Raw genomic sequence first — 57,311 nt, 5'->3', positions numbered from 1 at the left:
ACTACGACACGATCCACCGAGTCGTGATCGGAGAACCGGCATGACCACACCCGTTCCCCTCCCCGACATCGAGGCCGAGGCGATCCGGCTCACCTCCGCGTTCGCCGAGCGCGGCCTCGCCGTACGGCTCATCGGCGGCCTGGCCGTCGCCCGGCACCGGCACCGCGACGTACCGGACGCGCTGCGCCGCGAGTACGGCGACATCGACCTGGTGATCCACCCCAAGGAGGGCAAGGCGTTCAGGACGGCCATGTCCGAGCTGGGTTACCTGCCCAACGTCCGGTTCAACAACATGCGCGGCGACCGGCGGATGCTCTTCACCGACGAGCCCAACGAGCGCAAGCTGGACGTCTTCGTGGGCGGATTCCAGATGTGCCACAGCATGGACCTCGCCGACCGGCTCGCCCTGCACCCCGCGACGCTCTCGCCCGCCGACCTGCTGCTCACCAAGCTCCAGGTGGTGGAGGTCAACCGCAAGGACCTGACGGACGCGCTGACGATCCTGCTCACCCACGAGGTCGCGCCGCAGGACACGCCCGCCGAGGACGACCACGTCAGCTCCGACCGGCTGGCCCGGATCACCAGCGCCGACTGGGGCTGGTACACCACCTTCACCGACAACCTCGCCCGCCTCCCCGGCCTGGCCGCGGAACTGCTCGCCCCCGCGGAGTCGGAGGTCGTCACCGGCCGGGCGCGGCTGATCGGCGAGCTGCTCGCCGCCGCCCCGAAATCGCTGAGGTGGCGGGTCCGCGACCGGGTGGGCCGGCGGATGCCCTGGTACGACCTGCCCGACGAGATTGGAGGGCCCATCGATGCGCACTCGTGAGATCAAGGTGTTCTTCGCCACCGACATCCACGGCTCCGACCGTTGCTTCCGCAAGTTCGTCAACGCCGGGAAGTTCTACGGGGCCGACGTACTGATCATGGGCGGGGACATCACCGGCAAGATGCTGGTGCCGATCGTGGAGAGCACCGGCGGGCGGTACCGGTCCCACGTGTTCGGCCGGGACAGGGAGGTCGGCGCGGAGGGACTGCCCGCGCTGCGGAAGCTGATCGCGGACGCCGGCTTCTACGCCTACGACACCACCCCCGACGAGATCGCCGAGTTCCGCGAGCGCCCGCAACTCGTCGAGGACACCTTCCGCAAACACATGCACCAGACGCTGTCGGCCTGGATGTCCCTCGCCGAGGAGCGGCTGGCGGGCACCGGGATCATGTGCCTGCTGGCGCCCGGCAACGACGACCCGCTCTTCGTGGACGACGTTCTCGGCGCCTCCGACATGCTGATCAACCCGGAGGGGCGGCTGGTGGAGCTGCCCGGCGGCTTCACGATGATCTCGGTCGGCTATTCCAACCCGACCCCGTGGGACTCGCCCCGCGAGCTGCCCGAGGAGCAACTCGCCGAACGCATCGACCGCGAGGCGGCCAAGGTCCCCGACATGTCGAAGGCGATCTTCAACCTGCACGTTCCACCCAAGGACACCCCGATCGACCAGGCCATGCTCCTTGATGAGGAGTTCCGTCCGGTGATGAGGTCCGGCAGCCCCGTGATCGCGGGAGTCGGGTCGCGGGCCGTACGCTCCGCGATCACCACCTACCAGCCGCTGCTCGCCCTGCACGGGCACATCCACGAGTCCCGCGGCGAGGCGAGCATCGGCGGCTCCCGCTCGATCAACCCCGGCAGCGAGTATTCGGAGGGCGTGCTGCGCGGCGCGTTGCTCACCCTCTCCACCAGGAAGGGGCTGCGTGGCTACCAACTCGTCGCCGGGTGACGCGCCCACCGCCGCGATCATCGGGTCGGCGCGGCTGGAGCCGCCCGACCCGGCCTGGCGGCAGGCTTTCGCGCTGGGCTCGGCGCTCGGCGCCCGCGGCTGGCGGGTGATGACCGGCGGGTACGGCGGGCTGATGGGCGCGGCCGCACAAGGCGCCCGCGAGCATGGCGCGACGGTGATCGGGCTGCCGATGCGGGGATGGGCCGGGCTCACACCGAGTCCGTGGTGCACCGAGCTGCGCTGGGCCGGCGACTACCCCGAGCGGCTGCGTCACCTGCTCGCCGCCGACGTGGTGGTGGCGCTGCCCGGGGGAGTGGGCACGCTCGGCGAGGCGGCCGTGGTCTGGTCCGCGCTGCAGACCGAGCCCGGCGCGGCCAGGCTGGTGCTGCTCGGCGCGCGCTGGCGGCGGCTGCGGGAGGCGTTCGCGGCCGAGCTGGTCATCGGCCCCGGCGATCTACGCCTGGCCCCCGTCGCCGAGGACGTCGACGACGTCATGCCGCTGCTGGAACAGGCCGTGGCCACCTGTCCCGATCCCCGGGGTTGACGATGGACCTGGTCATCCGGGCCCGGCGGGCCGTCACCGGGCAGGGCGAGGTCCCCGCCACCGTGTCCGTGCGGGACGGCCGGATCGCCGCCGTCCAGCCGTACGACGCGGCCGTGCATGGGGCCGACGTCGTGGAGCTGGACGACGACGTGGTGTTGCTCCCCGGGCTGGTGGACTCGCACGTGCACATCAACGAACCCGGCCACGCCACGTGGGAGGGGTTCGCCAGCGCGACCAGGGCCGCCGCCGCGGGCGGCATCACCACACTGGTGGACATGCCGGTGGACAGCGTCCCCGCCACGGTGAGCGTGGCGGCGCTGGCGGCCAAGAGGGCCGCCGCCGAGGGCCGGTGCCACGTCGACGTCGGCTTCTGGGGCGGCCTGATCCCCGGCGGCATCGACGCGGCGGCCGCGCTCCACCGGGCCGGAGTGCTGGGCTTCAAGTGCTTCCTGGCCGACTCGGGCGCCCCTGACTTCCCGCCGCTGTCGCCGGACGGGCTCACCGCGGCGATGCGGGCGCTGCGCGAGCTCGACGCCGTCCTGCTCGTCCACGCCGAGAGCGACGCCGAGATCGCGAAGCGCCCGGCCGCGCGGGGGCCGAGCTACGCGGGCTTCCTGAACTCCCGGCCGCCCCAGGTCGAGGAGGCCGCGGTGGCCGCGGTGATCGACGCCGCCCGCGCCACCGGAGCGCGGGCCCACATCGTGCACCTGTCCAGCGCCACCGCCCTGCCGCTGATCGCCGCCGCCCGGCGCGACGGTGTACGAGTCAGCGCCGAGACCTGCCCGCACTACCTGTCACTGGCCGCGGAACAGATTCCCGACGGGGCGACGGAGTTCGCCTGCTGCCCGCCGATCCGCGAAGCCGCCAACCGGGAGCGGCTGTGGTCCGGGCTGGCAGCGGGGACGCTCGACCTGGTGGTGTCGGACCACTCGCCCTGCGCCGCCGAGCTCAAGCACCGCGACACCGGCGACTTCGGCGCGGCCTGGGGTGGCATCTCCTCACTCCAGCTCGCCCTGCCGATCGTCTGGACCGAGGCGCGCGGGCGCGGGGTCCCCCTCGCCGAGGTCGCCCGGTGGATGAGCGAGCGCCCCGCGCGGCTCGCCGGGCTGCCGGCCAAGGGCCGCATCGCGCCCGGGTACGACGCCGACCTCTGCGTCTTCGCGCCCGGCGAGACCTTCACGGTGCGCGTGGAGGACCTGCACCACCGCCAGCCGATCACCCCGTACACCGGCCGTCGCCTCCACGGAGTGGTCCGCCGCACCTGGCTGCGCGGACGCGACATCGACCCCACCCATCCCGCCGGACGACTGCTGACCCGCCTGGAGGACCCGTCATGAAGATCCTGGTCGTCAACCCCAACACCTCGGCGTCGATGACGAACGCCATCGCCGAGACCGCACGGCACGCCGCCTCGCCCGGCACCGAGATCCTCGCCGTCCAGCCGGACTACGGCCCCGAGGCCATCGACTGCGCGATGGAGAGCTACCTGTCGGCCGTGGCGGTGATGGACCGCATCCTGACGCTCGGCGAGCCGTACGACGCGGTCGTGCTGGCCGGGTTCGGCGAGCACGGGCGCGAGGGCGTACAGGAGATCGTGGACGTTCCCGTCCTGGACATCGCGGAGTCCTCAGCCCATGTCGCGCAGCTGATCGGCCGCAGCTACTCGGTGGTGACGACCCTCCAGCGTTCGGTCGGCGCGATCGAGGACCGGCTGCGGCTGGCCGGGCTGGCCGACCGGTGCGCCTCCGTCCGCTCCTGCGGCCTGTCCACCCTGGACGTCGATCGCGACCCGGCCGCCGCGCTGGAGGCGATCGTCGCCGAGGCCGAACGCGCCGTGCGCGCCGACCACGCCGAAGTGATCTGCCTGGGCTGCGGCGGCATGGCGGGCCTGGACGAGGCGATCACCGCGCGTCTGGGCGTCCCCGTTGTTGACGGCGTCGCCGCGGGCGTACGGCTCGCCGAGGCGGTGGCCGGTCTCGGCCTGCGGACGAGCAAAATATGCACGTACGCGCCACCGGAACCGAAGACCATCACCGCGTGGCCGCTCTCCCGGCACCTCGGCGTGGCGGCCCGGTGAACCTCGATCTGGCATCTCGGTGGCTGGGCGGCAGCGTGCTCGCGGCCAGCGACGAGTCATTCGGCTTCAAGGAGAACCTGCTGGTCCCGGCCGACCCGGACTTCGTCCCCGGCCGGTACGACCACCGCGGGGAGATCGTCGACGGCTGGGAGACCAGGCGGCGGCGCGGCGAACCCGGCCATGACTGGGCGATCGTCCGGCTGGGCGCGCCAGGGGTGATCGACGAGATCGACGTGGACACCCGGTTCTTCACCGGCAACTACCCGCCTTCCTGCCGGATCGAGGCCTGCGGGATGGAGGGCTACCCCGGCATGGACGAGCTCACCGGCCCGGACGCGGGATGGGCCGAGATCGTGCCGCTGAGCCCGCTGCGCGGAGACGGCCACAACCTCTTCGCGGTGGCGGACCCTCGCCGGTTCACCCACGTCCGGCTGTCGATCCACCCGGACGGCGGAGTCGCCCGGCTCCGGGTGCGGGGTGAGGTGGTGCCCGATCCCCGGCACTGGGACGGCCTCACGGTGGATTTGGCCGGCCAGGAGCAGGGCGGGCTGGTGGTGGCCGCCAGCGACTCCTTCTATTCCTCGGCCGAGCTGCTCAACCGCCCCGACCGGGCGCGCACCATGGGGGAGGGCTGGGAGACCGGCCGCCGCCGGGACTCGGGCCATGACTTCGCGGTGATCCGGCTCGCGACGACGGGCCGCCTGCGGCAGATCGAGATCGACACGAGCCATTTCAAGTACAACGCCTCCGCCGAGGTCGAACTGTCCGGCACCGCCGGTGGCGACGTATCGCCCGGGGCCGACAGGATTCCGGTGTTGCCTCGTACCCCGGTGAGGCCGGACACCAGGCATCTCTTCACGCTGCCCGCGCCCAGCGCCGCGCTGACGGCCGTACGGATCGACGCGTTCCCCGACGGGGGCATCTCCCGGGTCCGGCTGGTCGGCACGCCCGAGCCGGCCGCACGGCTGGGCGCCGGGCTGCGCTGGTTCAACGCCCTTCCGGCGAACCAGGCCGCGCGCTGCCTGGCTGCGGCGGGCGCGTCCGAGCCGGACATCGCCCGCGTCCTGGCCGCCCGCCCGCTCACCTCCCCACCCGGGGATGGCCGCCACGAGACCCTCACCACCTGGCTCACCGGCCACCCGTCATATCGCCCCTAGCGCTCGACCTCCCCTGAAACGCGAAAGCGCGCCCGTTCTGGATCGCTCCGCAGGACACTAGCGGTACAGAACGGGGTTGAGCGGGGTGGCCGGGATGGCGCCCACCTCGGCTCCCGGCAGCCAGGCGCGCAGGTCCTGACGTTGGTTGTCGTTGACCGGCTCGGAGACCGTGATGTCCGCGTCCATGTAGATCACGGTCATGACCCGGCGCGGGGTGCCCGATCGGTTCGGTGCGGCGTGGTGGAACGTCCATCCGAGGTGATAGCTCACCTCGCCGAGCCGGTACGGCGTCGCGACGTGCGGGAAGTCCTGCTCGGTGAGCGCCTGCTGCAGCTCTTGCTCGGACTCGTCGCTGATGGGCAGGTCGCGGCCGTGCTCGAAGCGGTGGCTGCCGGCGGCGAAGGCCAGCGGTCCCATCTCGGCCGGCGTCTCCTGCAGCGGGATCCAGACCGTCACGGTGCGGTCGGTGGCCAGGGGCCAGTAGTACTGGTCGGCGTGCCAGGGGGTGAACCCGCCGCTCGACTCCTTGTACAGGGCCTGGTCGTGGTAGAGCCGGACGCCGTCGACGCCGAGCAGTTCGGCCGCGATGCGGGCCAGGCGCGGGGAGAAGACGAACTCGCGGACCAGGTCGCTGTGCCGCCACAGGTTGGTGACCTGGAGGAACGCCCTGCCGTACGTGTCGCGTTCGGCGAGGGGCAGGTGCTGGGTGTTCAGCTCGATGACCTTCGAGGTGATCTCGGGCTCGTACGCCGCGATCGTCTCGGCGTCCAGCACACCGGGCAGCTTCACGAAGCCGTTCTCGTTGAAGTGCCGCAGTGCGGCGGCGTCGACGTCGTACCGGGACTCGAGATCGTGATGGGTGATCGTCATGCGTACCAGCCTCGCCGCGGCGCCGCCGTCCGGCCACGCAGCCGATGACCAGTTCTGATACTTTTTTGACCATAGTAACAATAAATCCGGAAAAATCGGGATAACGGAGCACCGTGCGCGCGATCTTCGAGCACATCGAGGCCACCACCCAGCTCTCCTGGAAGCTGTACGTACGCCAGGCCTCCCACTTCGACTTCGCCTGGCACTTCCACCCCGAATTCGAGCTGACCCTGATCACCCGCGGCACCGGCACCCGGTTCGTGGGCGACTGCGTCGAGGAGTACGGCCCCGGCGACCTGACCCTGATCGGCCCCGAGCTGCCGCACACCTACCTCTCGAATCCGGACCACGGCGAGCAGGAGGCGATCGTCGTCCAGTTCCGCCGCGACTTCCTGGGACCGGGCTTCTTCGACCGCCCCGAGTTCGCGGGCGTGGCCGCGCTGCTCGAACGGTCGGCGCGCGGGCTGAGCTTCCCCCGGGACGTCGCGGGGATGCGCGAGCTCGTCGCGATGCCACCCCCCGAGCAGACCCTCGCCCTGCTCGGCGCGCTCGTCCGGCTGTCACGCAGCGCCGAGGCGCGCCCGCTCGCCGGCGAGCAGCACATCCCGTCGCTGAACGGGGCCGCACGCGACCGCATCGACGCGATCGTCCGGCTGCTCCACGACGAGTACGCCGGGCCGATCACCCTGGAAGCCGTCGCCCGTGCCGCCCACATGGCCCCGGCCTCGGTCAGCCGGTTCTTCCGCCGCACCACCGGTGCCACGATCACCGGCTACCTCAACATGCTGCGCGTCAACGCCGCCTGCCGCCTGCTGAGGGAGACCGACCGCCGTGTCTCCGGCATCGCCGCCGACTGCGGCTATCCCAATTTGTCCAACTTCAACCGCCGTTTCCGGGAGCTGAAGGGCATGTCGCCCAGCGAGTACCGGGCGCACTGGCAGGAGTGATCAACCGGGAAGGCCGACCGGCTCTCCGGTGGTGAAGGACTCGTTGGCGGCCAGGCCGATCGCCAGCGCGTGGGCGCCGTCTCGCTCGTTCGCGAGGTCCACCGGCGAGGTCACGCCGTCGAACATCGCGGCGAGCATGCGCTCGTCAGCGCCCCCGTGCCCTTCGTGCACCACCGTCACCGGCACCTCGCGGGGAGGCGCCCACAGCGGGCGCACCCGGATCCGCGCCCCGCCCGAATTGGGCAGGGCGACGTCGCCGTGCAGCGCTCCGGACCCGGCGGTGACGCCCGTGCCCGGATCGGCCCACTGGGTCTCCTCGACCTCCAGTTCGAGCCGCCCCCGGGTGCCGTTGAACATCACCCGGTATCCCTCCCAAGGCGAGTACGCCGTGAGGTGGTAGGTCATCGTGGCCCCGCTCGCGTAGGTCACGAGGACCGCCATGTCGTCCTCGATGGTGATGCCGTCGCCGAACACGTTGCGGTCGCGCAGGTAGCCGTCCTCGTGCTCGGCGTTCAGGTAGAGCTCTCTGAGCTGGTCGTTCGCCGCCAGGTCCAGGGCGAACGGGTCGCTCGCGGACTCGGGCGCCCCGTGCGCGCGCTCGTAGTCGCGGGCGTTCCCGGACGCGTGCCCGTTGGCCGTGCCGTAGAAGGCCAGGCGGCCCTGCCCGTAGACGCGGCGTGGCACGCTGCCCAGCCACCAGTTCACCAGGTCGAAGTGGTGCCCGGACTTGTGCACCATCAGGCCGCCGCTGCTGGAGCGGTAACGGTGCCAGCGCCGGAAGTAGTCGGCGCCGTGCCGTACGTCCAGGAGCCACTCGAAGTGCACGGACAGCACTTCGCCGATCTCGCCCGCGCGCAGCAGTTGATGGACCTTCTCGTGCACCGGGTTGAACCGGTAGTTGAAGGCCACCGTTAGGCCGGATCCGGTACGGTCCACGGCGTCCAGGATCCGGTCGCAGCGGCCGGCGTCGGTGGTCATCGGCTTCTCCGTGATCACCCGGCAGCCGGCCTCGAGCGCGGGGACGATGTAGGCGTCGTGCAGGGCGTCGACGGTGGTCACCACCACGGTGTCGACGTCACGTAGCAGGCCGGCGTACCCGTCCGGGCGCACGGTCGCGGCCGGCGGCCGGCCCAGCGCGGTGATGAGGCGGTTGTGCACGGCCATGCGGGTCTGGTTCGGGTCGCACAGGGCGACCAGGTCGATGTGCTCCCGCCGCGCCAGGCCCTGGGTGAACAACTGCGCGCGCAGGCCGGTGCCGACGATCGCGGCTCGCCGGGGATGGGACATGGGCAGCCTTTCTGTCACTGCTTGACGGCGCCGGCGAGTCCGTTCACGAAGAACCGCTGCAGCACCAGGAAGATGGCGATGATGGGGGCGAGGGTGATGACCGAGCCGGCGCACAGCAGCGTCCAGTCGGTGGAGTTCTCGCCGATGAAGGCGTACATGCCGACGCCCAGCGTACGCAGTTCGGGACGGGCGAGGGTGAACACGAGCGGGATGAAGAAGCTGTTCCACGCCGAGATGGCGGTGAACAGGCCGACCGTCGCCAGCATCGGCCCGGACAGCGGCAGCATGATCCGCCAGAAGACCTGGTGGAAGTTGGCCCCGTCCACCCGGGCGGCGTCCTCCAGCGAGCGGTCGATCGCCCGGAAGTAGCCCATGAACAGGAACGTCCCGAAGACGATTCCGCCGGCGGCCTGCACGATGATGATCGACCAGAGGCTGTTGAGCAGGCCGAGCGCGTTCATGATGTCGAAGATCGGGATGATGGTGTACCCGTGCGGCAGGAACACCGTCGCCGCCACCACGACCAGGACGATCCCCTTGCCGGGGAACTCGGTGCGGGCCAGCGTGTAGCCGGCCATGGCGGTGACGACCAGGGTGATGAGCACCGTGCTGACGGTGATGGTGAGCGTGTTGAGAAAATACTGGCCGAAGGACGCCCCCTGCCAGGCCTGCCCGTAGTTGGACCACAGCGGCGTGCCGGGCAGCGGGTTCAGGCCGCGGCCGAAGAACTCGTCGGTGCCCTTCAGCGAGCTGCCCAGCGTCCACACGAACGGGTAGAGCCAGGCCACCCCGCCGACGAGGAGGAACACGTGCGTCATCAGCGGGCTGCGCCGGGTCATGCGCGACCTCCTCTGCGTTTGACCAGCACCCGCAGGAAGAGGGCCTGGATCACGGCGAAGACGATGAGCAGCAGCCCGTAGAAGAACGACGCCGCCGACGCGAGGCCGACGTCCCGCTCGACGCTGGAGCTGGAGAACCCGCCGAACGCCAGGTGGTAGATGTAGGTGTTCACAACCTCGGTGGCGAAGTACGGCCCGCCGTTGGTGAGCACCTGCACGAGGTCGAAGATCTGGAACGAGCCGATGACCGACAGCAGCACGATGACGACCCCCACTGACCTGAGCATGGGGATGGTGATGTAGCGGAAGCTCGCGAAGGCGCCCGCGCCGTCGAGCCGCGCCGCCTCGTACAGCTCGTCGGGGATCGTCTGCAGGCCGGCCAGGAAATACACCAGGTTGTAGCCCAGCGTGTGCCAGATCCCGACCCCGATGATAATGATCATCGCGAAATTCGGGTCGCCGAGCCAGTCGATGTATTCATCGGTGAGGCCGGCCGACATCAGCACGTCGTTGACGACGTCGCCGAAATTGGAGAACAACAACTGGACGACCACGCCGACCACCGCGGCGGACGTCACCACCGGCAGAAAGAAAAGCGTCCGGTAGAAGGTTCGCGCGCGCAGCCGGCGATTGTTCAGCACCAGGGCTAACGCGAGCGCGAGAACGAGCTGGACGGGCACCACGAACAACACGTAGAAGAACGTGTTGCGCAGGGCTCCCCAGAAGATGGAGTCCGTCATCACCCGGGAGAAGTTGGCCAGCCCGACGAAGTCGCCGGGCTCGCCGATCCCGTCCCACCGATAGAAGGTGTAGCCGAGCGAGGCGATGATCGGATAGATCACGAACGCCAGCAGCAGCACCAGCATCGGCAGGACGTACAGGTAGGACCAGCGTGCCGCGGCGATCCGCTGCCGCAGGACGGACACCTTCCCCACGCGCACCGCATGCGCCCTGCCCGCCAGTCGGATGTCCGTCATCACGTCATCCGCGCTTGGTCGTGTACGGCTTGGCGATGTCCCAGTCGGCGAACACGTAGTCGTCCATGCTGACCTTGAGCCCCTGACCGCTGGCCTTCGCCACGGCCTCGCTCAGGGCGCCGTTGAGGCGGTCCTCCAGCTCCTTCAGCGCCTTGGGCGCGTCCTTGAGCTGGCCGGTGTAGATGCCCGCCGCCACGTCCGGGATGTCCGGCTGGACCGGGGCCACCTCCACCTTGGCGATCTCCGGGTTGCGGATCGTGGGCACCGGGCCGACGAGGGCCGTGCTCGCCATGCCGACGTACTGCTTGAACGTCGGCGAGGTCACGCCGGCCGGGTCGTTGTTCTCGGGGTAGACCGACAGGCCGTAGCCGCCCTGCACCCAGCGCTTGCCCGCGGCCTTGCTGTAGAACCAGTCGAGCCAGGCCCACGCCTGGTCGGGGTTCTTGGCCTTGGCCGAGATGCCCATCAGGTAGCTGCCCGGGGATCCGTAGAAGAAGCCCTGCGGGGTGCCGCTCGGCGACGGGAGCGTCATGAGGCTGTAGTCCTTGAACCCGGCCTCCTCCCAGGGAGCCTGGTTCCACACCCCGCCGACGATCATGCCGAACCTGCCCTTGGAGAAGAACGCGCGGGCCTGCTCGTCCGAGATGCTCATCGAGTTGGGGTAGATGAAGCCGCGGCTCTTCCAGTCGAGCAGGAGCGCGAGGAAGTCGGCGTAGTTGCGGTCGCTCCCGTACGTCCACCGCCCGGTCCGGTAGTCGACCGACTGGGTGCCCCCGGGCGACCCGGCGCCCCGGCAGAACAGCTCGATCAGCCACGGCAGGCCGCCCTTCTGGGCGTTGCCGAAGCCGAGCCCGAAGACCTTGGCACCGCTCTTGCTGGTGATCGCCTCGGCGGCGCGGGTGATGTCGTCCCACGTCTTCGGGATGAAGACGGTCCCGTCGGGGTTGGTCAGGCCGGCCTCCTTGAAGACCCCGTTGTGGATGTAGAGCTGCAGTGCCGGCGCCAGGCCGCTGAAGGGGGCCGAGTAGACCTTCCCGCCGAAGATGTTGACGCCTTCGACGAAGCTGTTGGCCGGGAACCGCGACTGCCACTCGGACGTGGCCCACTTGTCCAGGGGCAGCAGCCAGCCCTCGCCGACGTGGACCTCCAGTTTCGGCTTCGTGGGCAGCAGGAAGACGTCGGGGGCGGTGCCGCTGCGGAACGCCAGCGCCACCAGATCGAGGTACTTGTCGGTGACCTGGGTGGTCTTCTTGATCGTGGCCTTGCCGTTCGCCTGCTGGAAGAGCTTGATCTCGTTGTCCACCCACGGCGACTGGCTGACGTACCAGTCCCAGTACGCCAGCGTGGTGCCGGGCGTCGAGCCGCCGGTGTCCGGTCCGGAGCCGGCGCAGCCGGCGAGGAACGCGGTCCCGCCGGCGGCGACGGCGGCCTGCAGGAGTTGCCGGCGGCTGAGCTGAATGGCTGACATGGTGTGTCCTTTCCAATGTGCTAGGAGCCCTGACTCCGATCAGCCGGCGACCACCGTGATCGCCTTGCCGGCGATGGTCGGCATCGAGACGGCGACCTCCTTGGTGACGCCGCCGACGGTGACCTTGACGGTGTAGTCGCCGAGGAAGCCGCGCACCGTGGTCGAGCCGGTCGCCCCGGTCGTGGCCGACGCCTTCGTCCACCACTTGCCGTAGATGAGGTCGCGCCAGGCCACGGCGTTCGGCTTGGGGGTCCAGTCGGTACGGAACAGGGCCCGCTTGGGATCCCAGGTGTCGCCCTCCCAGAACCCGAAGGTGCTGACCCCGGTGACCTGCGGCATGCTGAACATCACGGTGAGGAAGTCACGCGTGTAGTCCGCCTGGAGTTGCTCGTCGGTGGTGCCCACGTCGAACTCGGTGATCGCGATCGGCAGGCCGATCCCGCCGAACTTGTTGATCAGCGTGACCAGGTCCGCCGGAGGGGTGAGCTGCTCCCCGGCGAAGTGCCCTTGGATGCCGATCCCCCCGATGGGTGCGCCCGCGTCCTTCACCGAGCGGACCAGGGCGGAGAACTGGTTCTGGTGGCGGACCTCCCAGCCGTTGTCCTCGATGATGTCGTAGTCGTTGAGGTAGAGCTTCGGCCCCGGGTCGGACTGCCGGGTCAGCTGGAACCAGCGGTTGATCTCGCTGTCGCCGAGCACGTTCTGCACGTCGTGGTTGGCGTACGGCTCGTTGACCACGTCCCACTCGTCGATCTTGCCGGTGAGCGTGCTCGCCTCGTCGGTGATGTGGGTGTCGATCCTGTTCCGCAGCGCAGCGGGGTCGTTGCGGAGGCCGCAGACGTCGGCGGGCATGTTCCCGCACGAGGGCCAGATCAGGGTGTGCCCGCGGAAGAACAGGCCGTGGTCGCGCCCCCACTGGATGGCGGGCACGGTGTAGGTCTGCCGCTCGGTCAGGTTCTCCCAGTGGTTCCACTTGAGGTTGTTGCCGAGCGTGAACTGGTTGAAGTTGGCCAGCAGCACGTCGCGGTACTTCTGCGCCGAGGTGTTCTGGGTCATCAGGCGCACGCCGTCCGCGGCCGAGCCGAACTTGAACGCGTGCTTCGTCTGCTCCGCCTGCACGGTGGCGCCGGGGACGAGGTGGCCCTGGGAGTCGACGACCTTGATGTAGAGGTTGCCCTTGCGGTTCTGCTCGATGCGCTGGTCGGCGGTGGCCCGCCAGGACGCCCCCGCCTCGCGGCCGGTGTAGGTGGACGCCGGCCACCCGTCCGGGGTCCCGGCCCCGTACCGCAACACCGACACCCCCGCGATCTGCAGCACCTGCGGGCCGTACCCGAGCCAGAAGTTGACCCGGACCTGCCCGGCCGCGTAGTCGGCGGCCATCCGGAACGGCAGCTGGAACCGCTGCCAGGCGGAGCCGAACTTCATCGCCGCCTGGGTGGACTTGGTGTAGCTCCCGCCGTTCTGCTCGAACACGAAGTGGGCCAGGCCGGATCCGGCGGAGGTGGGCGTGACCGACCGGGCCCAGAAGGTGGCCAGCATCGCCTCCCCCTTGACCGCGGCCTGCGCGGCGGGGACGCCCACGCCCAGCGAGTATTCGCCGTCCAGGCCGGGCGAGCTCGGCTGCCCGGTCACCGTGACCTGCAGTGCCTTGTCGAAGTCGGGCTGCCCCTGAACGGAGACGATCTTCGTCTGTGGCGGTGGGCTCCCCGTGAACTGGGTGAACGCTTCCAGGACGTTGGCGGGCATGATCTCTGTCGGCTCCGCGGCGGCCGCGGGCGCCGTCAGGCCGAGCGCCGTGAGCAGCGCCACGGGGATGACGTACGCCAGTCGGCGCCGCAACTTCGTGAAGTGACCCATGGTCAGGGTCCTTTCTGTCGACGGGCAGGGGGGATCTCGACCGCTGCCCCGAGGGCACCGGCCTGCGCTTCGTCGGTTTTGGATGTGCGTCAGCCGGGAGCGGGACCCGTGCTGGCCCTGATGACGAGAGTGGTCGGCAGGTGGACGCGGGCGGGCGGAGCGGAGCCGTCCCCGGTCCCGGGGGAGATCGCGGCGAGCAGCATCCGCGCCGCGTGCACGCCCATCGCCTCGAACGGCTGGCTGACCGTGGTGAGGGCGGGCTTGACGTGCGCCGACGACGGTATGTCGTCGAACCCCACCACCGACAGGTCCTCCGGCACCCGCAGGCCGCGATCGTCGGCGGCCTCCATGGCGGCGTAGGCGGTGACGTCGTTGTGCGCGAACACCGCCGTCGGCCGCTCGGCGCGATCGAGCAGCTCGCGCACCAGATCACGGGCGGTTGGCGGGTGGAAGCCGCTCTGCGCGGTGAGCGCGGCGTCGACCGGGACCCCGGCCTCGGCCAGCGCGTCCTCGTAACCGCGCTGCCGGTCCTGGCAGCACGGGTAGTTCATCGGCCCGGCCAGCGACGCGATCCGCCGGTGACCCAGGCCCAGCAGGTGGCGGACCGCGCCGTACGCGCCCTCGTAGTTGTCGGCCTCGACCGACGGCAGGTCGAAGTGGGAGCCGAGGGTGTTGATGAGGACCACCGGCACGCCCTGCTCGTGCAGGTCGAGCAGCGGTTGCATGGTCTGGTCCTGGCTGATCACCAGGACGCCGGCCGACAGCCCCGAGACGAGCATGCGGTCGATGACCGGGGCGTAGTCGTGGTCGTTGGTGCTCGTGTAGAGGATGATCTCGTACGGCGTGCGCTCGATGACGGAGGCGACTCCGTAGTTCAACGGGGCCACCATCCGCCAGGTCAGGCCGGGCACGATCATGCCGATGAACGGCGGCCGCCCCTTCGCCAGTGCGCTCGCCGCGGCACTCGGCACGTAGTTGTGCCGCCTGATGACCGCCAGCACGCGCCGCCTCGTCTCCGGGTCGACCCGCGGGCTGTTGTTGATCACCAGCGAGACAGTTGATTTCGATACGCCGGACAGGCGGGCGATGTCGCGGATCGTGATTTTCTCCATGCACGTTCCTCAGCTAAACCCGGCCCTTTGTCAAACCGGTCCAACGCCTTGCCAGGAAGGTAGCGCTGGACCGGTTCGATGGCAATACCCAAATGAAAAACTGCGGTAACCCGGGCGTAACTCTTGCGACGAATACCGGCTGGTGTAAGCATCATGACGAGCTCTGTTCACGGGCCACTTCCCCCGGCAGCCGCCGTCAGGCAAGGGATTGACGCATGCCTTACTCCATTGACGAGTTCACCTTCGACCTGCGCCAGAACGTGGCGCCCGGCCACACCTGGGTCACCAGTGGCTGGACCACCGTGCACGCCCCGCCGGGCTCGGTGTGCGGCGTCGGCGGGTGTTTCGCGCCGCCGTACGCGGCCCCCGACGCCGAGCTGGCCATCGAGCTGGACGTGGGCGGGCACCGGATCACCGACGGCGCGGCACCGGGCGTGGCCGGGGTGGGCCTACTCTACGCGGGCGGCACCTGGCGGCCGGGAAGGATCGTCAGGCACGGCACCTACCACCGCCGCCACCAGGGCGAGCTGGTGTCGCTCCGGGTCGAGAGCACCTTGACCCCGCTGTATGGTCAGGCCGGGTTCGCCCTGGAGGTGGAGATCACCAACCGGGCCGAACGCGACGTCACCGTGGCCCTGCACCCGCAGGCCGACCCCGGCGGTCCCCGCCGTGTCCCGCTCGGCGAATGGGGCTGGGTCCCGCCGGGCCCCGGCCCGAAAGCCGTGGGCGCGGGCCGGTGGACCTGGCAGGCCGGCGACGTCACCGTAGAGCTCGTCCACGAGGAGCTCCGCCAGGACGTCCCGGCGGGCGGGACGGCGGTGTTCGCGCTGGCCGTCCGCGTCGGCGGGGGCACGCTGCCGGGGCGGCCACGGGAGCTGGCCGCCGAGGCGACCAGGCGGTGGGAGCAGCGGCTGGCCCAGGCCCTGGCGGGCGTGCCGCGGCTGGCCAGCGACATCCCCGGGCTGGAGGCGTACTGGCGGGGCTCGCTGGCCAGCGGGCTGGTCTGCCTCTGGGACAACCCGGGCTTCATCACCTCGCCGTTCGTGGCCACGTCCGGCGTGGACGGGGGAGCGCTCTGCAGCTACGCGTGGGACACCGGCGGGTACGCCCCCCACCTGCTCACCCTCATGCTCGGCGACGCCACCACCGACGTGCTCGAATCGATCATGAAGGTGGATCTCACCCGCCACTACGCGATCGCCCCCGACGGGACGGGCCTGGGCGTCGCCTACGCGTACAGCGGCTGGTCCCTGGTCACCCTCGCCACCGCCGTCGCCGCCCACCACGGCATCTCCTCCGCTCTCGTCACCCAGCTGCACGACCTGGTCGAGGGCCTGGACGCCCGCTTCACCCCGGCAGGCGTGCTGCGCGACTACGGCACGCAGCACAACCTGCTGGAGATGCGCAGCACGGGCTGGGAGCACGTGGTCGCCAGCCCCAACGCCGAACGCGCCTGGTGCCTCGACCGGCTGGCCGAGCTGTCGCGGGTGTCCGGCGCGCGGCTGCCGGTCGACGACCTGCGCGCCCGGGCCCGCGACATCAGGAGCGCGATCGCCCGCGAGTTGTGGGACGAGCGCGCGGGCTGGTTCCGCTGCCTGTATCCCGACGGGCACACCGAGCTCGTCCAGCACGTCCAGGCATTCGACGCGCTGCGGAACGGCGCCTGCACCCCCGAGATGACGCGGGCCATGCTCCGGCGGCTGCGCGACGGCTCGTTCCTCGCGCCCTACGGTGTCAGCTCCGTCGCCGCGGACGACGAGCTGCACTACGAGCTCGGCGACACCGACTGGTCAGGCGGCGGGGCGTACACGGGGGAGAGCCCGCAGCTCGCCCTGACGCTCTGGGAACAGGGCGAGCCGGATCTCGCCTGGAATGTCATGGAACGGCTGCTCTGGATGGGGTCGCACTTCCCGTACTTTCCCCAGGAGCACTACTGCGACCGCCCGGCGGCGCCGCCCGCGGGCCGGCGGGTCAACATCGTCGCCGGGCTGGCCGGTGCCGAGGCTCTCCTGACCGGCGCGGCCGGGGTGCGGTTCCGGCCCGGCGGCGGCCTGGTCGTCACCCCCGCCGCCGTGCCCGGCGGGGGCCTGGAGCTGACCGGGCTGGCCTACCGGGGGCACACGATCGACGTCTCGACCGCCTCAGGCGCCGTCATCGTGGACGGCCGGGCCAGGAAGGCCGGCGAGGTGATCGGGTGACGCCGGCCAGAGCCGCGGGCACACGGCGGGGTCGGCGTAGTCGGGCCGGCCCTCGGGATCGCGCCTTACGAGATCGTCGTTGCCGTGCCGGGCCCGCAGGCTGGGGTGGTTGTCGCCCGGCTGGAGATGCACGGCCAGCGAGCGGCGGGGCCGCCCGCTCAGGTTCGGGCCGCTGCCGTGCACCGTGCGGCAGTGATGGAAGCTGACCGCGCCGCGCGGGATCTCCGGCACGACCACCTCGACCCGCCGCGAGCCGCGCAGCCGGTCGAGGGTCGACAGGTCGGAGTCGAAGAAGTCGAGCGCCACGTCGTCCGGCCACAGGTGGCTGGCGTCGACGAACGAGATCCCGCCCTCGGCCGCGCCGACGTCGTGGAAGGGCACCCAGGCGGTGAGCATCTCCGTGCTCGCGCAGCTCAGCCAGTACTGGCGGTCGGTGTGCCAGCCCACGTTCACGCCGCCTCCCTGGGGCAGCACAGACTCCGGCGGCTTGTAGAGCAGCTGGTCGTGCCAGAGCCGGATCTCCGTGGCGCCGCTGAGCCGGGCGGCGCAGGCGGCGATCAGCCGGGACCGGACGAGCGCGGCCAGCTCGTCCACGACGAGCGAGGCGTAGTCGTTCTTCCGCAGGACCTCGCCGTGCTCCGGCCGCCAGCCGCCGAGGGGCCGGTCGCCGGGCAGCGGCCGGTCGGTGTCGCCCGCGTACAGGCGCGCCATGCCCGTCTCCGCGGCGTCGAGCACGCCGGCGGGCACGATCGGCCCCGAGATCCAGTAGCCGTGGGCGCGGTAGAACTCCACGTCCTCGCTGGTGGGGAGCAGCTGGTGCAGAGAAGCGTTCGAGATCGTCATGGTACGGAACGCTACGTGCGGACCTCCTCGCCGGGCGTTCAGCAGAACGGCGAAAACGTACACGATCGCGGGGTGGTCCGGCCGGACGGGCTGAGAGCGGGCTTCCACGCCCACCTCGCCGGGGCCGGTGTGCCGGGGCTCGTGCACGCCGGGGACCAGCGGGCTCCGTCGTCGTGGTTCATCTCCGAGCACAGCCACGAGGTGTGTGAGCTGTACCTCCAGACCGACGGGCCCCCGACGAGGTGGCGGGTCGGCGACGCCGAGTACGACGTGCCCTCGAACGGGCTGCTGATCGTGTCCCCGCACGTGGCGCACCGCATGGCCAGGCCCGCCGACACGGTGTGGCAGTTCATGTTCGCGGCCGTCGACGCGCGGCTCCTGCTGCCGGAGGTCCCGTGGCATCGGTTGCCGGCTTTCGTGGCGGACGCGGCCTCCGCCGTGACGCCCTTCGAGACGTTCCTGCGCGAGGTGACCACGACGCGGGCGCTGCGCGTCCCCGGACTGCGGGCGAGCGCCCAGCACCTGCTCGTCGAGGTGGCCAGGCTGCTCACGCCCGGCAGCGCGACGGGACGGCTCGCCCTGCATCCCGCCGTGGCGCGGGTCCTGCGCGTGCTGGAGACGCGGTACGCCGAACGCCTGCCCCTGTCGGAGCTGGCCGGGATGGCCGGGCTCTCCCCGTCCTACCTGGCCGAGATGTTCACCACACAGCTCGGTGTGAGCCCCGCCCGCTACCAGTCGCGCCTGCGGATCCGCCGCGCCAGGACCCTGCTCGCCGAGACCGACCAGAGCATCACGTGGATCGCCGCCGAGCTGGGCTTCTCCTCACCCCAGCACTTCGCCACCGCGTTCCGGTCCCACACGGGCACGACACCGCGCGAGTTCCGGCGAAGGCCGTGACAGCGCGCCGCTGACCCGACGCCGGGCCCGGTGAGGTGCCGGGCCCGGCATGCGGCTACTCGACGATGCCCCACTGCGCCGGGTAGCCGGGCGGCCAGGGCTTGGTGAAGTCGAACAGCAACTCACGGTCGGCCGGCGGGTACTCCGTCTCGCGCCACGCCGGCTGGCCGCCGACGACGAAGCTGCCGCCGTACCGCTCGATCATCCACGTCCACCCCGCCGCGTCCGCTTCGAGACCGTGCCGCTCGCGCAGCTCGGCGAACTCGGCCGGGGAGGCCCGCCGGATGTGCAGCCCGTCCCGGTAGATGGGCTTGAGCAGCATCAGCTCGACGTGGCCGATGTGGACCTCGACCACCGTGGTGGTCCGGTCCACCGCCACGGCGTCGCTGCGGAGCAGCAGCTGCCGGTGCGACGGGTCGAAGCGGACGACGCGGAAGAGCCGTCCTTGCCTGGTGAACTCCATCTCACGACCCCGGAGGCGGCGGAGGCTTCGGGAACACCCTGGTGACCTGCCCGTCCACGGTCATGTGGAACTCGACCGACTCCCACGTGCGCTTCTCCAGCCGGTACGCCCGGCGCAGCTCGGTCATCTCCCACGCGGTCCCGAGACCGCTGTTCACCTCCGCCACCATCTGCCAGTTCCCGGCCGGCACCGTGTCGCCGCGCGCCAGCAGGGCCGTCAGCGCCTCGTCGGCGGTTCTGGCGCCGGGGACGCCGTCCAGGCTGACGCTCAGCCGGATGGAGGGATTGCTCACCGCCTCGGTGACCGCGACCATCCAGATGGGCCGTCCGTCGCCGTTCGGGAACGGCGCTCCCAGCGCCCGGTTGTTGAACGTGAACGCGCCCGCCATGCCCTTGGCCAGGTCGTCGGAGTAGGGGTTGATGCCCAGGACGGCGTGGTCGCCGGCCTTGACGACGTCGGTGACGCAGTCGTTGTGCACCAGGACCGGGGTCGAACCCGCGTACACGTAGTACGTGTGGTCGGTCTCGACCTCGAAGTTGTAGACGTCGACGGGCCCGTCGCCCACCGACACCGCCTGGACGCGGTCGGCCCGGCCGGACGGGTCCTGGAGCGCGTCGCCCGGGCGGAGGTCCTGCGACTGCGTCCAGCCCCGGCCCTGGACCCAGAACCGGTGGCCCCGGCTCACCGACAACGTGCCGCTGTCCGCGGTGAGCCGCACCAGCGAGTCCACCGACCGGTGGAACAGCCGGGTGACCGCGCGCAGGGTCCGCTCGCCCGTCGCCGGATCGGCGGACCAGACCCGGTCGCCGACCCGGATGTCCTCGATCTTCCTGGGACCGTGCTCGGTGTCGACGAGCGTGCCGGCCGGGAAGCAGCGTCCGGCCGCCAGCGCGTTGCCGGCGGCCTGCTCCAGGCCGGAGATCGCCTCGGCGGGCAGCGCCGAGTAGCGGAGCCGGAACAGCGCCTCGGTGAAGGCCGTCCCGCTGCGCATGGCCGTGCGCAGGGACAGCGCGTACGTGTACCCGGCCTTGATCACCGGCGGGATGACGATCGAGCCGATGGCCCAGACGCAGCTGGTGGTCGATCCGCCGTCCTGGCCGGACACCTTGCGCCAGCAGCTCACGTAGTCGTGCACCAGCGCCTTGCCCAGCCCCTCCAGGAAGGCGAGGACCAGATCCTTCCCGTTGTAGTGGGTGTTCTTGGTGTAGCGGACGTCGAGCGGGCCGCTGCCGAGATAGTCGAGCACCAGGGGCCCGGTGCAGTCGGCGATGTCCCTGTCGGGCTGGGAGCACGTCTCCAGGTAGTAGTCCTGCGTCCCGTAGAGGTGGTACTCCAGGTCGATGTCGCAGCCGTTCGTGCCGGTGCAGAGATCTTCCTTGGGGGTGATGTCGTACCGGGCGTCGTCGCTCGGCAGGCTGATCAGGTTGGGGATGCCTGTCGGGCCCGACCCCGAGGCCCGGTCGGCCTCGCGTTCCTGGTCCGCGGCCGCCTCTGTGCGTTCGGCGGCCGCCTGGGCCTCCTCGGCAAGCTCGCGGGCGCGGGCCGCGGCGGCCTCGGCGGTGCTGGCGTCCGCCTCGGCCTGGGTGGCGACGTCGCGGGCGGTCGCGGCGTCGTTCTCGGCCGCGGTGGCGGCATTGCGGGCGGAGGCGGCGTCCTGCTCGGCCGCGTCGGCCGAGTTACGGGCGTCGCTCGCGTATCCCGCGGCGGTGTCGGCGGCCGAGGCCGCGGCAGCCGCGTCCGCGGTGGCCTGGCGGTCGTATTCGACGGTGTCGGTCTCGGCCTGCACCGCCGCCTTGGCCGCCGTCTTCGCATCGGCCGCTGAGGCTTGGGCCTTGGCGAGCGAGGCGGCGGCCTTGGCCGCGGAGTCGGCTGCCTGGGCCGCCGCGGTGGCGGCGGCCTTGGCGTCGGCCGCGGCCTGGGCCGCCAGCGCCGCGGCCTCGGTGGCGGCCTTGGCAGCCTGGGCGGCCTTGGCCTGGGCGACGGCGGCCTGCTGCTCGGCCAGCGTCTTGGACGACTGGCCGGTCAGCACGGCCAGGCCCGCCGAGGCGTCGGTGTCCTTGTACGGGGAGCCGAGCTCGATCGCGTCGTTGGCCGGCTTGATCACCTGGGCCGCGGAGTCGCGGGCGGCGACCGCCGCCTGGGCGGTGGAGTAGGCGAACCCGGCGGTGCGCACCGCGCTGGCGTGCGCCGCGTCGGCCTCCTTACGGGCGATGGCCGCGTCCGCCTTGGCCGTGGCCGCCCTGGCTTTGGCGGTGTCGGCGTAGATCTTGGCCAGGCGGACGTTCTCGGCCGCGGCCTCGGAGGCGGCGATGGCGTCGGCCGCCGCGGCGTGGGCCTTCTTGACGGCGGCGTTGGTGATCGCCACGTCCCGTTGGGCGGCGTCGGAGGCGGCCCTGGCACGGGAGGCGGCGGCCGTGGCGCGCGTGGCCGCCTCGCGGGCGGCGCTCGCGGCCGCGGTGGCCTCGTTGGCGGCGGCGCGGGCGTTGGTGGCCGCGACGGTCGCCCGGTCGGCCGCGGCCCGCGCCTGGGTGGCGGCGGCCCGCGCGTCCTGCGCGGCATCGGTGCCCTCGACGGCGGCGGCGTGCGCCTCGCGGGCGGCGGCCTTGGCCACCAGGGCGTCCCGCGTCTCCTCGGCCTCCACGGCCCGATTGCGCGCGTCGGCCGCCTTGCCCTCGGCCGCCAGTGCCGCGTCCTTCTTCTGCGCCGCCGTGGCGCCCGCCGCCTCGGCGTCGCTGAGGGCGGAGGCCGCGACCTGCCGCTGGTTCTGGGCGGTGGCCTCCGCGGCGGCGGCGTTGGCCCGCTGTGTGGCGGCGATGTTCTTCTGCGCCTCGGCGTTGTCGCGCTCGGCCTCGGCGGTCGCCCGCCTGGCCTTGGCGTCCGCGGCGGCGTTCTTCGCCGTCAGCTCGGCGGCCTCGGCCCTGGCCTGGGCCTCCTTGGCCTTGGTGGCGTTGATCGCGGCCTGGGCGGCCTGCGCGGCGGCCCCGTCCGCGGCGGCCTTGGCCTGCGCGGCGGCCTCCTCGGCGGCGATGCGCCGGAACTCGGCCTGCGAGGCGTGCGCCTGCGTCTCGGCCAGCGCCATCAGCGTCTTGCTGTCGGCGGCCGAGGCGCGGGTGGCGTTGGAGGCGGTCTCGGTGGCCTTGGCCACGGCCAGCGCGGCGGCGGCCGAGGCCCGGGTGACCTGGACGGCCTGCTGGCCGTAGAGCAGGCCGCGGCCGCGGGGGAGCCCGGCGCCGTCGGCGATGGCGTACGCGGCCTGCTGGGCGGCCACCGCGGCCGCGGCGTGCCGCTGCGCCGACTGGGCGGACCGGGAGGCGACGAACACCCGGCCCAGCGCCATCGCCTGCGCCTTGACGATGTCGTTCTTGACCTTGGTGAACTCCGCCGCGTCCGGGTACTCCAACCCGGCGCTCTCGGGTGTCTGCTTCAGCCAGTACGCCTGCCAGTCGGCCAGCCGGACCGCGATGGTCGACTGGCCGAGCGCCTCGCCCAGGGCCTGGCTGGCCACCTGGAGGTCGGCCGCGGCCTGCGCCTCCTCCTTCAGGATGGTGTCACGCTGGGCGCGCTGGCCGTCGACCTCCTGCTGCCACTCCGCCGAGGCCGTGGCGAACTCGGCCGTGAGCACCTTGCGCGGATCGGGCGGGTTGTCGGTGGTGCAGGAGGCGTAGCGCGACTTGAGGTTCTCGACGTCGATCCGGAACTCCATGCTGTCCGGGTCGGGCGCGCTGGCCGGGAACCCGCCGGCGGCCAGGAAGGCCCGCGCGTCGTCGGCGTACATGGGGTGCATGAAGGTCATGTCCTCCCACGCACGCCACCCCTCGTAGTCGGGGTACGGGAAGGTGCCGGGGTAGCGGACCGCGGCGATCTTGTTGACCGCGTCCACGGACTCCTTGCTGGCCAGCGGGGTCTGGTCGGCGTAGAAGTCGTCCTCGGCCTGCCAGAACTGGTTGCTGATCCAGCCGGACAGGCCCACCTTGGCGAACGGGTTGTCCTTCTGCTCGATCCACTGGAACCCGACGTTGGTGTAGCCCTTCGGGGGCGTGACGCTGAGGGACTGCTCCCACACGTTGTGGCGGTCGTACAGCTCGTCCATCTTGGCCGAGGCCCGGTCGCGGTCCGTGTCGAAGGCGACGTGCAGCGGCGTCGGCGGGTCGGCCCAGTAGTCGGGGGCCGCGGCCTGCAACAGGTCGGCGTCGGCGCCGCCCAGGCCGGTGCGGGCGACGGCCTTCAGGTCCTGGCCGCCCTTGCGCTGCATGACGGTGAGCAGGCACAGGGCCGCGCGCACCTCGGCGGCGTGGCCGAGGTCGTAGTCGCCGGCGTCGGCTGAGGCCGCGGCCGGACTGATTCCGGGCAAGGGTACGAATTGCGCGCCGGAGACGAAGACAGCGGCGGAGGTGAGGGCTGCGGTGGTCGCCCGCAGCCGCCCTAAAAAGGGCATAAGGGTAGGCATGGTCAGCCGTTTCTCTGCAGCGAGGGGATCAGAAGAAGGCGTTGAACGCGTTCCACCCGGCGGTGCCGATCTGCACCCGGGCGGCGAAGGGGGCCGAGGCGACGCCGGTGCCCTTGAAGAGCCACAACGCGCCGGCGGAGTCGCGGGCGATCAGGTCGGCCTTGCCGTCCCCGTCGTTGTCGCCGCTGGAGACGAGCGCGGTGTAGGTGCCCCAGTTGGTGCCCGCGGAGACGCGGGTACCCAGAATGGCGTTGGCCGTGGCGCTGCCCGTACCCGGGTAGATGTAGAGGGTGCCGCTGGTGGTCCTGGCCAGCAGGTCGGTCTTGCCGTCGCCGGTGTAGTCGCCGAACCCGGCCAGCGCGTTCATGCCGTTCCAGCCGGCCGTGCCTGCCTGGACGCGGGTGACCAGGGTGCCGTCGGCGCGTCCCTGGTAGAGCCAGAGGGCGCCGTTGGCGTCCCGGGCGAGGAGGTCGGTGGTGCTCGTGCCGCCCAGGTTGCCCGGGGTCATGAGCAGGTTGTACTGGTCCCACCCCGACCCGATGAGCTTGGTCTCGGTGCCCCGTTCGGAGGTGTAGTAGAGGGAGCCGCCCAGCCGGAAGTACAGGTCGCTGCGGCCGCTCCCGGAGATGTCGGCGCGCAGGATCGCGGTCGCCGCGGCGAAGCCGCCGCCCAGGTCGACGGCAGACTGCAGGCCGGCGCTCGCACCCTTGGGCTCGTACGCCAGCAGGTGACCGTCACTGGTCCTGCGGACGAGCAGGGGCAACATCGGCGCGGCGGCGGCCGCCTGGACGGCCTGCCCGGAGGCGGCGGCCGCGGGCGGCGGCGCGAGGACCGGGCCGGCGGCTAACACGGCCGCCAAGGCCGCCGCGAACAGGGCCCGGGGCCGCCGTAGGGAGGTGATGAACGCACTCGTCATTCGACGCAAACCTCACAAGACTCGGATCTTTCCTAGAAAGAGTCGAACGGGGGGGTGGAACGTGACAGCTTGCGGCCGATCGGCCGTCCCCGCGAGCCCGGCACTCTCCAGATCAGCGCAGCCCTCGCCTGGGGTTGCGCCCGGTGTGAGGTCGCGCGACCGAAGGGGTCGCGCCCGATGGGAGATCGACTTTACGACACCCTTCTGACAGTTCTCGCAGAGGGGTGTGAAGTTCGTCAGGGCGTGACGACGCACTTGACGAAGCCCGTGGGACGGTCGGTGAGGTAGCCGAAGCCCCGGTCCACGTCGTCAAGGGAGAGGGTGTGGGTGACCAGGGGTTCGAGGGTGAGCCGACGGTCGGCCATCAGCCGCAGTCCGGTGCTCAGTGCCGCCATGCCCCGCCGGCGGTCGCCGCTGAAGCCGTTGACGATGGTCACCCCGCGATACCAGAGCTCGATGTCCAGCTCCCGCGGGCCGTCCTGGTGGTAGCCGCCTACACAGAGCGTGCCGTGCCGGGTCACCAGGTCGCCCGCCAGCTTCAGGCCGGGGGCCTTGCCGGAGAACTCGATGACCACGTCGAAATCGGCGGCGAGGTCGGCCGCCTCCTCCGGGGCGCGGACCTCGTCGGCGCCCAGCGCCGACGCCAGGTCTCGCATGTGCGGCAGCGGATCGACACCGACCAGCCGGGCGGGTGCGCGGTCAGCCGCCACCTGCACCGCGACGAGCCCCATGAAGCCGAGCCCGACCACGGCGACCCGCTGCCCGGGGGTGAGCGCGCAGCGCGAAAGCGCTTCGACGACGCAGGCCAGCGGCTCTCCGAGGGCGGCCACGCTCGGCACGTTGGCCGGCACCGGCAGCAGCGCCGCGGCGGGGGTGTTCACCACGTCAGCGAAGGCAGGGGAGGCGAAACCGGTGACCCGGTCGCCCACCGACCAGCCGTGCACTCCGGGCCCGAGCGCCACGATCTCACCGGTCAGCTCGTGTCCCAGCCGCAGCGGCCGGGACCCGTCGTGGTGTGCCCAGGCGGGCCCTTCCGAGGCGCAGACCCCGGACGCCAGGGTGCGTACCCGTACCTCACCGCCGCCGGGTGGCAGGTCAGCGGCCTCGATGATCTCCGAATGACCGGCCGAGACTACTTGCGCGTATCGCACGTGTCCTCCTCAACTCCTGCCCGCCGTACGGCGGGCCAGTTCGACCGCCCCGGCGACCGGCGGAGTGCGCAGCAACGTCGTGGTCACCCCCGGCAGCCGGGCGCCCAGCTCCTTCTCGAACGCCGCGAGGAGCGCCGGCTGGGCGACGATCACCCCGCCCGCCGCGACCACGGCACCGGTCTCCGCGCCCCGGCGGGCGAGGCACTGCACCAGGCCGGCCAGCGCCGCGCCGCCCCGGCGGATCACGTCCCGCGCCAGAACGGAGCCCCCGGCTGCGGCGGCGAAGACGGCAGGCGCGTGCTCGGACCACGTCTCCACGCCGCCGTCCCAGCTCATCGCGGCGGCCAGTTCGGGCAGGCCGGGCACGCCGTAGGAGCGCAACAGGGCCTGGCCGAGCGGTTCGAGGGGCGCACCGTCGTCGGCTCGGGCGAGTACCGCGCGGGCCGCGTCGCGGACCAGCGCGGAGCCGGAGCCGTCGTCACCGAGCACCCAGCCCCACCCGCCGGCCGACATGTGGCCGCCGGTCTCGCGATGCCTGCCCACGGCCACCGAGCCCGTGCCCGCGATCAGGCCGATCCCGGCGGTCATCCCGGCCGCCGGGACGAGCAGCTCGGCGTCGTTGACCACGGTGACCGGCAGGCCGAGGGCCGCCTCCAGCTCGCGTTCCAGCAGATGGCACTGCTCGGACGTCTCGCAGCCGTGCGCCCCGGCCACGACCCGCACCACCTCGTCGCCGGGCTGCGGCAGGGCGGCCACCCGCTCGGCCAGCCAGGCCGCGGCGCCGGGCAGCGATCGGGTCTGCCAGCCGGTGCTCGGCATCGTACGGTCGCCGGCCACCTCGCCACCCGCCAGGTCCAGGAGCCGCATCCGCGTCTTCGTGCCGCCGACGTCAATGCCGATCACGACCCGGCTCATCCGACCGGTTCCTCGATCTTGGTATCGCTGTTGTGGAAGACGAAGTCCTCGATCTCGACCCCACGCGCCTGGGCCAGGGAGCCGGCCAGGCGCTGCAGCACGGCCTCGGCGAGGACGGTGCGCACCGGCAGCGAGGCCGCGGCCGGGATGGGCACCACGTGCAGGTATTCGGCGGAGGCGAGGCCGGCCGAGGTGACGCAGAGCGTGTGATGATGGGCCGCGGCCAGGCTGCCGGCCAGCTCCAGCTCCCGGCCGTCGCCGATGATCACGTGCAGGGTCTCGCCGGCCGACTCCATCTCGCCGTGCAGGTAGTTACGGGTGACCAGGGCGGAGGCGGGCACCCGGCACACCTCGCGCAGCAGCAGGGCGCCGGACTCGGAGACGGCGCGGAACGCCCCGGAGGAGACGACGTCGGCGGCCACCACGCCGGCGGCCTGCCGGGCCACCTCGTCCACCACCGGAGCCAGCGCGGTCTCGTGCCGCTCCAGCTCGGCCTCGATCCCGGCCCACTCCCGCGCGGCCTCGGCCACCGGCATCCCGAGCAGGGTCCGCGCGATCATGGTGAGCGCGACCAGAGTGCCGGTGTACCCGATGGTGGAGGCGTAGCTGTCCGGCTCGTTGCCGAGGTCCACGCAGTGCTCCACGGCCTCGCTGAGGCGCGAGGGCGCGACGTTCACCACCGCTGCCCGGTTTCCGCCGGGCAGCAGGGCCAGCGATTCGAGGGTCTCCGTGCTGCGTCCCGACTGCGAGACGCCGAGCACCAGGTCCGCCCCGGTGAACGCGAGGCCGGAGCCGATCTCGCCGGCCAGCTCCCGCCGGGCGAGGATCCCGCCTTCGGCGAGGAGCGCGACCGGCAGGGCGAGCGCCGCATAGCTGGCGCCGATGCCGACGAAGACCGGGCGGACAACCGAGGCGAGCACACCGCCTTCCTCGCCGAGCGCGGCGAGCTGGGCCCCGACCCTGGCCGCGACCCGCTCCAGCGCGGCCGGTTGGCCCGCTCGTCCCTCCAGGAAGGGGATTCTCACCCCGGTCATGTCGTTCTCTTCCTTTCAAAGGATCAGTGATCCAATTCAATACCACGCAATACCACAGCATGCCATGAGAGAGCATAGTGCATGGTTTGTGTGAAATGTCCGGCAGGTGAAGAGTGCCGGTCCGTCAGGAGGCGCCCCCGGCGCCTCGCATGAACGAGGTGCGCAGCCGGTAGCGGTCGCCCCGGTAGGTGATGGTCGAGACGAGCACGACCCGCCCCAGGGCGTCCATCATGGACTGGTTCATGATCAGAACAGGATCGCCGGCCTTGAGCTCCAGCGGCTCGGCGATCTCCGCGTCGCAGCCCCTGGCCTCGATGGTGGACTCGGCTATGACCGGCTCGGCGCCCGCCGCGGCCAGCTCCTCCAGCAGCGACGCGCGGGTGAAGTCGACGGAGCCGAGCCCGGGGACGAAGTTGGCCACCACCTGGGAGGAGTCCACTGCTATCGGCACACCGTCCAGCAGGCGCACCCGCTCAAGGAGGAAGAGCTCGGTGCCGGCCGCCACGCCGAACTCGTCCGCCTCGTCCAGGGACGCCTGCGCGATCCTGGCGCGCAGCACCCGGGAGGTGGGTACCAGGCCCTTGCGGCGGGCCGTCTCGGTGAAGGATTCCAGGGAGTTGGGCCACTCACGGTCGGAGCGGGCCGCGACGTACCAGCCGCGGCCGTGCGAGGAACGCATGACGCCGCGCTCGACCAGGTGCTGCAGGGCGCGGCGGAGCGTCACCCTGCTGATGCCGAGCTGGGTGCACAGCTCCCGCTCGGCGGGCAGCCGCCGACCGGCGGGCAGGACGCCCTCCCGCACCTGGCGCTCGATCAGCTCAGCCGCCTGGACCCACAAGGGCTCAGGATTGTCCGACGCGATGAGGGACGTCCGAGACGACGTGTTCACCCCGTCCATGTCTTTCGCTTGCTCCCTGCTTCTGTTACCTGGTGAAGATAGTGGCATTTTCGCCCTGGATCCGCTTCGGATGCCATTATTATCCATCACAATCTCCGGCCAGCCGGTCGAAGGCCGCGTCCAGCTCCGCGTCGACCTGCTGCCGGGACGGATCCGCGCCGAACCAGCGGAGAATCTCCCGGGCTCCCCGCTCGAACGGCACCTGAGCCGAGAAACCCGGAACGAGCTGCTTAATCTTGGAATTGTCATAAATCATCGAGTGCCGGAAATCCTCTTGCAGAACGGTGCCCATCCACGCGATTTCGCGGCCGATGTCCGCACTGGACCGGTGCGCGATCGCCGGTTCCACCCCGGCGGCCCTGGCGAGGCAGAAGTGAATCTCGTCCCAGGTGAGCGGTTCGTCGGAGGTGATGTGCACGCTTTCCCCTACAGCGGCGCGGCGGGCGACGACTCCGGCCAGCCCGCGGGCGAAGTCGCCGGCATGCATGAGGTTCCACAACGAGGTGCCGTCCCCGTGCACGACGGCCGGTCTGCCGCGCCGCCAGCGGTCGATGACCGTCCAGCCGGCCAGCGTGGGGAACACCGTCTCGTCGTAGACGTGCGCCGCTCGCACGATCGTCGCGGGGAAGCCCTCGTACCGGTAGGCCCGTTCCAGCTCCTCCTCGCAGCGCAGCTTCTGCGCCGGGTAGTCGAAGTTCCCCGCGCGGCGCGCCGACGACTCCGTGACCGGGAGGACGGGCGCCGGGCGGGCGTACACCGAGCCGGTCGAGATGAACACGTACTGCCCGGTGCTCCCGCCGTACCTGGCCACGTCCGTGGTGATGTCGGCGGGGGCGTAGCCGACGAAGTTGACCACGGCGTCGAAGGTCTCCCCGCCCAGGGCTGCGCGCATGGACGCGTCGTCGTGCACGTCGGCGGTCAGCCTGCGCACCCCGTCCGGCAGTGGCCGCGAGTTGGTGCGGCCCCTGGTCAGAACGGTCAGCTCGAAGCCGTCGGAGGCGAACTGACGCGCGCAGGCGGCGCTGATCACTCCCGTGCCCCCGAGCAGGAGCACCCGTGGCCCGTTCATGACGCACCGGCGGGACGCCGGCCAGTCGCGAGCCCTGCCCCGACGAGGAAGTCGTAGCAGGCCCGCAGCAGCCCGTACATGTCCTGGCGGGACCGGTCGGCCTCGACGATGTGCCACTTGACCGCGGGGTTGGCCCGCGCGGCCGCCGCCACGTCGACCGTCCCCTCGCCGAAGGGCACCATGTAGTCGTCCATGCCCGTTGCCGGGCCGTCCTTGAGGTGCGTGAACTCCAGCCGATCGCCGAGCCCGGCGGCCACCGGCGCGGGGTCCAGACCGGCCGTGGCCACCCAGTACGTGTCCAGCTCGACGACCACCGCGGGGTCCAGCTCGCCGAGCAGGATGTCATAGGCTCGCCGGCCGTCGAACACGTTGACGAACTCGGCGTAGTGGTTGTGATAGGCGATCCGCATGCCCCGCGCGGCCGCGTTCGCCACGGCCCGGTTGATCCGCTCGGCCCCGGCGAGGATGCCGCCGAGCGTGCTGAACTCCTCTGGCTCCAGGCTCCACACCAGCGTCGCGACGCCCAATTCCCGGTAGGTGTCCAGGATGGCCGGCGCGTCGTCTCCGGACGGGAACGGAACGTGCGCGCTGCACACGTCCAGGCCAAGACGGTCCAGCGTAGCCCGTACGGCCGAGGGCGCGTTGCCGTACAGGCTGATCGGCTCGACCGCGGTGTAGCCGATCTCCGCGACCCGTTCCAGCACGCCGAGCAGATCCTTGGCGGCGTCGTCGTGCAGCGACCACAATTGCGCCGCGACCGGCGGTACGGCCTGCCCGCTCACGTCGCGGCTCCGATGAACCGCGCGTTGCCCAGCGGCCAGCGGGTGGACCAGGAGGCGATCACGTCGTCCTCGACGCCCGCCGCCCAGAGCGTGGCCTGCCGGATGAGCTGGCGGAACCACGGGTTGCCCCACGCCCGCGCGTCGTGGCCGAGAGCCGTGTAGCACACCCGGCCCGCGCCGTGCTCGCGCACGTAGGCGATCGGCTCGGTGCCCTCGCCCGCGGGCCGCTCGGCCAGCACCTGGACGTCCGGAGCGCAGTCCAGCACGTAGTACTCGTCGTCGATGGCGAAGTCGTCCAGGTACCTGGTCACGGGGTGGCCCCCGCGTACCGTGACCTCGAGCCGGCCCTCCGAGCCCGCGTCGCCGTGCGACACGTACCGGGAGCCCACCAGTTCGTGCGCCGCGCGGTCCGCGGCCAGACCGCCGGGCCCGAACCCGAACAGGTTGCTCGCGTGCACGGCGACCAGCCCCTTGCCGGCCGCCACCAGCGCCGACAGCGCCTCCTGCTGGGCGGGGTGGAAGCTGACCGACGAGCGGTACAGCACGTAGACGTCGGCCTCGGCGGTGGCCGGCATCGGGTCGAGGAACCGGTCCAGGCCGACGGCGCGGGCCGCCGGCAGCCCGCCCTCGAGCACGATCTCCTGCAGCGCCAGCGCCGCGCCGAGCAGGTCGTGATGGATGTCGGTGCCCTCGACGATCACCAGCGCCGACGGCGAGTGTCTCAACTTCATCTGATACCTTTCCCCGATCCTCGCGTCAGCCCGCCTGCGCGTACTCCTTGGCCATCTGGTCGCCGCCGCCGGCCTTCCACTTCTGCACCGCGGAGGTCAGGCTGGAAGCTTGCTCCCGGCCGAGGAACACCGCGACGATCGCGTCCTCCATCTGCTTCTGCAGGGCGGCGCCCTTGGAGTTGAAGGTCTGCGAGTACAGGTGCACGGCGGGGTTGGCGAGCAGGTTCGGGACCACCTTCTGCTGCCAGTCGTAGTTCAGTTTGTCCACGCCCGGGGCGCCCTGCGGGTTGCACAGCACCTGGGGGCCGCCCGCGATGTAGGCCAGGCCGAGGTCCTGCTCGCGCTGCCCGCGGGTGGTCAGCACGGCCACGCCGTCCTTGACCGTGTAGTCCTCGCCCTTGACCCCGTAGTTGATCACGAACGACTCCCTGGCGCCGAACGGGGCCGAGATGTAGTCGAGCACCTTGAGGAACATGTCGATCCTCTTCTTGTCGCTCGTCTTCTTGATCATCGTCATCGCGTAGGCGCCGTTGCCGGTCCAGTGCACGGTGTTCCCGCCGTCCTTGCCGAACGGCATCATGATGTCGAACACCAGTTTGTTGTCGTCCGCGACGATGCCGAACGCCCGGTTGCCGTCATGGACCATGGCCAGCTTGCCCGACCGGAAGAGCGCGTCACGCTGCACCTTGTTGTCGATCAGCGTGGCCGTGTCGGGGTGGAAGACGCCGCTCTTGTACAGCGCGGCCAGCTCGGCGATGGCCGGGATGAACGCCGCGTGCTCGTAGGCGGAGACGAAGGTGCCGTCGTTGTTGCGCGTCCACTTGTTGGGCACGCCGAACATCATCATCAGGAAGTCCGCGATGTTGCCGCCGAAGGCGTACACGCCGGCCTTGGGGTTGGTGACCGCCTTTGCCAGGTCGCGGAATTCCTGGAGGTTCGTCGGTTGCGGGTTGGCGCCCGCCGCCTTGATGACGTCCGTCTTGGTGTAGATCTGCGAGGTGAAGACGGGGTCGGAACGCGGCACGCCGTAGATCCGGCCGTTGAGGTAGCCGTTGAGCCAGCCCGCCTCCTGGATGCCGGCCAGGTTCGGATACTTCTTCACCGCGTCGCCGGAGAGGTACTCGCTCAGGTCGGTGAACTGCGCCTCGGCGAGTTGGGGCAGGCGGGCCACGTTCTGGAATATCGGCACGGAGACGAACTCCGGCAGGTCGTCGCCGGCGACCAGGGCGGGGAACTTCGTCTGGAAGTCGGCGAAGGGCACCTGGAGCGGCTTGACGTTGAGGTTGAGCTCCTTGTTCAGGAGCTGCCAGTAGACGTTCTCGCCCAGCGGCGGGGCCGGCTGCCCGAACGTCATGATCATGACGTTGAAGTCGCTGCCGTCACCGATCGGCCCGGTCACCGTCGTCGGCCCGTCCATGGGGAAGGACTCGTAGACGTCCATGACGCCCTTCGCGGTGCCCTCGAACAGCGGCTTGGGCTTGTTCGGCGGCACGTACGCCGGCATCGGCGCCGCCTTGCCCGCGCCCGTGCTCGGCGCGCCGCCGCTCGCACCCTCCGGACCGGAGCCGCACGCGGCGAGGACTCCGCCGATCGGCACGAGTGCCGCGGCCAGACCCGCGCGCCTCAGCAGCGACCTGCGACTGACTCCCTCATTGGGGATTCTGATGCCCATGATGTGTTCCTTTACGGTATCCATTAACCCTTGATGGCCCCGGTGAGCATCCCCTTGGACATGTGTTTCGTCAGGAAGGGATAGACACACAGGATCGGCAGTGTGGCGATCGCCACTAGCGCCATCTGCACGGACTGCGCGGGGGGTGCCACGTATCCGGGAATGGCCTGCGCATTCGACGTGACGTTGTTGTCCAGCACGAACGTGCGCATGACAAGCTGGAGAGGCCACATCTCCGTGTCGTTCAGATACAGCAGCGGGCTGAAATAGTTGTTCCAGTAACCGACCGCGATGAAAAGGCCCACCACGGCGACGACGGCCCTGGAACTGGGCAGCACGATGGACCGGAGAATGCGCCATTCGCCGGCGCCGTCCATGCGCGCCGCGTCGAACAGCTCCTGCGGTATCGCCTGGATGAAACCGCGGATGATCACAATGTTGAACGCGCTCACCGCGGTCGGGATGACCAGCGACCAGTACGTGTTGAGCATGCCCAGCTGCTTGACCATCAGGTACACCGGGATCATGCCCGGCGCGAAAAGCAGCGTGAGCAACACGAAGGACAGCAGGCCGCGCTGGAAGAGCGACCCCCTGCGACTCAGGCCGTACGCCGCGAGCACCGTGCACAGGAGGCTGAAGGCGGTGCCCACCGCCGTCACGCCGACACTGATCACGATGGACCGCGACACCTGCGTGCCGTTGAAGACCTGCTTGTAGGCCTCGAAGGAGATCTGCGTGGGCCAGATGACGTAGCCGCCGTTGGCGTCGATCTGCTGCTTGGTCGCCAGGCTGGTGGAGATCACGACGAGGAAGGGGAAGATGACCACCGCGCAGGTGAGCACGAGTGCGAGCGCCTTCAGGGCGAGGGCGACCGGCTGGGGTTTGCCCAGCCATATGGGACGGGAGCTCATCGCCGGTAAACGCCTTCCTCTCCGAGCCGGTGGGCGAGTTTGTTGGCGGCGAGCACGAGCAGGAGGCTGACGATGCCCTTGAGCAGGCCCGCGGCGGTCGCGGTGCCCCAGCTCCCGTCCACGACGCCGTTGAAGTAAGTGAAGGTGTCCAGCACCTCGGCGGCTCCTGGGCCGACCGCGTCCCGCTGGAGCAGGATCTGCTCGAAGCCGACGGTCAGGGCGTCGCCCAGCCGCAGGATCAGCATCAGCACGATGATCGGCCGCATCCCGGGCAGCGTGACGTGCCAGAACCGCTGCCAGGTGCCCGCGCCGTCGATGGTGGCGGCTTCGTACAGGCCGGGGTTGATGGCCGCGATGGCGGCCAGGAAGATGATCGTCCCCCAGCCGGCGTCCTTCCAGATGGCCTGCGTGGTGAGCAGCAGCTTGAAGATGTCCGGGTTGGACATGACCTCGAACGGCGTCATCCCGTGCGTGAGGAGGAACCGGTTCACGACGCCGCCTCCGCCCAGGATCTGCTGGAACAGCGCGACGATGATCACCCAGGACAGGAAGTGCGGCAGGTAGATCACCGACTGGACGAACTTCTTCGCCATCGGCAGCGCGACCGTGTTCAGCAGGACCGCCAGCAGGATCGGCACCGGGAAGAAGAGCACGATCTGCAGGAAGGTGATCTGCGCGGTGTTCCACAGCGCGGTCCAGAACGCGGAGTCGGAGAAGAGCGAGGTGAAGTTGGCCCAGCCCACCCACTCCGACCCGGTGAAGCCCAGGAATGGGACGTAGTCCATGAACGCGATCACGCTGCCCAGCAGCGGGACGTACGTGAAGAGCAGCAAGATGATCACTGTGGGCGCGACCATGACGAGCAACGGCGAATCCCGCCAGAATCTGGCCAGGAACGGCATCTTCCGCGAAGCGTGAAGCTTGTTCTCGGGTGGGGGATTCACTCGAGGCAAGGTCTGATTGACCGCCATGATCACCTCTCCATTGGTCGGTCGACCGCCGAATACGCCCCCGACCAGGGCAAAATACCACTGAAGTACCGGGAAGATACCACTTGCGCCAAACTAAGACAACCAGTAACTTCGCCGACATAAGACGACCTGCCGAGGGGTCTGGCAGGCCATCCGCTTCGACGGTGGGAACGTGCCGTGAACGCCTATTTCTCCCTGCTGCCACGCCCGGCGACGGTCGAGCCGCACTCCGGTATATGTCGTTTAAGTGCGGAAATGCCGCTTGAAGTGGTCGGGTCGGCCGAGGTGGCGTCGCCCGTCCGGCGGTTTCTGTCCGCCCTAACACCGGCCAATACCACTGGGACCAATCGGTTTGTGGTGGATTCCTCCACCGACCAGCCGGCCGGCGGTTACACCCTCCAGGTCGCCGAGGACGGCGTCACCGTCCAAGCGGGCGATCTCGAAGGCGTGTCCGGCGCGCTGACCACTCTCCGCCAGCTTCTCCCCGCGGAGATCTGGCGCCGCGCGGGCGTGCCCCCGGGCGGCTGGACCGTACCGTGCGGCCGGGTGATCGACGCCCCGGTGTACGGCTGGCGCGGCGCGATGCTCGACGTGGCGCGGCACTTCTTCCCCAAGCGCACCGTGCTGCGCTACGTCGACCTGCTGGCCGCCCACCGTTACAACCGGCTGCACCTGCACCTGTCCGACGACCAGGGCTGGCGGGTGGAGAGCCGGCTGCACCCGCGCCTGCACGAGGTCGGCGCCTGGCGCCCGGCCACGAGGCTCGGCCCGGACGGCGTTCCGGACGGGACTCCGCACGGCGGCTACTACACCCTCGACGACCTGGCGGAGATCTCGGCGTACGCGCGTTCCCAGGGGATCGTCGTGGTGCCCGAGATCGACGTGCCCGGCCACACCTCCGCGCTGCGCGCCGCCTACCCCGAGCTGGGCCGCCCCGGCGAGGAGCAGGCCGTGCTGGACACCGTCTGGGCGGGCGGCTCCTCGATCAGCCCTGCCGAGCCGGTCGTGTCCTTCCTCCGGGACGTGCTCGGCGAGATCATCGACGCCACCGGGACGCCGTACCTGCACCTCGGCGGGGACGAGTGCGACATGAGCTGGTGGGCCGCAGACCCGCTGATCGCGGCGGAGATGGTGACACACGGGTACACCGAGGTCCGCCAGCTGCACGGCCACTTCCTGCGCGAGCTGGGCGGCTTCCTCGCCGGGCGCGGCGTGCGCATGGTGGTGTGGGACGAGGGCTTCGTCACCGGCGGCGTGCTACCCGACACGATCGTCATGGCCTGGCGCGGCCACGAGGTGGCCGAACGTGCCGCGCGTACCCACGACGTGGTCCGCACCCCGCTGTTCCCGACCTACCTCAACTTCGACCAGTCCGACCTGCCGGCGGAACGGCGCTCGGAGGGCGGCCCGATCACCCTGGCCGACGTGGCCGCCTTCACCCCGGCGCCGGCCGAATGGCCGGACGAGCGGCGGTCCCGGGTGCTCGGCGGCCAGTGGCAGATCTGGAGCGAGTGGGTTCCGCACGAGCGGCACCTCGACTACCTGGCCTTCCCGCGGGCGTGCGCGCTCGCCGAGGTGTTGTGGAGCGGCGGCATCGCCGACCCCGCCGAGTTCGAGGAGCGCCTGCGGACACATCTGGCCAGACTGGACGCCCTCGGCGTGGAGTACCGTCCACTCGCCGGGCCGCACCCCTGGCAGGCCGGCGGGACGGGAGCCTGGCGGCGCACCGGGCCCGGGCGGATCGAGGAGACCAAGAAGTGGGTCGAGTCGATCTCCCGCGAGCCGTGACCATTCAAAGGTAGGAGAGCACAACCGATGACACAGAAGTTCCTCTGGGGTGTGGCCACCTCGTCGTACCAGATCGAGGGGGCCGTGGCGGAGGACGGGCGAACCCCGTCCATCTGGGACACCTTCTGCGCCACCCCGGGCGCCGTGTCCGGCGGCGACACCGGCGCGGTCGCGTGCGACCACTACCACCGGATGCCGCAGGACGTCGCGCTCATGAAGGAGCTGGGGGTGGACGTGTACCGCTTCTCGCTGGCCTGGCCGCGGGTCCAGCCGGACGGGAAGGGTGCGGGCAACCCGGCCGGGATCGCGTTCTACGACCGCCTGGTGGACGAGCTGCTGGCGGCCGGCATCCTGCCGTGGATCACCCTCTACCACTGGGATCTGCCCCAGGCGCTGGAGGACGCCGGCGGCTGGCCGGCCCGCGACACCGCCTACCGGTTCGCCGACTACGCCGCGATCGCCTACGACGCGCTCGGCGACCGGGTCGGCCAGTGGACCACCATGAACGAGCCCTGGTGCGCGGCCATGCTCGGCTATGTGTACGGCGAGCACGCGCCGGGCCGCAAGGACGCCCGCGCCGGCATGGCCGCGATCCACCACCTGCTGCTCGGGCACGGCCTGGCCACGAAGGTCATCCGCGACAAGGCCGGCCACAGAGACGACCTGGAGGTGGGCATCACGCTCAACCTGTCGCACAAGATCCCGGCCAGTGACTCGCCCGCCGACCTGGCCGCGACCCGCTGGGACGACGGCATGAGCAACCGGCTCTACCTCGACCCGCTGCTGCGCGGGCAGTACCCCGCCGACATCGCGGGCAAGCTGGCCGAGCTGGGCTGCCCGCTCCCGGTGCTGGACGGCGACCTGGAGCTGATCAACCAGCCGGTGGACGTGCTCGGCGTCAACTACTACACCTCGCGGGTCGTGCGGGCCGCGCCGGCCGGAGACAACGGCTGGCCGGCGACCACCACGGTGGACCGCGACGTCGAGCGCACGGCGATGGACTGGGAGGTCACCCCCGAGGCGCTGACCGACCTACTGCTGCGCCTGGAGCGCGACTACCCCGGCCCCGCCTGGTACATCACCGAGAACGGCGCCGCCTACCCCGACACCGCCGACGAGAGCGGTTACGTGGACGACACCGACCGCGAGCGCTACCTGCGCACCCACATCGACGCCGCACTCGCGGCCCGCGCGAAGGGCGTCAACCTGCAGGGCTACTTCGCCTGGTCGCTGATGGACAACTTCGAGTGGGCCTACGGCTACGACCGCAGGTTCGGCATCGTGCGCGTGGACTACGACACCCAGAAGCGCACCCCGAAACGCTCGGCACGCTACTTCGCCGAGCGCGTCGCGGCCGAGAAGGGCGCGTCGTGCTCAGCGTCCTGACCAGCCACCTCGGCTACAACGCCGCCGGATCGAAGAAGGCCGTCGTGCTCGCCCGCGGGCCCGCCGAGATCCGGTCGGCCCTCCTCATCGGCGCCGACGGCACCAGGACCGAGCTGGTCGCCGGCCCCCTGCGGCGGGTGGACCGGTGGTCGCCCGGCCTGTTCGCCCGGCTGGACTTCGGCCACGTACGGGCCGAGGGTGGGTACCGGGTGGAGGTCGCCACCGAGGCAGGGACCTTCTCCTCGGCGCCGTTCGAGATAGGGGAGCGCCGGGTCCATCACTCGACGCTGTCCGACGCGCTGTACTACTTCAAGGCGGTGCGCTCCAGCGGCGAGATCGACCGCAAGGACCGGCACGCCCGCTGCTACCTCGACGACTCCGGACGCACGGTGGACGCCAGGGGCGGCTGGCTCGACGCCTCGGGCGACCACAGCAAGTTCCTCAGCCACCTCAACTACACCCGGATGATGAACCCGCAGCAGACCCCGCTGTGCGCGTGGGCGTTCCTGGCCGCCCGCGACCACCTGCGCGCGCTGCACCCGGAGCTGTTCCGCGCGCTGGGCGCCAGGATGCGCGACGAGGGGCTGTACGGTGCCGACTTCCTGGTGCGGTTCCAGGCCGAGGAGGGCTACTTCTACACGGCCGTCTTCGACGCCCTCACCAAGGACCTCACCGAACGGGTGATCAACGCGCCGCTGCAGGACAGCGTGCGCACCTCCCGCTGGCAGGCCGCCTACCGGCAGGGCGGCGGGATGGCCATCGCGGCGCTGGCCAGGGCGGCCACCCAGGACGACCACGGCGACTTCCCGCCGGGGGAGTACTTCTCCGCCGCGTACCGGGGTTTCGCGCACCTGGAGAAGCACAACGCGGACTACCTCTACGACGGGCTGGAATCCGTCATCGACGACTACTGCGCCCTGATGGCCGCCACCGAGCTGGCCAACGCCGCACGGCACGGCTTCGGCGGCGAGCACCTGCCGGAGTTCGAGGAGGCGGCCGAACGGCGAGCCGCCTCGCTGGCCGGCCGGTACACCGATTCGGGGCTGGGGTTCGGCTACCTGCGGGGTGACGTTGAGGGCCGTCCGTTCTTCCACGCGGTGGAGCCCGGGCTGCCCGCGGTGGCGCTCATCCGCTTCGCCGAGGTGTTCCCCACGTCCCCGGTGGCGGCCCCGGCCCGCGACCTGGCCCTCACCCTGCTGCGTGACGCGGTCACCCTGGCCGACGAGGTCGCCAACCCCTTCGGCTACCCCCGCCAGTACGTACAGCCGCTGGGTGCGGCGCCGAGGACGAGCTTCTTCTACCCGCACGAGAACGAGACCGGCTACTGGTGGCAGGGGGAGAACGCGGGCATCAGCTCGACCGCGTACGCCGCGCTGCTCGGCGCCGGGCTGCCCGGCTGCCCGCCCGGCCTGCGCGACCGGCTGCACGTGCTGGCCGAGGATCAGGTGCAGTGGATCACGGGGCTCAACCCGTTCGACGCGTCCATGATCCAGGGGCGGGGCAGGAACAACGTGGAGTACTCCACGGCGTTCCAGAACGTCCCCGGCGGCATCCTGAACGGGATCACCAGCGGCTTCGACGACGAGAACGACATCGCCTTCATGCCGCAGGAGCACCGCACCAGCGGGGAGTCGTGGCGATGGGCCGAGCAGTGGATCCCGCACACCGCGTGGTTCCTCCTTGCCGTGTCGGTGATGCGGTGATACGTCCCTTTGAGCCGTTCGATCTGGGCGGCATGTATCGCGTGTGTCTCGAAACGGGGGACTCCGGGCGGGATGCCACACCGCTGTACAAGGACCCCGACCTGCTCGCGCACGTCTACGCCGGGCCGTACCCGATCGCCGACCCCGGTCTCACCTGGGTCGCGTACGACGACCAGGGGTTGCTGGGTTACATCGTCGCCACCGCCGACACCGCCGCCTTCGAGCAGTGGCAGGAGGAGGCGTGGTGGCCGGGCCTGCGCACGCGATATCTCAGGCGGTCAGCCGCCGACCCGGGCGACGGCACGGAGGACTGGCGGTGCATCGCCCACATCCACGAGCCGCCGCGCACCCCAGCCGGGCTCCTCGAAGCTCACCCGGCCCACCTGCACATCGACATCCTGCCCCGAGGCCAGGGCTCGGGCCTGGGTCGCCGGCTCATCACGACCCTGACCGACGCCCTGCGCGCCCGCGGCGTGCCCGGCCTGCATCTCGGCGTCGGCAGCGGCAACCCCCGAGCCTTCGCCTTCTATCTGGCCATGGGATTCCACGAGGAACGCCGCGCCCCCTGGGGCTCCACGATGACCATGGACCTGCGCGCCTGAGTTCCGGTACATGCACGTGTGACCTTGTTGTTCCTATTTCGTGATAGATGACCAGAATCAGGCGATAGTTTCGCGTCCCTTCAGCCCCTCCACGCACAGCGTTCACTCGTGAGATCCAGTGTGTCTCCGCCCGATGGCAAGCCGCCTGATCGGTGCTTGTGAACGCAATAGAAGGGACTGCACCTGATGCAGCCAATGGCAGCACGGAAGTTACTGGGTGGCTTACGGCGCCGAGGACGTCTCGCCGCGGTCACCGCGGTCGCGGCGCTGCTCGTGAGCAGTCTTGTGACGGCAGCGTACGCTGACCCGCAGCCGGGGGAGCAGGAGCGGGGACGGCCCAGCCCGACGCCGACCAGTTCCAAGACCCCTCCGACGCTCACCCCCGCCGGCGGTTCGTACCTGGAGGGCACGGCGAAGGTCGCGGCGGTCCCGACCGCGGCCGGTGACAGCGTCACGAAACTCGCCATCGACGACACCGCCCTCAACGCCACCCCGACGCTGGGCGTCTCCAAGCTCAGCTTCGACGTCGGCTCGAACTCGACGGAGGCGCAGTACCACAACTACGTCCTCGTCAACGGCCAGTACCGCAGCGACATCGGCGACTTCGTGAACCAGCGGGCGACCATCGAGATCCCGAACGAGCGCCTGGTCAAGGGCGAGAACACCGTCGAGATCGTGGTCGGCACGATCCAGTCCTCTTGCGGCGTCAACTACGACGACTTCGTCCTGTCCGAGGTGGGCCTCGATCTGCTCGGTGAGGTCGCGGACGGCGAGGACAATCCCTACACCCTGTCCTTCGGCGACGGCAGTTGCGGCACGAACACCTCGCTGCTGACGCGTGCCACGCTCAAGTTCTTCGTCCAGTCCGACCCGCAGGGCACCACGGGGCTCACCGCGGACGTGGACACGACGACGCTGGCCAACGGCGAGCACGCCATCACCGCCACGACCGCGGCCGGGGCGACCGTCAAGAACACCGTGACCGTGAACAACGCCCCGGCCGGTGCGCCGCGGCTGCTGCCCACGGACGGCACGCTCGTGGCGGGCACCAAGCCGGTCTTCGCCACGCTCCCGGCCGGGGGCGAGGGTGGCGTCGCCTCCCTCACCGTCGACGACGCCGAACCCGCCACGAAGCCCATGCTCGCCAACGGCGCCGCGAAGTTCAGCTTCGACGTGGGCGCGGACTCGATCGACGACAAGTTCGACAACTTCCTGCTCGTCAACGGCAAGCGCATCGACCTGGGCGGCACCTGGGTGAACCAGCGCGTGACCGTCGCGGTCCCGACCCGGTTCCTGGTGCCCGGCGACAACACGATCAAGGTCGTCACCGGAGACTACAAGGAGTCCTGCGGCAACAACCGCGACGACTTCGCGATCGCGAAGCTCGACCTCGCCCTCGACGGCGCCACCGTGACCGGCCAGGACATCAAGCCCTCGTACGAGATGGGCGACGGCACCTGCGGCAACAGCCAGACCGCCCTCCGCGAGGTCGCGCTGCGCTACGCGATCGACGCCAAGGCGGTGCACGTCGCCGAAACGCTCGGCTCGGGTAACGCGACCCTCAGCTTCAACGTGGGCAGCAACTCGATCGAGGCGCGCTACCAGAACTTCGTGCTCGTCAACGGCCAGAAGGTCGTGCTCGACGGCGACTTCGTGAGCAAGCGCGTCGACCTCACGATCCCGAACGAGTTCCTCGTGCCCGGCTGGAACACGATCGACTTCGTCACCGGCACCTTCCCGACGTCGTGCGGCAACAACCGCGACGACTTCGCGATCTCGAACATCGCCCTCACCCCGGCGCAGGGCACGGCAGCCGGACAGCTGCTCAAGGCCTCGTACGGCATGGGCGACGGCAACTGCGGCGACTCCGTGAACCCGCTGACCGAGATCGACCTCGAATTCCTGGTGGACGCTCCGGCCCGGGGTCTGCGCGCGGACCTCGACACCACCGCCATCAAGGACGGCAAGCACATCCTCGCCGCGAAGTCGGCCACGGGCGAGGTCGCCACCCGCCTGCTGATCAGCGACAACTCGGCGCCGGGGGTCGCCAGGAGCGTCCCGGCCGCGGGCAAGAAGATCACCGCCACGGTCGTACTGGACGTCAAGCTCGAGGACGCCTCCGGCGTCGTGTCCGGGCCGGACGTCAAGCTCGACGGGCAGCCGATCGAGCTGGGCGCCCAGGTGGGCCCGGGTCTGAAGGCCGGTAAGCACACCCTGGCCGTGGCCGCCACCGACGGGCTCGGCAACGCCGCGACCCGCGAGATCGTGTTCGAATCCGCGGGCATCCCGGACGTCCCCGCCGAGTTGACCCCGGCGATGGGGACCGTCGACGTGTCGGATCGCGCCAAGCTCTCGGCCAAGGTGGCCGAACCCGATGGCGGCCAGGTGACGGCGACATTCTCCGAGGCCGAGATCCTCACTCCGAACCAGGTGTTCCAGGGCACGGCCCAGTCCGTCCCCACGACCCTGCGGGTCCCGGGCGAGAAGAAGGTCAAGGCCGAGGGGCTCGAGCCCGCCGACGGCAAGACGCTCGACACGCCGACCGGCTAGGATCTCACCTACCAGCGGTACGACGTGCAGGTGAAGGGCCACGTGGACGCCCCGGTCCTGCGCTGGGAGGGCACCATCGACCCCGAGCGCCTGGCGTCGCTGCGGGTGTGGAACACGAAGGCCAAGGCATGGGACCTGCTGACGAGCGCCCGCGGCGCGGCCGAGGGCAAGACCGTGCTCACGGCCGTCGTCGACGGGGACTACGTCGACAAGCAGCAGGTCCACGTCATGGTGACGGGCGAGGACCCGTTCGCCGACGACATCGAGCCCGGTGACCCGAACGGCTTCGCCGACCCCGCCTCGTACGACTTCTCGATCGTCCACTACACCGACACGCAGTACCTCTCCGAGGGCGCGGTGGAGCAGGAGAGCGCCGAGGAGCGCGCGGTGTGGGAGTCCGCCTACGGCAAGGTGATGGACTGGATCAAGGCGAACAAGGACCAGCGCAAGATCTCGTACGTCGCGCACACCGGCGACATCATCGAGAACAACATCCGCAAGCCCGCCGACGAGGCCACGCAGCAGGAGGTCGTCGGCGAGTTCGAGGTGTCCTCGAAGCTGCAGCGCGTGCTGGACGACGCGGACATCCCGAACGGTGTGATCGCCGGCAACCACGACAACCAGTCGGGCACCGAGGACGGGCCGGACGCGATCTACAACAAGTACTACGGCCCCAGCCGGTACCAGGACGCGTCGCAGGGCTGGCAGCACGCCAAGTACGGCGGCCCGTGGAAGGACGGCGACAACCAGAACCACTACGACCTGTTCTCCGCGGGCGGGCTGGACTTCGTCGTGGTCGGACTGTCGTACGGCGTGACGAGGGACGAGGCCGAATGGGCCGACTCCATCTTCAAGAAGTTCCCCAACCGCAACGGCATCCTGCTCTCGCACGACTACCTCGTGCCGAGCACCAACCCCGACGGGCGCGGCGCCGGATTCTCGGCACCCGACGGCTCGATGTTGTACAAGACGGTGGTCGAGAAGAACCCGAACGTCTTTCTCATCCTCGCCGGGCACGAGCACGGCGTGGGCACCAACGTGAAGCCGAAGGTGGGCCAGGTCGGCAACGGCGTGGTCGAACTCCTGGCGGACTACCAGTTCTACACCGTGTCGGCCGACCGTCTCGGGCTCACCCAGGTCGGCGGATACAACCCTGAGGACCAGCTCCAGTTCGGCGCGAGCTTCTTCCGGCTGCTGCAGTTCAACGTCAAGCGGGCGGAGCTGAGCGTGGACACCTACTCCCCGCTGCTGAACGACTTCGGCGCCACCGAGTTCGACCCGCTGCGCCGCTACAACGGGCGCGAGGACAACCTGGTGCTGCCGGTCGATCTCACCTCCCGCACAACCAGCTTCCAGACCGACTCCCTGGCGCTCTACGAGCCCACCAGGATCATCGGCAAGAGCAAGGTCGCGTCGGGTCAGGTCGCCTCGGTGACCTGGGACCGCCTCAAGGACGACACGGCCTACGCCTGGTTCGTCACGGCACGTTCCGCGGGCGGCGGCGTGACCGCCTCTGAGCCGAGCGTCTTCGTCACGAAGGACGAGCACGGCCGCCCGGGCAAGTGGGGACCGGACTCGTCCATGTACCACTGGTTCAACCACTAACCGATCACCGCCGCCCCGGACCGGGTCCGGGGCGGCTTTCATCCCCCGACCTGGAGAAATAAGACATGCCCCGCTGGCGCTGGTTCTCCGCCGTCGTCTTCGCCGTCATCCTGTGCGGCGTGCCGGCCGCTCCGGCGGCGGCGCACGACGCGACCACGAAGGCCCACGCCGAGGTGACCGGCACGGGCACGAACGTCAGGGTCGTGCTCGACCTGGAGTACGACCTCCTCATGAAGTCGGCCTGGCTCTACGCGGAGGCGTATGAGGCCAAGGAGCGGGCCGAGCAGCTCCGCCAGCTCAAGATCAACCACGACGCCGTGACCGAGTACGTCACCCGCCGCTTCGAGGTGGCGTACGACGACAAGCCGTGCGCGCCCACCACGGTGGGCGACGCGGACGTGCGCCTGCGCGGCAAGGCGACCTTCGCGGTGCTGACCCTCGCCTACGCCTGCGCGGGCGAGGCGGGGGGAACCCACGCGATCTCGAGCGCGTTGTTCCCCGACGCCGAGAGCTTCGTCCACAACACGGAGACGCTCGTCCGCTACGAGCTCGACGGTACGAAGGGCTCCGCGGTCCTGGACGCCAAGAGCCCGACGTTGCGGATCGGCGAGCGCCACGCCTCGCAACAGGTCTGGGAGTTCTTCCTCCTGGGTGCCGAGCACCTGCTGTTCGGCATCGACCACATCTTCTTCCTGCTCGCCCTGCTCATCGGCGCGCGCCGGCTCCGCGACGTCGTCGTCACGGCCTCCGCCTTCACGGCCGCTCACAGCATCACGTTCCTGCTGGCGGCGATGGGGATCGTGGACGTCCCGGGAGCGATCGTCGAGCCGGTCATCGCGGCGTCGATCATCGTCGTGGCGGTCGCCAACCTGCTGGGCCGCGAGGAAGACAAGTTGGGCAAATGGCGGTTGCCGATCGTCTTCGCCTTCGGCCTGGTGCACGGGCTGGGCTTCGCGGGCGCCCTGGACATCGACGAGAGCGGGTCGTGGGAGCTGCTCCTGTCGCTGCTGAGCTTCAACGTCGGCATCGAGGTGACCCAGCTCGTGCTCATCGCCGTGCTCTTCCCGCTGCTGGTGCTGCTGCGCCGGACCTCCGCGGCCCGCTGGGCGGTGGCCGCGATGTCGGCCTCCATCGTGGTGGTCAGCCTGTACTGGTTCTTCGACCGCATCCCGCTGCCGCTATGACGGCGTCAGGTGGGTGGGGGCGAACATGCGCAGGGTCGCGGGCAGCACGACCACGCTCGGCCCACGTGCTCGCAGCGCCCGCGCGAGGTCGCCCTCCAGGTCCTCCGGAGTGGTACGCCAGGCGGGCACGCCGAAGGACTCCGCGAGAGCGACGAAGTCCGGCCTGACCAGCTCGGTCCCCGTGGCGGCGCCGAACGCGTCGGTCATGTACTCGCGCAGGATGCCGTAGCCGCCGTCGTCCACGATCAGCCAGGTCACGTCGAGGTGGTGCTGGCGGAGCGTGGCCAGCTCGGCCAGGCCGTACATCGCCCCTCCGTCACCGCTGACCGCGAGCACCGGCCCCCCGGTGGCGGCGGCCGCGCCGAGCGCCGCGGGGAGCGCGTAGCCGAGCCCGCCCGCGCCCTGCGCCGACTCCATCGGCCGCGGCCAGGCGGACCAGGCCCAGTACGCGAGGATCGTCATGTCCCAGAAGCTCAGCGCCGCTGCCGGCAGCGCGCGGTCCACGGCCGCGAGCACCGCCCGTTCGAGCGTGAGGTCCTGCGCGTCGAGCCGCTTGGCGACGCGCGAGAGCACGTCGCGGACCGTGGCAGCACCTCCCGACCGTGCTGCCGCTCCCTTTACGGCCTGAGCCAGCGCTTCGAGCGTCAGCCGGGCGTCCGCGTGGATGGCCAGTCCCGGGTGGTTGGACTCCAGCTTGCCGAGGTCGGCCTCGATCTGGATGACGCGGCCGCGCGGTCGCATCGTGTGGTAATTGCTGGACAGTTCCCCCAGACCCGAGCCGACGACCAGCAGCACGTCCGCGTCCTCCAGGAAGGCCGTCAGGTGCCTGTCCTCCAGCCACGACTGGAGCGACAGCGGGTGCTCCCAGGGAAAGGCGCCCTTCGCGCCGAACGTGGTGGCGACCGGCGCGTCCAGCTCCTGGGCCAGTTCCAGCAGGGCCGCCTGGGCGCCGGCGCGGGCCACCCCTCCTCCGGCCAGGATCACCGGGGTGGCCGCCCGGGCCAGCAGCTCCGCCGCCGCGGCGACGAGTTCGCCTCGCGGGGCGAGCGGTCTGGGCGCCACCCGGAGCTCGGTGACCGCGGGAATGTCGGTCGCGCCGAGCAGCACGTCCTGCGGGATCTCCACCCAGACCGGGCCCGCGGGCGCGGTGAGCGCGATCTCCCACGCCTCGGCCAGCGCCGGCACGATCTGACCGGCCGTACGCACCACGTGGACCGACTTCACGACGTCCCTGAAGGACGCGGCCTGGTCCGGCAGCTCGTGCAGGTACCCCTTGCGCCTGCCGCCCAGCCCGTCCGCCGGGATCTGGCTGCTGATGCCCAGCACGGGGACACTGGCGTTACGGGACTCCATGAGTGCGGCGAGTGTGCCCAGCGCGCCCGGACCGGTGGAGACCATGAAGGGCGCGACCGACCCGGTCGCGCGGGCGTGGCCGTCGGCGGCGAACGCGACGCTCAGCTCGGTGCGGCAGCCCACGTAGCGAACTGCCGATCGGCGCAGCGCGTCGAACAGGCCGAGCGCGTGTTGCCCCGGCTCGCCGAACACCGTGGTGGCGCCGAGCGCGGCCAGCGACTCGACGACCAGGTCGCCGCCCGTCCTCACGGCTTCTCCCGCAACGCCAGCAGGCTGACCAGGTCGTAGGCGATATGCGAGGCGGCGATCGAGGTGATCTCCGCGTGGTCGTAGGCGGGCGCCACCTCGACCACGTCCGCGCCGACCAGATCGCAGCCCTCCAGCCCGCGCAGGATCTCCAGCAGCTCGCGGCTGGTCAGGCCGCCCGCCTCCGGCGTGCCGGTGCCGGGGGCGTGCGCGGGGTCGAGTACGTCGATGTCGATCGACACGTACAGCGGCCGATCCCCCACGCGCTGCCGCAGCACGTCGATCACCTCGTCCACGCCGCGCCGCAGCACGTCGCGTGCGGTGAGGATGCCGAAGCCGAGCCGGCGGTCCTCGTCCAGGTCGCGCCTGCCGTACAGGGGGCCGCGGATGCCGACGTGGCTGAGCGCCTCGGTGTCGAGCAGGCCCTCCTCGACCGCGCGCCGGAACGGGGTGCCGTGGGTGTAGGCGGCGCCGAAGTAGGTGTCCCAGGTGTCCAGGTGCGCGTCGAAGTGCAGCAGCGCCACCGGGCCGTGCACTCTTGAGACCGCTCGCAGCAGCGGCAGCGCGATGGTGTGGTCGCCGCCGATCGTCACCGGCTTCGCACCCCCGGCCAGCAGCTCGGAGGCCGCCGCGTCGATCGTCTCGATCGCCTCCCCGATGTCGAACGGGTTGCAGGCGATGTCGCCCGCGTCCGCCACCTGGACGCGCTCGAACGGTGCCACGTCGAGCGCCGGATGGTACGGCCGCAGCAGCCGCGACGCCTCGCGCACCGCCGCGGGACCGAAGCGCGCTCCCGGCCGGTAGGAGACACCGGTGTCGAAGGGCACCCCCACGACGGCCACCTCGGCCTGCCCGACGTCGCTCAGGCTGGGCAGTCTGGCGAAGGTGGCGGGTCCTGCGAAGCGCGGGATCCGGGAGGAGTCGACGGGCCCCCGTGGCATGGTGAATTCCTTTCTAAAGGACCTTGGCCAGGAAGGCCCTGGTCCGCTGGTGTCGGGGATTGGCGATCAGCTCGCCGGCCGGGCCCGCCTCGACGACCAGCCCGTCGTCCACGAAGACGACGTGGTCGGCGACCTCGCGGGCGAATCCGATCTCGTGCGTCACCACGATCATCGTCATCCCGGCTCCGGCCAGGTCCTTCATCACGTCGAGGACCTCGCCGACGAGTTCGGGGTCGAGCGCGCTGGTCGGCTCGTCGAACAACATCAACTTGGGCTTCATGGCCAGGGCTCTGGCGATCGCGACCCGCTGCTGCTGGCCGCCGGAGAGCTGGGCCGGGTAGTGGTCCGCCCGCTCTTCCAGGCCGACCCGCCGCAGGAGGTCGAGGGCCGCCTGCCGGACGGCCTCGCGGGGCTGCCCGAGGACGTGCCGGGGCGCCTCCATGACGTTCTCCAGCGCCGTCCGGTGCGGGAAGAGATTGAAGCGCTGGAACACCATGCCGATGTCCCGCCGCTGGTCGGCCACCTCGCGGGGGTGCATCTCGTACTTCTTCCCGCCGGACCGGCGATAGCCGACCAGGTGGCCGTCGACCCAGATCTCCCCGGCGTCCAGCCGTTCGAGGTGGTTGACGCAGCGCAGGAAGGTCGACTTGCCCGAGCCGGACGGGCCGAGCAGGCACACCACCTGGCCGGGGTGCACGGTCAGGTCGATGCCCTTGAGCACCTCGACCTTCCCGAAGCTCTTGCGCACACCCCTGGCCGACAGCAGCGGCTCACTCATGCGTGACCTCCGACGCGGACGTCCGAACGGCCGAGCCGCCGTTCGAGCCTCGACTGGGCGAAGGTCAGCAGCGTGGTCAGCACGAGATACCAGCAGCTGGCCACGATCAGCAGCGGGATCTGCTGGAAGTTGCGGCCGTAGATCAGCTGGGCGCTGGTCAGCAGGTCCGGCAGTCCGATGACCAGGACCAGGGAAGTGAGCTTGAGCATCGAGATCGTCTCGTTGGCCGTCGGGGGCACGATCACGCGGGCCGCCTGGGGCAGGATGACCCGCCGGTAGACCAGCGCGGGTCGCATGCCGAGCGCTTCGGCGGCCTCCCGCTGCCCGCGGTCGACCGAGCCGATGCCCGCCCTGACGATCTCGGCCATGTAGGCGGCCTCGTTCAGCCCGAGCCCCAGGATGGCCGCGGTGAATGGGGTGATCAGCGCGTTGACCGGCGCGGAGAAGAACTCGGGGCCGAAGGGGATCCCGAGGCTGACGCGCGGCATCACCGCGCCCAGGAAGAACCAGAACAGCAGCTGGACCAGGATGGGCGTGCCGCGGAAGAGCCACACGTACGCGGCCGCGACCCAGCGGAGCAGCGGGTTGTCCGAAAGCCGCATGATCGCCAGCCCCGTGCCGAGCACGACACCGGCCAGCATGGCGAGCACCGTCAGCTCGATCGTGAGCAGCAGCCCACGCATGATCGACTTCTCGAGGACGTACCCCGCCACCAGGTCGAGCCGGAGCGCCGGGGTGGTCAGCACGAAGTTGACCGCCATCGCGGCCAGCACCACGAGCACCGCCGCGGCCACCCACCGGCCGGAGCGCCGCAGCGGCACGATCGGCTCGGTCGCGTGCTCCTGGAAGCCGGTCATGAGCCCTCCTTCGTCGGTCTCATGACCAAGGTGCTGTGTTCATTGATGACCTCGACAAGCTCGGTCATGTGCCCGCGTTGATCGCGGCGTCCTTGAACGCCTGCGCCTGCAGGTTCCACTTGGCCAGCAGCTGGTCGTAGGTCCCGTTCGCGATGAGTTTCTTCAGCGCGGCCTGGACGGCGTCACGCAGCTGCGTCTTGCTCTTGGGGATGGCGATGCCGACGGGGAGCGGGTCGATCGCGCTCACCGCGACCTCGAACTGCTGCGGAGCCTGCTTCACGCTGTAGGCCAGGGTCAGGTCCAGCGCGGCGACCATGTCGGCCCGCTTGGACTGCAGGGCCTGCACAGCGCTCGCCTGGTCCGGGAAGGGGACCTTCTCCACGGCCGGCTCGCCGGCCTCGGCGCACTTCTTCGTGATGTCGTCCACCAGCAGGTCGCCGGTCGCGGCCTTCTCGACGGCGACCTTCCTGCCGCACATCCCGAGGACCTCCTTGACACCCTGCGGGTTGCCCTTGGCCACCATGAGCGCCGACCCGGACTTGAGGTAGTCGACGAAGTCCACCTGCTGCTGGCGTTCCTTCTTGTCGAGCATGCTGGTCAGGCCGAGGTCGTAGCGGCCCGCGTTGAGGCCGCCGATGATGCCGTCGAAGTTCACGTTCTCGAAGGCGAACTCCACGCCCAGCGCCTCGCCGAGGGCCTTGCCCAGGTCCGCGTCGAACCCGAGCACGGTCTTGTTGTCGGTGTCGAAGAACTCCATGGGCGGGAAGGAGACACCGGAGGCCACGCGTACCTTGCCGGCCTGCTGGATGTCCGCTGGGAGCAGCTTGGCGGCCGCGTCGTCCTTCGCGCCCGCTGCGATCTCGGTCTTGGGGGCCGCCGTGGTCTCCTCGGGCGCGGCGCAGCCGGCCAGTGCCAATCCGCCGAGGAGAGTGATGGCAAGTGCTCTTCTCATGTCGTGCCCGTGCCTTCCGGTCGATGGCATCGAGTCTGGGGGCCATACCGCGGACCATCAATCGGGGCAGCACTGAAGACGCGCCATACTCTTTGTGTGTGACCACAAAAGTGTCGGTGGAGGACCTGCTGCGCTCGCCTGCCCTCCAGTTGCGGCTGCTGGCCGGCGAGGCGGGACTGGGACGGTCGGTGTCGTGGGCGCACGTCAGCGAGCTCGACGACCCCACGCCCTGGCTGCTCGGCGCGGAGGTCATCATGACGACGGGGATCGCGATCCCGCGCCAGGCCGCCAAACAGCGCGCCTATCTGGAACGGCTCGACGACGCGGGCGTGTCCGCGCTCGCCCTGTCGGCGCAGTTGCACGTGCCGCCGCTGCACGACGCCTTCATCCAGGCCGCCGAGGAGCGGGGGATGCCGGTGTTCGAGGTGCCGCTGGCCGTGCCGTTCATCGCGATCGCCCAGGAGGTGGCCGCGGCCGTGCAGGAAGACGCCAGGCAACGCCTCGGTGCGCAGCTCCAGGTGTTCGGCGCGCTGCGCTGGCTGGCGGCCGAGGACCTCGACACCGCGACGCTGTTCAAACGCCTGGAGCGGCTGTCCGGCTATGAGGTCTACCTCTGCACCCCGCAGGGACGGCCGTTGCTGCCGGGAGTGCCGGTGCCCGATCTCGCCGTACTGCCTTCCGAGCCGGAGGCACCGCCCACCATTCCCGGCGGCTTCGTGCTGCCCGTGCCCGCGCCGGGCGGCCCCGCGGGCTTTCTGGTCGCCTTCGAGCGCCAGGGAGCCAGGCCCGCCGGCCTGGCCGTGGTGCAGCACATCGCCACGGTGGCCGCCCTGCAGGTGGCCATGGCCCGCCACGGGCGCGAGACGCTGCGCCGCCAGGGCGCGGAGACCCTGTCCGAGCTGCTCCAGGACGTCCTCGATCCGGCCACGGCCCGGCGCCGCCTGGTCAGGATGGGCCTGCCGGCGGACGCCGAGCTGGTCCTCCTCGTGATCAGGAACGTGCCCGACGAGGCCATCCACCGCGCGCTCGACGACCAGCCGCACCTCATGCTCCGCAGGGGCGACGACCGCTACGTGCTCGGCTCACCCGCCCTCGGCGCGCCGGTCGCCGCGCTGCCGGACGTCGCGGCGGGCATGAGCAGGCCGTTCCCGCCGGGGGAGTCCATGCAGATCCCCAAGCGGGAGGCGGTATGGGCGGCTTCCACGGCGTCCGAGTCGGGGCGCGCCCTGATCCACTACGGCGACGACACCACCGGCAGGTGGCTGCCCGACGACCCGTGGGCACTCACCGCGCTGGTCGAGAACGTGCTCGGCAAGGTGCTCGCCTACGACTCCGCGCACGGCTCCCAGCTCCTGACGTCGGTACGGACCTGGATGGAGCGCGACCGGCGCACCGAGGACGCCGCGGCCGCGCTGCACATCCATCCCAACACGCTGGCGTACCGGTTGCGCAGGTTCGCCGAGCTGACGGGCCGCGACCTGTCGTCCACGGCCGCGTTCGCCGAGGTCTGGCTGGCCCTGCGGGCCGGCCGCCAGCTCGGCCTCCTGGACTGACGCCGGGAGGGGATCAAGCGACGGAACCGTAAGAGGGTTTGCCGGCCCATTCGTAGGTGACGTAGACGACGCCGGCGTCGGTGGTGGTCGACCCGGTGAGCTTCAGCCCGGCCGGGGTGGTTCCCTCGGCGAAGAGCCGCTTTCCCTGGCCGAGGACGACGGGGAAGACCAGCAGCCGGTACTCGTCGACCAGTTCGGCCTGCTGCAGCGTACGAATGAGGTCGCTGCTGCCCTGGACGAGGATCTCGCCGTCGGTACGCTGCTTGAGATCGGCGACCGTCTGCGCGGCCTCGCCCACCAGGACCTCAGTGTTGCGCCACGCGGCGGTCATCGGCGTCCGGGTGGTGACGTACTTCGCCATGCTGTTGATCTTGGCGCCGCCCTCCTCGTCGGGCACGTTCGGCCAGTGCGACGCGAGGATGTCATACGACTTGCGGCCCAGCAGCATGCCGTCCGCGCGGTCGAACTGCGGGCCCATGATGCGGTTGAACCCTTCGTCCAGGTGCGGGGGCAACCATCCGCCGTGCGGGAAGTCGTGGGAATCGTCCTCGCCGGGACCGCCGGGCGCCTGCATGACACCGTCCAGCGACACGAAGGTCGAAACCACCAGCCTGCTCGCCATCTGACACTCCTTGTCTCGGGGAAAAGCGAGTCCGTCCGGTCCCGCTGTTTCCAGGTGCCTTCAGCTTGGCCGCACCCATTTACGGAATCCTTAAGGCTTTCCTACGCCCGTACGTCTGCCCGGACAGCGCCAGCACCCCGAGCGCGGCCAGCGGCCCGAGGACGGCTCCGGCCGCGTCCATGGTCCTCTGCACGCCGAACGCGCGGCCCAGGTGCTCGGCCGGCGTCCTCGTACGCGGCCTTGGGGGTACCCGGAACATAGATCATCGTGATGAGCAATGGGCATCGCGAAGATGAATGAACGTCCGAGAAGGCGGCGTGGTTCGCGCTAGGCGCGCCGCGCAGGCACTGGTGAGGCCGGCGCGCCGGTGAGGTCCCGGTCGGTGTCGGACAGCCTCAGCGCGGTCGAGGCGTTTGGTGACGTAGTTGCGCACGATCATCGGGAGGCGCAGCGCGCGAAGATTCTGGTAACAAACATTTCCCGAAGTAACCGGTCTATCGTGTTGTCATTGTCTGGAATTGTTGGAACATATGGGTGGAGTCATCGAGTGAGGTCCATAGATCGCTAACGCAAAAAGGGCGACGGCGAGGGAAAGGGGCAACGCTCATGCGCCAACGTGCTGTCCGAAACCTGGCGAAGCTCGACACGACGCAGGCCAGAATCACGCGGATACTCGATGCAGCGGCGGGTGGGAAGAACAACTTCCTCGCGGACAAGGACATGGTGCGCTATTTCGATCAAGCGGCCCCTGTCGCCACGACCGCGGCCCGCGCCGTGCTCCAGTTCTTATCCCGGGTAGTACGCCACCTGGCCGCCGCCGAAGGCGTTGACCAGTTCTTGATCGTGGGAAGCGGAGTCTCCAGCGGCCTGTCGGAGGGCCACCGGTTGCACGACATAGCGCGCCACACTTCCACCAGCCCCGCCCTACGCGTCGTTTACGTGGAAAACGACCCGATGGCGGTGACCATGGCGCAGGCCACCATCGAGCCCTTCACCAATGTGGTCCGTGTGGTGGAGGGTGATGTGCGGGAGATCGACGAGATAATCCGGGACCGGGTGGTCCAGACATTCCTCGACTGGGACAGACCGCTGGCCGTGCTGCTGCTGTCTTCGTACAGTCTCGACGACGACGAGTACGCCCATTACGTCATCAAGCGGCTCCGGCACGCGGCGGCGAAAGGGAGTTTCCTCGGCCTGTTGCAGACCACGTTCGACGCCATCCCGCCGGAATTGCTGCCCGCCATCCGCGACCTGCTCGCCATGACGTTGCCCGGCCTCGCGATCCGCTCCCGAGACGAGGTTCAAGCCTTGCTGGAGGGTCTCGACCTGGTGGAGCCCGGGCTGGTGTGGGTTCCGCAATGGCGTCCTGCCGAGCGTGGCCTGGCCTGCGGTGACGAGCCCAGCGCGGCCGGCAACTACGGCGCCGTGGCCCGCATACCCTGATCAGCGCGCGACCGGTGGGGTCAGGCCCGGCGGCAGCCCGGCCATCCGGTCCTGGACGACGTCGATGATGGCCGGCAGGTCCTGGGCCAGCGCGTTCTCCAGGGCGGGGCTCAGATCCTCGTCGGCTTCGACGCGTGCCCCGTGGCCGCCGAGCGAGCGGGCGAATCCGGCGAAGTCCGGGTTCCCGTAGAAGACGCCGAGGTAGCGGCCGTCATGGGCGACGCGCTGGCGGTCCCTGGTGTTGCCGTAGGAGAAGTTGTTCATCACCACGTTCACGACCGGGATGCGCTCGCGTACGCAGGTCTCGAAGTCCTGCGCCACCATCCAGAAGCTGCCGTCGCCGCTCACGGTCACCACACGATGGTCCGGGCGGGCCAGGGCGATGCCCATGCCCGCGGGCAGGCCCCAGGCCATCGCGCCGCCCGCGGAGCCGAAGAAGGTACGGGGGCGCGGCAGCCGGAGGTGGCGCTGGGTCCACGGGCCGAAGCTGGGAGCGTCCTGAACCAGCAGGATTCCCGCGCGGCCGGCCAGCTCGCGCAGACCTCGGACGACGGCGGAGCTGCCGACCCCGGAGCCCGGGGCCTCGTCGGTCAGGCTGGAGGCCTCGTCGAAGGCCGTGCGCAGCTTCGCGAGCCGGGCGCTCCCGTCCGGCAGGCCCGGGGGCGCGGCGTCGAGCAGCGCGCGGGCGGCGAGTTGGGCGTCGGCCACGATGCCGACGTCCGGCAGGTAGACGCGGCCGAGCTCCTCCGGGTCGATGTCGACGTGCACGAGCCTGGTGTCCGGCGAGATCAGGGTCCACCGCTTGGTGGTGAACTCGGAGAAGCGGCAGCCGAGGGCCAGCAACACGTCCGCTTCGGCGATGACCCGCTCGGACACCTCGTGCGCGCCGTACCCGAGCGCGCCGAGGTAGACCGGGTCGGCGTGGGGGACCAGCCCCTGCCGCAGCCACGTCGTCAGCAGCGGCGCGTTCATGCTCGCGGCGAGCCGCAGGTAGGTGCCGGGGTCGCCACCCGCGCCGCCGCCGAGCAGGACCGCGGGCCGCTGCGCGGTGGCCAGCACCGACCACGCCTCCTCGATGGCCGCCGGCGCGGCGGCCGGCGGGTGAACGCGGCGGCGCGGTGCCGGGGTGGCCGCCGCGGTCGCCTGGAGCACGTTGAGGGGGAGTGACACGACCACCGGCCCCGGACGGCCGGACGTAGCGGCCCGTACGGCGCGCTGCAGGAGTTCGGGCACCCGCCGCACGTCATGAACCTCGACCGCCCACTTGGTCATCGGCCGGAACGTCGCCAGCACGTCCATCTCCTCGAACGCCCGCCGCTCCACGACGTCCGCCGGGACCTGCCCGATCAGCGCGAGCAGCGGCACGGACTCGTCGTAGGCGTTCTGCACGGCGATGGCCAGATTGGCCGCGCCCGGCCCGCGCGAGGCCATGCAGACGCCGAGCCCCGCTCCCGATCGCGAGACCCCGTCGGCGAGGAAGCCGGCGACCTGCTCGTGCCTGGTGGAGATGAACCGGATGGCGTCCTGCCTGGCCAGGCTGTCGATGAGGTCCATGATCGTGGTACCGGGGACCCCCGCCACCAGCTCGACGCCCTCGGCTGCCAGACACTCGATGACCAGATCCGCTCCTGTGCGCGCCGGGACCGCCATTGTGCTCCTCGTTATCTACTCACAGGAAACTCTCTCTGCTAGTCAGAAGTCTTCACATATCGGACGGCGAGCGTCAAGGTGCAGTCAGGGCCCTTGACGGGCCCGCCGAAGTAGCAGAAAGTACTTCTTCACATCAGAAAACCTTCCGGGTGAACATCATCGCCCGGCCGTCGCTCCCGCATCCCCCCAGGGAGAGCCACGTGTCCATTCACCTCATCGGAGTCCTGGCGCTCGTCCTCATCTTCGTCATCGGCACCTTGAGACCGGTCAGCATCGGAGTGCTGGCGCTCATCGCCACGATCCTGCTCGGCACCCTGGTCGCCGGCGAGAGTTTCGACGAGGCGCTGGCCGGCTTCCCGCCCGATCTGTTCGTGCTGCTCGTCGGCGTCACCTACCTGTTCGGTCTGGCCGCGGTCAACGGGACCATCGAGTGGGTCATCGACCGGGCCGTCGGCCTGCTCGGCGACCGCCCCGCGACCGTGCCCTGGGTGATCTTCATCTTCTCCGCGGTGCCGACCACGGCGGGCGCGCTCGGCCCCGCGGGGGTGGCCATGCTGGCGCCGCTGTGCCTCCGGCTCGGCGAGAGGTACGGGATCGATCGGCGGATGGCGGCGCTGATGGTCATGCACGGCTCGTGCTTCGGCAACTTCTCGCCGCTCAACGGCTTGACGATCATCCTGCGCCAGGCGGCGGAGAAGAACGCGCTGGAGTTCTCGGGGACTGCGTTGTTCTTCGGCAACGCGGCCTTCAACATCGGCCTCGGCATCATCATCTACCTGCTCTTCGGCGGGCGGGCGTTGCTGAGCCGGACGCGCGGGGCAGCCGTACAGGCCACCGTGGCTCCCGCCGGCGGCCCCGGCGCGGCGCTCGCCCCGGACGAGAAGGCTCCGGCGCAGGAGCCTCCGGTGCGTACGGCGTTGCGGCCGGACCAGGCGATCACCCTCGTCGTCGTGCTCGGCGTGGCCGTCGGCGCGCTCGTCTTCGACATCGAGATCGGCGCACTCGCCCTGGGCGCCGCGGCCCTGCTGCACGTGAGCTTCCCCACCCGGTTCGCCGGGGCGGACAAGCGCATCGTCTGGTCGGTGGTGCTGCTGATCTGCGGCGTGGTCACGTTCGTCGCGGCGTTGCAGCGGTACGGCACGGTGGACGCCGTCGGCGGCGCCATCGCGGGGATCGGCGTGCCGCTGCTGACCGCGTACCTGATCTGTCTGGTCGGGGCGTTCACCTCGGCCTTCGCTTCCAGCGCCGGCCTGCTCGGCGTGCTGCTGCCGCTCGCCGCGCCCTTCCTCACGC

Annotated in this window: 49 protein-coding genes (2 of these 49 only partly in view); 20 read left to right on the top strand and 29 right to left on the bottom strand. The window is 70.6% G+C overall.

The window, feature by feature from the left end:
* The 7 genes in view from ACFLIM_RS19220 to alc are tightly spaced (at most 2 nt apart) and all read left to right on the top strand, a layout consistent with a single transcriptional unit that may run on beyond the window.
* Positions 1-44, top strand: partial view of a PfkB family carbohydrate kinase gene (locus tag ACFLIM_RS19220; RefSeq protein ID WP_393167237.1) — the 3' end only. 1,981 nt of this gene lie to the left of the window's left edge; 44 of the gene's 2,025 nt are visible here — the last part of the coding sequence; the start codon falls outside the window, past its left edge; it ends in the stop codon at positions 42-44.
* Entirely contained in the window at positions 41-826 is a 786-nt protein-coding gene (locus ACFLIM_RS19215; RefSeq protein ID WP_393167235.1) for a nucleotidyltransferase family protein, read from the top strand. The genes ACFLIM_RS19220 and ACFLIM_RS19215 overlap by 4 nt, the downstream gene beginning before the upstream one ends.
* Entirely contained in the window at positions 813-1,772 is a 960-nt protein-coding gene (locus ACFLIM_RS19210; RefSeq protein ID WP_393167233.1) for a metallophosphoesterase family protein, read from the top strand. The genes ACFLIM_RS19215 and ACFLIM_RS19210 overlap by 14 nt, the downstream gene beginning before the upstream one ends.
* Positions 1,747-2,316, top strand: a complete 570-nt coding sequence (locus ACFLIM_RS19205) for an LOG family protein (RefSeq protein ID WP_393167231.1) — start codon at positions 1,747-1,749, stop codon at positions 2,314-2,316. The genes ACFLIM_RS19210 and ACFLIM_RS19205 overlap by 26 nt, the downstream gene beginning before the upstream one ends.
* 2 nt (positions 2,317-2,318) lie before the next feature.
* A complete protein-coding gene (allB, locus tag ACFLIM_RS19200; protein ID WP_393167229.1) occupies positions 2,319-3,653 on the top strand; it encodes an allantoinase AllB in 1,335 nt (444 codons plus the stop codon).
* Positions 3,650-4,393 (top strand): aspartate/glutamate racemase family protein, encoded by a 744-nt coding sequence (locus ACFLIM_RS19195; RefSeq protein WP_393167227.1) that lies wholly within the window; start codon positions 3,650-3,652, stop codon positions 4,391-4,393. The genes allB and ACFLIM_RS19195 overlap by 4 nt, the downstream gene beginning before the upstream one ends.
* Complete coding sequence (gene alc / locus ACFLIM_RS19190) at positions 4,390-5,550, top strand: allantoicase (protein WP_393167225.1); 1,161 nt, start codon at positions 4,390-4,392, stop codon at positions 5,548-5,550. The genes ACFLIM_RS19195 and alc overlap by 4 nt, the downstream gene beginning before the upstream one ends.
* 57 nt (positions 5,551-5,607) lie before the next feature.
* On the opposite strand, the gene ACFLIM_RS19185 is transcribed toward alc, so the two are convergent.
* Positions 5,608-6,420, bottom strand: coding sequence for a phytanoyl-CoA dioxygenase family protein (locus ACFLIM_RS19185; RefSeq protein ID WP_393167223.1), 813 nt, complete (start codon positions 6,418-6,420; stop codon positions 5,608-5,610).
* 113 nt (positions 6,421-6,533) lie between these two features.
* Here ACFLIM_RS19185 and ACFLIM_RS19180 point away from each other — a divergent pair, with 113 nt between their 5' ends.
* Complete coding sequence (locus tag ACFLIM_RS19180; RefSeq protein ID WP_393167221.1) at positions 6,534-7,367, top strand: AraC family transcriptional regulator; 834 nt, start codon at positions 6,534-6,536, stop codon at positions 7,365-7,367.
* On the opposite strand, the gene ACFLIM_RS19175 is transcribed toward ACFLIM_RS19180, so the two are convergent.
* From ACFLIM_RS19175 to ACFLIM_RS19150, 6 genes are all read right to left on the bottom strand, one after another.
* Complete coding sequence (locus ACFLIM_RS19175; RefSeq protein WP_393167219.1) at positions 7,368-8,654, bottom strand: Gfo/Idh/MocA family protein; 1,287 nt, start codon at positions 8,652-8,654, stop codon at positions 7,368-7,370. It lies immediately after the preceding gene.
* A gap of 14 nt (positions 8,655-8,668) precedes the next feature.
* Entirely contained in the window at positions 8,669-9,493 is an 825-nt protein-coding gene (locus ACFLIM_RS19170) for a carbohydrate ABC transporter permease (protein ID WP_393167217.1), read from the bottom strand.
* On the bottom strand, positions 9,490-10,470 hold the full coding sequence (locus tag ACFLIM_RS19165; RefSeq protein ID WP_393167216.1) for a carbohydrate ABC transporter permease: 981 nt from the start codon (positions 10,468-10,470) through the stop codon (positions 9,490-9,492). The genes ACFLIM_RS19170 and ACFLIM_RS19165 overlap by 4 nt, the downstream gene beginning before the upstream one ends.
* 4 nt (positions 10,471-10,474) lie before the next feature.
* Positions 10,475-11,938 (bottom strand): ABC transporter substrate-binding protein, encoded by a 1,464-nt coding sequence (locus ACFLIM_RS19160; RefSeq protein WP_393167214.1) that lies wholly within the window; start codon positions 11,936-11,938, stop codon positions 10,475-10,477.
* A 39-nt stretch (positions 11,939-11,977) separates the two neighbouring features.
* The gene (locus ACFLIM_RS19155; protein ID WP_393167212.1) at positions 11,978-13,795 is read right to left on the bottom strand and encodes an endo-1,4-beta-xylanase; all 1,818 of its coding nucleotides are present in this window, start codon (positions 13,793-13,795) and stop codon (positions 11,978-11,980) included.
* 89 nt (positions 13,796-13,884) lie between these two features.
* Entirely contained in the window at positions 13,885-14,907 is a 1,023-nt protein-coding gene (locus tag ACFLIM_RS19150; protein ID WP_393167210.1) for a LacI family DNA-binding transcriptional regulator, read from the bottom strand.
* 215 nt (positions 14,908-15,122) lie between these two features.
* Between ACFLIM_RS19150 and ACFLIM_RS19145 the strand changes: the two genes are divergently transcribed.
* On the top strand, positions 15,123-17,105 hold the full coding sequence (locus tag ACFLIM_RS19145; RefSeq protein ID WP_393167208.1) for an MGH1-like glycoside hydrolase domain-containing protein: 1,983 nt from the start codon (positions 15,123-15,125) through the stop codon (positions 17,103-17,105).
* On the opposite strand, the gene ACFLIM_RS19140 is transcribed toward ACFLIM_RS19145, so the two are convergent.
* Entirely contained in the window at positions 17,049-17,948 is a 900-nt protein-coding gene (locus ACFLIM_RS19140) for a phytanoyl-CoA dioxygenase family protein (RefSeq protein WP_393167206.1), read from the bottom strand. The genes ACFLIM_RS19145 and ACFLIM_RS19140 overlap by 57 nt on opposite strands.
* Positions 17,949-17,963: 15 nt before the next feature.
* On the opposite strand from ACFLIM_RS19140, the gene ACFLIM_RS19135 reads away from it, so the two are divergent.
* Positions 17,964-18,845, top strand: coding sequence for a helix-turn-helix domain-containing protein (locus ACFLIM_RS19135; RefSeq protein ID WP_393167204.1), 882 nt, complete (start codon positions 17,964-17,966; stop codon positions 18,843-18,845).
* A gap of 55 nt (positions 18,846-18,900) precedes the next feature.
* Here ACFLIM_RS19135 and ACFLIM_RS19130 read toward each other — a convergent pair whose 3' ends face one another.
* The 13 genes from ACFLIM_RS19130 to ACFLIM_RS19070 form a co-directional block, all read right to left on the bottom strand.
* Complete coding sequence (locus ACFLIM_RS19130) at positions 18,901-19,308, bottom strand: hypothetical protein (RefSeq protein ID WP_393167202.1); 408 nt, start codon at positions 19,306-19,308, stop codon at positions 18,901-18,903.
* A gap of 1 nt (position 19,309) precedes the next feature.
* Positions 19,310-23,659 carry a polymorphic toxin type 27 domain-containing protein gene (locus tag ACFLIM_RS19125; protein ID WP_393167200.1) on the bottom strand — a complete coding sequence of 1,450 codons (4,350 nt, stop codon included), beginning with the start codon at positions 23,657-23,659 and terminating at the stop codon, positions 19,310-19,312.
* A 124-nt stretch (positions 23,660-23,783) separates the two neighbouring features.
* Entirely contained in the window at positions 23,784-24,671 is an 888-nt protein-coding gene (locus ACFLIM_RS19120; RefSeq protein ID WP_393167198.1) for an FG-GAP repeat domain-containing protein, read from the bottom strand.
* A gap of 236 nt (positions 24,672-24,907) precedes the next feature.
* Entirely contained in the window at positions 24,908-25,822 is a 915-nt protein-coding gene (locus ACFLIM_RS19115) for an alcohol dehydrogenase catalytic domain-containing protein (RefSeq protein WP_393167196.1), read from the bottom strand.
* Between the two features lie 9 nt (positions 25,823-25,831).
* Positions 25,832-26,737, bottom strand: a complete 906-nt coding sequence (locus ACFLIM_RS19110; RefSeq protein WP_393167194.1) for an N-acetylglucosamine kinase — start codon at positions 26,735-26,737, stop codon at positions 25,832-25,834.
* Positions 26,734-27,771 (bottom strand): SIS domain-containing protein, encoded by a 1,038-nt coding sequence (locus ACFLIM_RS19105; RefSeq protein WP_393167192.1) that lies wholly within the window; start codon positions 27,769-27,771, stop codon positions 26,734-26,736. The genes ACFLIM_RS19110 and ACFLIM_RS19105 overlap by 4 nt, the downstream gene beginning before the upstream one ends.
* A gap of 124 nt (positions 27,772-27,895) precedes the next feature.
* The gene (locus tag ACFLIM_RS19100) at positions 27,896-28,609 is read right to left on the bottom strand and encodes a GntR family transcriptional regulator (protein WP_393167190.1); all 714 of its coding nucleotides are present in this window, start codon (positions 28,607-28,609) and stop codon (positions 27,896-27,898) included.
* A 139-nt stretch (positions 28,610-28,748) separates the two neighbouring features.
* Complete coding sequence (locus ACFLIM_RS19095) at positions 28,749-29,738, bottom strand: NAD-dependent epimerase/dehydratase family protein (RefSeq protein WP_393167188.1); 990 nt, start codon at positions 29,736-29,738, stop codon at positions 28,749-28,751.
* Positions 29,735-30,520, bottom strand: a complete 786-nt coding sequence (locus tag ACFLIM_RS19090) for a sugar phosphate isomerase/epimerase family protein (RefSeq protein ID WP_393167186.1) — start codon at positions 30,518-30,520, stop codon at positions 29,735-29,737. Before ACFLIM_RS19090 ends, ACFLIM_RS19095 begins: the two co-directional genes overlap by 4 nt.
* A complete protein-coding gene (locus ACFLIM_RS19085; RefSeq protein WP_393167184.1) occupies positions 30,517-31,251 on the bottom strand; it encodes a ThuA domain-containing protein in 735 nt (244 codons plus the stop codon). The genes ACFLIM_RS19090 and ACFLIM_RS19085 overlap by 4 nt, the downstream gene beginning before the upstream one ends.
* Positions 31,252-31,276: 25 nt before the next feature.
* Entirely contained in the window at positions 31,277-32,923 is a 1,647-nt protein-coding gene (locus ACFLIM_RS19080; RefSeq protein ID WP_393167182.1) for a hypothetical protein, read from the bottom strand.
* A gap of 23 nt (positions 32,924-32,946) precedes the next feature.
* A complete protein-coding gene (locus tag ACFLIM_RS19075) occupies positions 32,947-33,834 on the bottom strand; it encodes a carbohydrate ABC transporter permease (RefSeq protein WP_393167180.1) in 888 nt (295 codons plus the stop codon).
* Complete coding sequence (locus tag ACFLIM_RS19070) at positions 33,831-34,778, bottom strand: ABC transporter permease (protein ID WP_393167178.1); 948 nt, start codon at positions 34,776-34,778, stop codon at positions 33,831-33,833. The genes ACFLIM_RS19075 and ACFLIM_RS19070 overlap by 4 nt, the downstream gene beginning before the upstream one ends.
* Positions 34,779-34,982: 204 nt before the next feature.
* Between ACFLIM_RS19070 and ACFLIM_RS19065 the strand changes: the two genes are divergently transcribed.
* The 7 genes from ACFLIM_RS19065 to ACFLIM_RS19035 all read left to right on the top strand — a co-directional run bounded on the left by ACFLIM_RS19065 (position 34,983) and on the right by ACFLIM_RS19035 (position 45,623).
* Positions 34,983-36,593 (top strand): beta-N-acetylhexosaminidase, encoded by a 1,611-nt coding sequence (locus ACFLIM_RS19065; protein WP_393167176.1) that lies wholly within the window; start codon positions 34,983-34,985, stop codon positions 36,591-36,593.
* A gap of 27 nt (positions 36,594-36,620) precedes the next feature.
* Positions 36,621-37,979: a GH1 family beta-glucosidase gene (locus tag ACFLIM_RS19060; RefSeq protein WP_393167174.1), complete on the top strand. Its 1,359-nt coding sequence runs from the start codon at positions 36,621-36,623 to the stop codon at positions 37,977-37,979.
* Positions 37,964-39,682 (top strand): glycoside hydrolase family 9 protein, encoded by a 1,719-nt coding sequence (locus ACFLIM_RS19055; RefSeq protein ID WP_393167172.1) that lies wholly within the window; start codon positions 37,964-37,966, stop codon positions 39,680-39,682. Before ACFLIM_RS19060 ends, ACFLIM_RS19055 begins: the two co-directional genes overlap by 16 nt.
* 41 nt (positions 39,683-39,723) lie before the next feature.
* Complete coding sequence (locus ACFLIM_RS19050) at positions 39,724-40,284, top strand: GNAT family N-acetyltransferase (RefSeq protein ID WP_393167170.1); 561 nt, start codon at positions 39,724-39,726, stop codon at positions 40,282-40,284.
* A 285-nt stretch (positions 40,285-40,569) separates the two neighbouring features.
* Positions 40,570-42,834: a hypothetical protein gene (locus tag ACFLIM_RS19045; RefSeq protein ID WP_393167168.1), complete on the top strand. Its 2,265-nt coding sequence runs from the start codon at positions 40,570-40,572 to the stop codon at positions 42,832-42,834.
* A gap of 42 nt (positions 42,835-42,876) precedes the next feature.
* The gene (locus tag ACFLIM_RS19040) at positions 42,877-44,439 is read left to right on the top strand and encodes a metallophosphoesterase (protein WP_393167166.1); all 1,563 of its coding nucleotides are present in this window, start codon (positions 42,877-42,879) and stop codon (positions 44,437-44,439) included.
* A gap of 65 nt (positions 44,440-44,504) precedes the next feature.
* Entirely contained in the window at positions 44,505-45,623 is a 1,119-nt protein-coding gene (locus tag ACFLIM_RS19035; protein WP_393167164.1) for a HupE/UreJ family protein, read from the top strand.
* On the opposite strand, the gene ACFLIM_RS19030 is transcribed toward ACFLIM_RS19035, so the two are convergent.
* The 5 genes from ACFLIM_RS19030 to ACFLIM_RS19010 all read right to left on the bottom strand — a co-directional run bounded on the left by ACFLIM_RS19030 (position 45,618) and on the right by ACFLIM_RS19010 (position 50,750).
* Entirely contained in the window at positions 45,618-47,225 is a 1,608-nt protein-coding gene (locus tag ACFLIM_RS19030) for a thiamine pyrophosphate-binding protein (RefSeq protein ID WP_393167162.1), read from the bottom strand. The genes ACFLIM_RS19035 and ACFLIM_RS19030 overlap by 6 nt on opposite strands.
* Entirely contained in the window at positions 47,222-48,163 is a 942-nt protein-coding gene (gene speB / locus ACFLIM_RS19025; protein WP_393167160.1) for an agmatinase, read from the bottom strand. Before speB ends, ACFLIM_RS19030 begins: the two co-directional genes overlap by 4 nt.
* 13 nt (positions 48,164-48,176) lie before the next feature.
* Positions 48,177-48,941, bottom strand: coding sequence for an amino acid ABC transporter ATP-binding protein (locus ACFLIM_RS19020; RefSeq protein WP_393167158.1), 765 nt, complete (start codon positions 48,939-48,941; stop codon positions 48,177-48,179).
* Entirely contained in the window at positions 48,938-49,798 is an 861-nt protein-coding gene (locus tag ACFLIM_RS19015; protein ID WP_393167156.1) for an amino acid ABC transporter permease, read from the bottom strand. The genes ACFLIM_RS19020 and ACFLIM_RS19015 overlap by 4 nt, the downstream gene beginning before the upstream one ends.
* Before the next feature lie 64 nt (positions 49,799-49,862).
* Positions 49,863-50,750, bottom strand: coding sequence for an ABC transporter substrate-binding protein (locus tag ACFLIM_RS19010; RefSeq protein ID WP_393167154.1), 888 nt, complete (start codon positions 50,748-50,750; stop codon positions 49,863-49,865).
* A 98-nt stretch (positions 50,751-50,848) separates the two neighbouring features.
* On the opposite strand from ACFLIM_RS19010, the gene ACFLIM_RS19005 reads away from it, so the two are divergent.
* On the top strand, positions 50,849-52,303 hold the full coding sequence (locus ACFLIM_RS19005) for a PucR family transcriptional regulator (protein ID WP_393167152.1): 1,455 nt from the start codon (positions 50,849-50,851) through the stop codon (positions 52,301-52,303).
* A gap of 13 nt (positions 52,304-52,316) precedes the next feature.
* Here the strand turns inward: ACFLIM_RS19005 and ACFLIM_RS19000 are convergent, their stop codons facing one another.
* Together ACFLIM_RS19000 and ACFLIM_RS18995 are read right to left on the bottom strand one after the other, a co-directional pair.
* Positions 52,317-52,925 carry a dihydrofolate reductase family protein gene (locus ACFLIM_RS19000; RefSeq protein WP_393167150.1) on the bottom strand — a complete coding sequence of 203 codons (609 nt, stop codon included), beginning with the start codon at positions 52,923-52,925 and terminating at the stop codon, positions 52,317-52,319.
* Positions 52,926-53,004: 79 nt separating this feature from the next.
* Positions 53,005-53,184 carry a hypothetical protein gene (locus tag ACFLIM_RS18995; protein ID WP_393167148.1) on the bottom strand — a complete coding sequence of 60 codons (180 nt, stop codon included), beginning with the start codon at positions 53,182-53,184 and terminating at the stop codon, positions 53,005-53,007.
* Positions 53,185-53,531: 347 nt separating this feature from the next.
* Here ACFLIM_RS18995 and ACFLIM_RS18990 point away from each other — a divergent pair, with 347 nt between their 5' ends.
* Positions 53,532-54,368, top strand: coding sequence for an SAM-dependent methyltransferase (locus ACFLIM_RS18990; RefSeq protein WP_393167146.1), 837 nt, complete (start codon positions 53,532-53,534; stop codon positions 54,366-54,368).
* Here ACFLIM_RS18990 and ACFLIM_RS18985 read toward each other — a convergent pair whose 3' ends face one another.
* Positions 54,369-56,018, bottom strand: coding sequence for a thiamine pyrophosphate-binding protein (locus ACFLIM_RS18985; RefSeq protein ID WP_393167144.1), 1,650 nt, complete (start codon positions 56,016-56,018; stop codon positions 54,369-54,371).
* A gap of 200 nt (positions 56,019-56,218) precedes the next feature.
* Here ACFLIM_RS18985 and ACFLIM_RS18980 point away from each other — a divergent pair, with 200 nt between their 5' ends.
* Positions 56,219-57,311: the 5' portion of an SLC13 family permease gene (locus ACFLIM_RS18980; RefSeq protein WP_393167142.1), read on the top strand. 221 nt of this gene lie beyond the right edge of the window; 1,093 of the gene's 1,314 nt are visible here — the first part of the coding sequence; the start codon lies at positions 56,219-56,221; the stop codon falls past the right edge of the window.

Source organism: Nonomuraea marmarensis (assembly GCF_043197025.1).
GTDB lineage: Bacteria > Actinomycetota > Actinomycetes > Streptosporangiales > Streptosporangiaceae > Nonomuraea > Nonomuraea marmarensis.
Note: the sequence above shows the minus strand (reverse complement) of the source record. Positions and strands in the feature narration are given on the sequence as shown.

What these genes read in the sequence shown, in the direction of transcription:
- ACFLIM_RS19075 (WP_393167180.1), bottom strand. Translation starts at nt 33,834, where the DNA reads ATGAGCTCCCGTCCCATATGGCTGGGCAAACCCCAGCCGGTCGCCCTC.
- ACFLIM_RS19020 (WP_393167158.1), bottom strand. Translation starts at nt 48,941, where the DNA reads ATGAGTGAGCCGCTGCTGTCGGCCAGGGGTGTGCGCAAGAGCTTCGGG.
- ACFLIM_RS19210 (WP_393167233.1), top strand. Translation starts at nt 813, where the DNA reads ATGCGCACTCGTGAGATCAAGGTGTTCTTCGCCACCGACATCCACGGC.
- ACFLIM_RS19060 (WP_393167174.1), top strand. Translation starts at nt 36,621, where the DNA reads ATGACACAGAAGTTCCTCTGGGGTGTGGCCACCTCGTCGTACCAGATC.
- ACFLIM_RS19080 (WP_393167182.1), bottom strand. Translation starts at nt 32,923, where the DNA reads ATGGGCATCAGAATCCCCAATGAGGGAGTCAGTCGCAGGTCGCTGCTG.
- ACFLIM_RS19085 (WP_393167184.1), bottom strand. Translation starts at nt 31,251, where the DNA reads ATGAAGTTGAGACACTCGCCGTCGGCGCTGGTGATCGTCGAGGGCACC.
- allB (WP_393167229.1), top strand. Translation starts at nt 2,319, where the DNA reads ATGGACCTGGTCATCCGGGCCCGGCGGGCCGTCACCGGGCAGGGCGAG.
- ACFLIM_RS18995 (WP_393167148.1), bottom strand. Translation starts at nt 53,184, where the DNA reads ATGTTCCGGGTACCCCCAAGGCCGCGTACGAGGACGCCGGCCGAGCAC.
- ACFLIM_RS18985 (WP_393167144.1), bottom strand. Translation starts at nt 56,018, where the DNA reads ATGGCGGTCCCGGCGCGCACAGGAGCGGATCTGGTCATCGAGTGTCTG.
- ACFLIM_RS19015 (WP_393167156.1), bottom strand. Translation starts at nt 49,798, where the DNA reads ATGACCGGCTTCCAGGAGCACGCGACCGAGCCGATCGTGCCGCTGCGG.
- ACFLIM_RS19150 (WP_393167210.1), bottom strand. Translation starts at nt 14,907, where the DNA reads ATGGAGAAAATCACGATCCGCGACATCGCCCGCCTGTCCGGCGTATCG.
- ACFLIM_RS19035 (WP_393167164.1), top strand. Translation starts at nt 44,505, where the DNA reads ATGCCCCGCTGGCGCTGGTTCTCCGCCGTCGTCTTCGCCGTCATCCTG.
- ACFLIM_RS19140 (WP_393167206.1), bottom strand. Translation starts at nt 17,948, where the DNA reads ATGACGATCTCGAACGCTTCTCTGCACCAGCTGCTCCCCACCAGCGAG.
- ACFLIM_RS19000 (WP_393167150.1), bottom strand. Translation starts at nt 52,925, where the DNA reads ATGGCGAGCAGGCTGGTGGTTTCGACCTTCGTGTCGCTGGACGGTGTC.
- ACFLIM_RS19095 (WP_393167188.1), bottom strand. Translation starts at nt 29,738, where the DNA reads ATGAACGGGCCACGGGTGCTCCTGCTCGGGGGCACGGGAGTGATCAGC.
- ACFLIM_RS19155 (WP_393167212.1), bottom strand. Translation starts at nt 13,795, where the DNA reads ATGGGTCACTTCACGAAGTTGCGGCGCCGACTGGCGTACGTCATCCCC.
- ACFLIM_RS19120 (WP_393167198.1), bottom strand. Translation starts at nt 24,671, where the DNA reads ATGACGAGTGCGTTCATCACCTCCCTACGGCGGCCCCGGGCCCTGTTC.
- ACFLIM_RS19105 (WP_393167192.1), bottom strand. Translation starts at nt 27,771, where the DNA reads ATGACCGGGGTGAGAATCCCCTTCCTGGAGGGACGAGCGGGCCAACCG.
- ACFLIM_RS19010 (WP_393167154.1), bottom strand. Translation starts at nt 50,750, where the DNA reads ATGAGAAGAGCACTTGCCATCACTCTCCTCGGCGGATTGGCACTGGCC.
- ACFLIM_RS19130 (WP_393167202.1), bottom strand. Translation starts at nt 19,308, where the DNA reads ATGGAGTTCACCAGGCAAGGACGGCTCTTCCGCGTCGTCCGCTTCGAC.
- ACFLIM_RS19165 (WP_393167216.1), bottom strand. Translation starts at nt 10,470, where the DNA reads ATGACGGACATCCGACTGGCGGGCAGGGCGCATGCGGTGCGCGTGGGG.
- ACFLIM_RS19185 (WP_393167223.1), bottom strand. Translation starts at nt 6,420, where the DNA reads ATGACGATCACCCATCACGATCTCGAGTCCCGGTACGACGTCGACGCC.
- ACFLIM_RS19195 (WP_393167227.1), top strand. Translation starts at nt 3,650, where the DNA reads ATGAAGATCCTGGTCGTCAACCCCAACACCTCGGCGTCGATGACGAAC.
- ACFLIM_RS19170 (WP_393167217.1), bottom strand. Translation starts at nt 9,493, where the DNA reads ATGACCCGGCGCAGCCCGCTGATGACGCACGTGTTCCTCCTCGTCGGC.
- ACFLIM_RS19110 (WP_393167194.1), bottom strand. Translation starts at nt 26,737, where the DNA reads ATGAGCCGGGTCGTGATCGGCATTGACGTCGGCGGCACGAAGACGCGG.
- ACFLIM_RS19175 (WP_393167219.1), bottom strand. Translation starts at nt 8,654, where the DNA reads ATGTCCCATCCCCGGCGAGCCGCGATCGTCGGCACCGGCCTGCGCGCG.
- speB (WP_393167160.1), bottom strand. Translation starts at nt 48,163, where the DNA reads ATGCCACGGGGGCCCGTCGACTCCTCCCGGATCCCGCGCTTCGCAGGA.
- ACFLIM_RS19215 (WP_393167235.1), top strand. Translation starts at nt 41, where the DNA reads ATGACCACACCCGTTCCCCTCCCCGACATCGAGGCCGAGGCGATCCGG.
- ACFLIM_RS18990 (WP_393167146.1), top strand. Translation starts at nt 53,532, where the DNA reads ATGCGCCAACGTGCTGTCCGAAACCTGGCGAAGCTCGACACGACGCAG.
- ACFLIM_RS19145 (WP_393167208.1), top strand. Translation starts at nt 15,123, where the DNA reads ATGCCTTACTCCATTGACGAGTTCACCTTCGACCTGCGCCAGAACGTG.
- ACFLIM_RS19160 (WP_393167214.1), bottom strand. Translation starts at nt 11,938, where the DNA reads ATGTCAGCCATTCAGCTCAGCCGCCGGCAACTCCTGCAGGCCGCCGTC.